Annotated in this window: 42 protein-coding genes (2 of these 42 only partly in view); 28 read left to right on the plus strand and 14 right to left on the minus strand. The window is 65.0% G+C overall.

Features of this window, described 5'->3' with window-relative positions; genetic code table 11:
- Both CKW37_RS01490 and CKW37_RS01495 read right to left on the minus strand, forming a co-directional pair.
- Positions 1–381, minus strand: partial view of a DUF4174 domain-containing protein gene (locus CKW37_RS01490; protein WP_095153662.1) — the 5' portion only. Its footprint begins 177 nt before the window's first position; the window shows 381 of its 558 coding nt (coding positions 1–381); it begins with the start codon at positions 379–381; its stop codon lies off the left edge, out of view.
- Between the two features lie 214 nt (positions 382–595).
- Positions 596–2,962, minus strand: coding sequence for a DNA polymerase II (locus CKW37_RS01495; protein ID WP_095153663.1), 2,367 nt, complete (start codon positions 2,960–2,962; stop codon positions 596–598).
- Positions 2,963–3,238: 276 nt separating this feature from the next.
- On the opposite strand from CKW37_RS01495, the gene CKW37_RS01500 reads away from it, so the two are divergent.
- The 10 genes from CKW37_RS01500 (at position 3,239) to CKW37_RS01545 (ending at position 17,427) form a co-directional block, all read left to right on the plus strand.
- Entirely contained in the window at positions 3,239–3,880 is a 642-nt protein-coding gene (locus CKW37_RS01500; RefSeq protein WP_095153837.1) for a hypothetical protein, read from the plus strand.
- Between the two features lie 91 nt (positions 3,881–3,971).
- The gene (locus CKW37_RS01505) at positions 3,972–4,667 is read left to right on the plus strand and encodes an AzlC family ABC transporter permease (protein WP_095153838.1); all 696 of its coding nucleotides are present in this window, start codon (positions 3,972–3,974) and stop codon (positions 4,665–4,667) included.
- The gene (locus CKW37_RS01510; RefSeq protein ID WP_371864250.1) at positions 4,667–4,990 is read left to right on the plus strand and encodes an AzlD domain-containing protein; all 324 of its coding nucleotides are present in this window, start codon (positions 4,667–4,669) and stop codon (positions 4,988–4,990) included. The genes CKW37_RS01505 and CKW37_RS01510 overlap by 1 nt, the downstream gene beginning before the upstream one ends.
- Entirely contained in the window at positions 4,987–5,841 is an 855-nt protein-coding gene (locus CKW37_RS01515) for an AraC family transcriptional regulator (protein ID WP_095153664.1), read from the plus strand. The genes CKW37_RS01510 and CKW37_RS01515 overlap by 4 nt, the downstream gene beginning before the upstream one ends.
- A gap of 116 nt (positions 5,842–5,957) precedes the next feature.
- Positions 5,958–7,583 (plus strand): methyl-accepting chemotaxis protein, encoded by a 1,626-nt coding sequence (locus CKW37_RS01520; protein WP_095153665.1) that lies wholly within the window; start codon positions 5,958–5,960, stop codon positions 7,581–7,583.
- A 67-nt stretch (positions 7,584–7,650) separates the two neighbouring features.
- A complete protein-coding gene (locus CKW37_RS01525; protein WP_095153666.1) occupies positions 7,651–8,358 on the plus strand; it encodes a GNAT family N-acetyltransferase in 708 nt (235 codons plus the stop codon).
- A gap of 162 nt (positions 8,359–8,520) precedes the next feature.
- Positions 8,521–9,141: a cell wall hydrolase gene (locus CKW37_RS01530; protein WP_095153667.1), complete on the plus strand. Its 621-nt coding sequence runs from the start codon at positions 8,521–8,523 to the stop codon at positions 9,139–9,141.
- A gap of 208 nt (positions 9,142–9,349) precedes the next feature.
- Positions 9,350–10,201: a CAP domain-containing protein gene (locus CKW37_RS01535; RefSeq protein WP_095153668.1), complete on the plus strand. Its 852-nt coding sequence runs from the start codon at positions 9,350–9,352 to the stop codon at positions 10,199–10,201.
- 91 nt (positions 10,202–10,292) lie between these two features.
- On the plus strand, positions 10,293–14,600 hold the full coding sequence (locus tag CKW37_RS01540) for a SpvB/TcaC N-terminal domain-containing protein (RefSeq protein ID WP_095153669.1): 4,308 nt from the start codon (positions 10,293–10,295) through the stop codon (positions 14,598–14,600).
- A complete protein-coding gene (locus tag CKW37_RS01545) occupies positions 14,593–17,427 on the plus strand; it encodes an RHS repeat-associated core domain-containing protein (RefSeq protein ID WP_095153670.1) in 2,835 nt (944 codons plus the stop codon). Before CKW37_RS01540 ends, CKW37_RS01545 begins: the two co-directional genes overlap by 8 nt.
- Before the next feature lie 358 nt (positions 17,428–17,785).
- On the opposite strand, the gene CKW37_RS01550 is transcribed toward CKW37_RS01545, so the two are convergent.
- The 4 genes from CKW37_RS01550 to CKW37_RS32760 all read right to left on the minus strand — a co-directional run bounded on the left by CKW37_RS01550 (position 17,786) and on the right by CKW37_RS32760 (position 28,493).
- The gene (locus CKW37_RS01550) at positions 17,786–21,910 is read right to left on the minus strand and encodes a neuraminidase-like domain-containing protein (RefSeq protein WP_095153671.1); all 4,125 of its coding nucleotides are present in this window, start codon (positions 21,908–21,910) and stop codon (positions 17,786–17,788) included.
- Positions 21,907–27,465: a Tc toxin subunit A gene (locus CKW37_RS01555; protein ID WP_095153672.1), complete on the minus strand. Its 5,559-nt coding sequence runs from the start codon at positions 27,463–27,465 to the stop codon at positions 21,907–21,909. The genes CKW37_RS01550 and CKW37_RS01555 overlap by 4 nt, the downstream gene beginning before the upstream one ends.
- A 468-nt stretch (positions 27,466–27,933) precedes the next feature.
- Positions 27,934–28,224, minus strand: coding sequence for a PDC sensor domain-containing protein (locus tag CKW37_RS32755; RefSeq protein ID WP_159985206.1), 291 nt, complete (start codon positions 28,222–28,224; stop codon positions 27,934–27,936).
- Between the two features lie 35 nt (positions 28,225–28,259).
- The gene (locus CKW37_RS32760) at positions 28,260–28,493 is read right to left on the minus strand and encodes a hypothetical protein (RefSeq protein ID WP_159985208.1); all 234 of its coding nucleotides are present in this window, start codon (positions 28,491–28,493) and stop codon (positions 28,260–28,262) included.
- A 374-nt stretch (positions 28,494–28,867) separates the two neighbouring features.
- Between CKW37_RS32760 and CKW37_RS01565 the strand changes: the two genes are divergently transcribed.
- Positions 28,868–29,383, plus strand: a complete 516-nt coding sequence (locus tag CKW37_RS01565; RefSeq protein WP_095153674.1) for an AidA/PixA family protein — start codon at positions 28,868–28,870, stop codon at positions 29,381–29,383.
- Between the two features lie 159 nt (positions 29,384–29,542).
- On the plus strand, positions 29,543–30,442 hold the full coding sequence (lpxO, locus tag CKW37_RS01570) for a lipid A hydroxylase LpxO (RefSeq protein WP_095153675.1): 900 nt from the start codon (positions 29,543–29,545) through the stop codon (positions 30,440–30,442).
- A gap of 43 nt (positions 30,443–30,485) precedes the next feature.
- On the opposite strand, the gene CKW37_RS01575 is transcribed toward lpxO, so the two are convergent.
- Entirely contained in the window at positions 30,486–31,040 is a 555-nt protein-coding gene (locus CKW37_RS01575; protein ID WP_095153676.1) for a helix-turn-helix domain-containing protein, read from the minus strand.
- Positions 31,041–31,116: 76 nt separating this feature from the next.
- Here CKW37_RS01575 and CKW37_RS01580 point away from each other — a divergent pair, with 76 nt between their 5' ends.
- Entirely contained in the window at positions 31,117–32,514 is a 1,398-nt protein-coding gene (locus tag CKW37_RS01580) for an L-lactate permease (protein ID WP_095153677.1), read from the plus strand.
- A 95-nt stretch (positions 32,515–32,609) separates the two neighbouring features.
- Positions 32,610–32,954, plus strand: a complete 345-nt coding sequence (locus CKW37_RS01585; protein ID WP_095153678.1) for a carboxymuconolactone decarboxylase family protein — start codon at positions 32,610–32,612, stop codon at positions 32,952–32,954.
- 27 nt (positions 32,955–32,981) lie between these two features.
- On the opposite strand, the gene CKW37_RS01590 is transcribed toward CKW37_RS01585, so the two are convergent.
- Complete coding sequence (locus CKW37_RS01590) at positions 32,982–33,458, minus strand: GNAT family N-acetyltransferase (protein WP_095153679.1); 477 nt, start codon at positions 33,456–33,458, stop codon at positions 32,982–32,984.
- A 224-nt stretch (positions 33,459–33,682) separates the two neighbouring features.
- Here CKW37_RS01590 and CKW37_RS01595 point away from each other — a divergent pair, with 224 nt between their 5' ends.
- The 4 genes from CKW37_RS01595 to CKW37_RS01610 all read left to right on the plus strand — a co-directional run bounded on the left by CKW37_RS01595 (position 33,683) and on the right by CKW37_RS01610 (position 36,528).
- Entirely contained in the window at positions 33,683–34,240 is a 558-nt protein-coding gene (locus CKW37_RS01595) for a GNAT family N-acetyltransferase (RefSeq protein WP_095153680.1), read from the plus strand.
- Positions 34,241–34,418: 178 nt separating this feature from the next.
- Entirely contained in the window at positions 34,419–34,931 is a 513-nt protein-coding gene (locus tag CKW37_RS01600; RefSeq protein WP_159985210.1) for an HNH endonuclease, read from the plus strand.
- A 146-nt stretch (positions 34,932–35,077) separates the two neighbouring features.
- Positions 35,078–35,860, plus strand: coding sequence for an SDR family NAD(P)-dependent oxidoreductase (locus tag CKW37_RS01605; RefSeq protein ID WP_095153682.1), 783 nt, complete (start codon positions 35,078–35,080; stop codon positions 35,858–35,860).
- 365 nt (positions 35,861–36,225) lie between these two features.
- The gene (locus CKW37_RS01610) at positions 36,226–36,528 is read left to right on the plus strand and encodes a DUF3077 domain-containing protein (protein ID WP_095153683.1); all 303 of its coding nucleotides are present in this window, start codon (positions 36,226–36,228) and stop codon (positions 36,526–36,528) included.
- Between the two features lie 43 nt (positions 36,529–36,571).
- Here the strand turns inward: CKW37_RS01610 and CKW37_RS01615 are convergent, their stop codons facing one another.
- Entirely contained in the window at positions 36,572–37,213 is a 642-nt protein-coding gene (locus tag CKW37_RS01615) for a LysE family translocator (protein ID WP_095153684.1), read from the minus strand.
- A 361-nt stretch (positions 37,214–37,574) separates the two neighbouring features.
- Here CKW37_RS01615 and CKW37_RS01620 point away from each other — a divergent pair, with 361 nt between their 5' ends.
- The 3 genes from CKW37_RS01620 to CKW37_RS01630 are packed head-to-tail and all read left to right on the plus strand — an operon-like array spanning position 37,575 to position 42,224.
- Positions 37,575–39,620, plus strand: coding sequence for a TonB-dependent siderophore receptor (locus CKW37_RS01620; RefSeq protein ID WP_095153685.1), 2,046 nt, complete (start codon positions 37,575–37,577; stop codon positions 39,618–39,620).
- A complete protein-coding gene (locus tag CKW37_RS01625) occupies positions 39,607–40,905 on the plus strand; it encodes an ABC transporter substrate-binding protein (protein WP_095153686.1) in 1,299 nt (432 codons plus the stop codon). The genes CKW37_RS01620 and CKW37_RS01625 overlap by 14 nt, the downstream gene beginning before the upstream one ends.
- On the plus strand, positions 40,905–42,224 hold the full coding sequence (locus CKW37_RS01630) for a di-heme oxidoredictase family protein (protein ID WP_095153687.1): 1,320 nt from the start codon (positions 40,905–40,907) through the stop codon (positions 42,222–42,224). The genes CKW37_RS01625 and CKW37_RS01630 overlap by 1 nt, the downstream gene beginning before the upstream one ends.
- Before the next feature lie 87 nt (positions 42,225–42,311).
- Here the strand turns inward: CKW37_RS01630 and CKW37_RS01635 are convergent, their stop codons facing one another.
- Genes CKW37_RS01635 through fepB form a run of 3 tightly spaced genes read right to left on the minus strand, consistent with a single transcriptional unit; the run spans position 42,312 to position 45,295 of the window.
- The gene (locus CKW37_RS01635) at positions 42,312–43,346 is read right to left on the minus strand and encodes an iron chelate uptake ABC transporter family permease subunit (protein WP_095153688.1); all 1,035 of its coding nucleotides are present in this window, start codon (positions 43,344–43,346) and stop codon (positions 42,312–42,314) included.
- Positions 43,343–44,353, minus strand: coding sequence for an iron ABC transporter permease (locus CKW37_RS01640; RefSeq protein WP_095153840.1), 1,011 nt, complete (start codon positions 44,351–44,353; stop codon positions 43,343–43,345). Before CKW37_RS01640 ends, CKW37_RS01635 begins: the two co-directional genes overlap by 4 nt.
- A gap of 39 nt (positions 44,354–44,392) precedes the next feature.
- Positions 44,393–45,295: a Fe2+-enterobactin ABC transporter substrate-binding protein gene (gene fepB / locus CKW37_RS01645; RefSeq protein ID WP_095153689.1), complete on the minus strand. Its 903-nt coding sequence runs from the start codon at positions 45,293–45,295 to the stop codon at positions 44,393–44,395.
- Between the two features lie 127 nt (positions 45,296–45,422).
- Between fepB and CKW37_RS01650 the strand changes: the two genes are divergently transcribed.
- Complete coding sequence (locus CKW37_RS01650) at positions 45,423–46,214, plus strand: ABC transporter ATP-binding protein (protein ID WP_095153841.1); 792 nt, start codon at positions 45,423–45,425, stop codon at positions 46,212–46,214.
- A gap of 43 nt (positions 46,215–46,257) precedes the next feature.
- Here the strand turns inward: CKW37_RS01650 and CKW37_RS01655 are convergent, their stop codons facing one another.
- Positions 46,258–47,028 (minus strand): IclR family transcriptional regulator, encoded by a 771-nt coding sequence (locus CKW37_RS01655; protein ID WP_095153842.1) that lies wholly within the window; start codon positions 47,026–47,028, stop codon positions 46,258–46,260.
- Between the two features lie 283 nt (positions 47,029–47,311).
- Between CKW37_RS01655 and CKW37_RS01660 the strand changes: the two genes are divergently transcribed.
- Positions 47,312–49,402: a TonB-dependent receptor gene (locus CKW37_RS01660; protein ID WP_256587662.1), complete on the plus strand. Its 2,091-nt coding sequence runs from the start codon at positions 47,312–47,314 to the stop codon at positions 49,400–49,402.
- Positions 49,403–49,493: 91 nt separating this feature from the next.
- Positions 49,494–50,798, plus strand: coding sequence for an NtaA/DmoA family FMN-dependent monooxygenase (locus CKW37_RS01665; protein ID WP_371864252.1), 1,305 nt, complete (start codon positions 49,494–49,496; stop codon positions 50,796–50,798).
- A gap of 45 nt (positions 50,799–50,843) precedes the next feature.
- On the opposite strand, the gene CKW37_RS01670 is transcribed toward CKW37_RS01665, so the two are convergent.
- Positions 50,844–52,514: an AMP-binding protein gene (locus tag CKW37_RS01670; protein ID WP_095153691.1), complete on the minus strand. Its 1,671-nt coding sequence runs from the start codon at positions 52,512–52,514 to the stop codon at positions 50,844–50,846.
- Between the two features lie 179 nt (positions 52,515–52,693).
- Here CKW37_RS01670 and CKW37_RS01675 point away from each other — a divergent pair, with 179 nt between their 5' ends.
- The 4 genes from CKW37_RS01675 to CKW37_RS01690 all read left to right on the plus strand — a co-directional run.
- Positions 52,694–53,857 (plus strand): isovaleryl-CoA dehydrogenase, encoded by a 1,164-nt coding sequence (locus CKW37_RS01675; RefSeq protein WP_095153692.1) that lies wholly within the window; start codon positions 52,694–52,696, stop codon positions 53,855–53,857.
- A 99-nt stretch (positions 53,858–53,956) separates the two neighbouring features.
- A complete protein-coding gene (locus CKW37_RS01680) occupies positions 53,957–55,561 on the plus strand; it encodes a carboxyl transferase domain-containing protein (RefSeq protein ID WP_095153693.1) in 1,605 nt (534 codons plus the stop codon).
- A 3-nt stretch (positions 55,562–55,564) separates the two neighbouring features.
- Entirely contained in the window at positions 55,565–56,383 is an 819-nt protein-coding gene (locus tag CKW37_RS01685; protein ID WP_095153694.1) for a gamma-carboxygeranoyl-CoA hydratase, read from the plus strand.
- Positions 56,380–57,671 carry the 5' portion of an acetyl/propionyl/methylcrotonyl-CoA carboxylase subunit alpha gene (locus tag CKW37_RS01690; RefSeq protein ID WP_095153695.1) on the plus strand. The gene runs 670 nt beyond the window's last position, so the window shows 1,292 of its 1,962 coding nt (coding positions 1–1,292); the start codon lies at positions 56,380–56,382; its stop codon lies off the right edge, out of view. The genes CKW37_RS01685 and CKW37_RS01690 overlap by 4 nt, the downstream gene beginning before the upstream one ends.

Here is a 57,671-nt window from a genome sequence, read left to right on the forward strand (position 1 = left end):
ATCGAGCGTGCCGTCATGCTTGATTTCGTGCTTCTGGCCGTCCTTGCCCACCAGAATCACCTGGGTGCCATTGCGCGCGCCCAGGGACAGCTCGCGGATCAGCGCCATGGTGGTCTGCTGCTCAAGGAATTTGTCGTCACGCTTGCCGACCATGCCGGCGACGCTGTAGAGCACCAGATTGCGCTCCTTGAATCCGGCCTGGGCGGCGGGGTCCTTGAGCGCTTCGTTGATACCGCGCAACACCGGGTCGGCGGTACTGGGGGCTATCACCACCAAGGGACGAGCCTTGCCCAGATCCTGGGCCAGAGGGGCGTCATCGGCGACAACCAGGGGAGCGGCGATGGCGAGCAGAGTGGCGAGGGTCAGTGACCGGGCAAGCATGTGTTTCTCCTTCTTTTTTCCTCGTAACAAATGACTACAGACCTGTAGGAAAGATCCGAAGGCCGCAGCCTAAACGAACGCAATCACCTGGTGGACGGGACAAAAGTAACTTCCGGTGTCAGAAGGATAGCTGATGGATTTGGGATGGCGGCGGATGGGCGTGTGTATCGCGAGCAAGCTCGCTCCTACAGTACGATGCGCCCCCCAAAACCTCTCAGTCCTGAAACAACCCCATCTGCCGATCAATCAACCCACTGAAATCATCCCCCACGAACGGCAATATCGCGTCCGCCACCGGCTGCAACTGGCGGCTCAGGTAATGCTCGTAGTCGATCGGACTGCGCCGCGCCTCCAGCGGTTCCGGGCCACTGGTGGTGATGACGTAGCTGATCCAGCCACCATTCTGGTACTGCCGCGGCCGGCCCAGGCTGTCGTTGAAATCATCAGCCAGCCGCGCCGCGCGGACATGTGGCGGGACATTGCGCTGGTAGTCATCCAGCGGCCGGCGCAGACGCTTGCGGTACACCAGCAACTCATCCAGCTCGCCGGCCAGGGTGCGTTGCACGTATTCACGCACGAATTCCCTATACGGCTCGCGACGGAAGATGCGCAAATACAACGCCTGCTGGAACTGCTGGGCCAGTGGCGACCAATCCGTGCGCACCGTTTCCAGGCCCTTGTAGATCACCTCTTCACTGCCATCGGCACGCTGCACCACACCGGCATAGCGCTTTTTGCTGCCCTCCTCGGCGCCGCGGATGGTGGGCATCAGAAAGCGCGTGTAGTGGGTTTCGTACTGCAATTCCAGGGCGCTTTCCAGGCCGTATTGCTCGCGCAGGTGGTCGCGCCACCAGGCATTGACCTCGCGCACCAGGGTCTGGCCGATCTGGCTGGCTTGGTCCTGGTCGTGGGCGCGCTTGAGCCAGACGAAGGTGGAATCGGTGTCGCCGTAGATCACCTGGTAGCCACGCGCCTCGATCAGCTTGCGGGTGCGCTGCATGATCTCGTGCCCGCGCAGGGTGATGGACGACGCCAGGCGCGGGTCGAAGAAGCGGCAGCCGCTGGAACCGAGCACGCCGTAGAAGGCGTTCATGATGATCTTCAGCGCCTGCGACAACGGCGCGTTGCCGTCGCGCTTGGCCGCCTCGCGGCCCTGCCAGACCCGCTCGACGATGGCCGGCAGGCAATGCTGCGTGCGCGAGAAACGCGCCTCGCGAAAACCCGGCACCGAGTGTTCGTCGTCCGGTTCGCGCAGGCCCTCCACCAGGCCCACCGGGTCGATCAGGAAGGTGCGGATGATCGATGGGTAAAGGCTTTTGTAGTCCAGCACCAGCACCGATTCGTAGAGGCCGGGCCGCGAGTCCATGACGAAGCCGCCAGGGCTGGCCTCGCCTTCGCGCCCGCCAAGGTTCGGTGCGACAAAGCCCAGGCGGTGCATCAGCGGAATGTACAGGTGACAGAACGCCGCCACCGAACCGCCGCTGCGGTCCACCGGCAAACCCGTGACCGTGGACCGCTCCAGCAGGAAGTCCATCAGCCGGGTCTTGTCGAAGATGCGCGTCACCAGTTCGCAGTCCTTGAGGTTGTAGCGGGCCAGCGCCGGGCGGTCCTCGGCGAACATGCGGTTGATCTCGTCCATGCGTTGGTACGGCGTGTCGATGGCCTTGCCCTCGCCGAGCAGGGTCTGGGCGACGTTTTCCAGGCTGAAAGACGGGAAACTCCAGGTCGCCGAGCGCAGCGACTCGATGCCATCGATGATCAACCGCCCGGCGGCGCTGGCAAAGTAGTGAGTGCGGCTGCCGTGTTCGCGCCATTCCATGGGCTGGCTGTCGCGGCCCAACAGCAGCGGCACGTTCAGGCGCTTGCTGTGTTCGTGCAAAACACGCAGGTCGAACTGCACCAGGTTCCAGCCGATGATCGCGTCCGGGTCGTGCTCGGCCAGCCAGCCGTTCAGGCGCTGCAGGAGTTCGGCGCGGCTGTCGCACCATTCGAGCTGGAAGTCGATGCCGCTGGCGTCGCCATTGGCCGGGCCGAGCATGTACACCTGGCGCTGCCCGCAGCCTTCCAGGGCAATCGAATACAGCTCGCCGCGTTCGCTGGTCTCGATGTCCAGCGACACCAGTTTCAGCCGTGGCCGGTAGTCGTTGGCCGGTTTCAGTTGGGCGTCGAGCCAGACGCCGTCGCGGTCGGGCTGGCCGCTGAAATCGACCGGCGCGGTGATGAAGCGCTCCATCAGGTAGCGCTCGGGCGGGCGGATATCCGCCTCCAGCAACTCGATGCCGGCGCCGCGCAGGCGTTTTTCCAGTTGCATCAGTTGCCGGTGCTGGCGGCAATACAGGCCGAGCACCGGGCGCTGGGCAAAATCCCTCAACGCCAGCGGGCGCAGTTCCACGTCCTTTTCGCCACGCAGCAGCTCGCCGAGCCGCTCGCGCTGATCCGCCGCAACGAAGGCCACCGACGTCTGCGCCGGCAGGCGCACACGCCGCGGCCCCGCCTCGGTGGCCAGCCAGAACTCCACCAGGGTGCCTTGCGGCGTATCCCGCCAATGACGGGTCAGGACAAAGCCCTGTTCTACCTGCACCGGTGTTTCCTCGACCACATTCATTCAAAGGGCACGGAGTCTACCCGAGCCACCGGCCCGGAGCGCCCCTTATCGGCGCGACAGTGCGACGGGTTTCGGCGCGCTGCCTCTCCCGCTAGAATGCGCCCTCAAAGGAAATGCTTCATCCACTACGGACAGTGCCTATCGCCATGAATCACGCCCCAGCCTTTTCCCGCCCTCACCCTACGGGGCACAAGGATCTACCACGTGCGTTGTGATCGCTCCCTTCTCTCCCTGTTGTGCCTGCTGCCCGTCATGGCCGTGGCCGGTGATCCCGTCATCGATCCCCACGCCGACCTGCTGTATCGCCAGGCCCTGCCCCTGCTGGAGAAAGCCGACGCGCAGAGCAACACCCTGCCCACCGACACCGCGCCCAACGATCAGGAACTGATCCGCAAGGTGCAGTCGCTGGACCAGGCCCTGCAACCGGCGGTGGCGCTGTTGCAACGCGCCGCCCTGCTGCATCACCCGGTGGCCGAGTACCGCCTGGCCCTGCATTACATCACCCACCTGCCGGTCAACCAGATTTCGGCCGAGGCCTGTCCGCTGCTGCGTTCCAGCTTGTCCCAGGGCTTTACCCCGGCGGCGCTGGAAGTGGGCAACTGGTGCCCGGAGCTGCGCAACAGCGCCGAATACCGCCAGGCGCTGGAGCAGGTGCCGACCCGCGACTCGCTGTACGCCGGATATTTCCCGCAACCGGCGGTGCGCCTGCAATGCCTGAGCGAGCGACCGCAGGGACTGGCGCTGCAATGGGGGCGCCAGCGCGACTTCCAGGCCGAGGTCTATCGCCTGCTCGCCGGCCTGGACCCGAACCAGCGCGCCAGCTATCAGAAGAAGGCGGTGGAGATCAACGGCTGCCGCGCCGTGCGCCCGCAGGTGGTCAATCACCTTCCCTGAATTGAACACGCCTGAGCTGAGCAAGATTGTTCAATCCAGCCGGACGGCGCTCTGGCATCCTGTCTGGCCTTCCACACTCATGCTGTCGCTCATGTCCGGATCCCGCCTCGCCCGCACCGCTTACCTCCATGGCGCCATCGCCAGCATGCCGCTGTCCCTGGCCGTCGCGCCCTGGGGTTTGCTGGCCGGTTCCATGGCCATCGAAGCCAACCTCACCCCGCTCGAAGGCCAGGGCCTGTCGGCGATCGTCTTCGCCGGCGCCGCGCAACTGGTGGCGATCGGCATGCTCAAGGGCGGCGCCAACCTGGCGTCGATCCTGCTGACCACCTTGCTGCTGACCTCTCAGCACCTGCTTTACGGCCTGTCGATGCGCCCGGTGATCTCCGGGCTGCCAGGCCGCTGGCGGGTCGCCCTGGGCTTTCTGCTGACTGACGAGTTCTTCGCCTTGGTCAGCCAGTACGACCGCGAACAGTTCAACCGCTGGTACGCGCTGGGCGTCGGCTTCACGTTCTACCTGGCGTGGAACCTGTTTACCCTGGCCGGGATCATCCTCGGCCAGAACATCCCGCACCTGGACAAGCTGGGCCTGGACTTCTCCATCGCCGCCACCTTCGTCGCGCTGATCGCCCCATGCGTGCGCGACGTGCCAACGGTGGTGTGCGTGGCGGTGTCGCTGTTCTGTTCGGTGCTGTTCAGCTACTGGCACTGGGAAACCGCCCTGGTGATCGCCGGCCTGCTGGGCATGGGCGCCGGGTTCATCTGTCAAAAACTCTGGGGTGCACGCTGATGGTTTTCCTGCTGATCCTCGCCATGGGCCTGATCGTCTTCCTCAACCGCTACGCCTTTCTCGAACCGCGCCTGCCGCTGCGCCTGAGCTCCAACGCGCGGCAGTTCCTCGGCTTTGCCGTACCCGGCATGCTCACCGCGATCTGCGGGCCGATCGTGTTCCTGCCCGACCACCAGCTCAACCTGGACCCGCTCAACCCTTACCTGCTGGGTTCGCTGGTGGCCATCGGGCTGGTACTCTGGACGCGCAACACCCTGCTCAGCATGCTGTTGAGCATGGGCTTCTTCTTCGTCTATCGCTGGTGGCTGGGCGGTTCGCCATGACCCTTGCATCCCGGGAACTTACACACTTCTGGCAAGCCGCAGCGCTGGACAACCTGGAGCTGCTGCAAGCCCGCTACTTCCAGCAGCGCTTCGCGCCGCATGTGCATGAAGGCTATTCCATCGTCGCCCTCGAGGCTGGCGCGCAGTGCTTCTGGCACCGCGGCGCCGACCATGTGGCGCCGGTGGGCAGCGTGGTGGTGATCAACCCGGACGAAATGCACACCGGCGCCCGCGCCCATGAGGCCGGCTGGAGCTACCGCGGCTCCTACCCGGACGTCATGCACCTGACCAAGGTGCTGGACGAACTGGACATTCGCCACGGCGGCACGCCCGCCTTCACCGGCAGCGTGCTGCACGACTCGCAACTGCATGCCGCACTGATCGGCCTGCACCGCTCGGCCCAGGGCGGCGCCAGCGCGCTGGAGCAGCAATCGGCCTGGCGCGAGGCGGCGCTGCTGCTGATGCAGCGCCACGCCCGGGTTGGCGATGCCCGCGCGCCGGGCAACGAGCCGCTGGCGGTGATTCGCGCCCGGGAACTGATGGATGCCCTCCTCGACTGCCCGCCGTCGCTGGAAGAACTGGCCGCCGCGGTGAACCTGTCGCCGTTCTATTTCGCCCGGGTATTCCGCCAGGCCACCGGCCTGCCGCCCCACGCCTGGCTCAAGCAGCGCCGCCTGGGCCGGGCGCGGACCTTGCTGCGTCACGGCGGCCTGCCGTTCAACGTGGCCTTCGACCTCGGTTTCTCCGACCAGAGCCACCTCAATCGCCAGTTCAAGCAAGCCTATGGCGTCACTCCCGGCGAATACCGCCGCGCCTGCGCCGAGCGGCAGCCGGTAATCTCTGTTCGATAATCGAACCAAACCCCGCTTGCACCCCTCAAGTCGTCACCCTGCGCCTCCGATAGCCATTGAACCGTCCGGTACAAAAAGTGACGGACCTTGAAACTGCCTACAGGAGCCTTGCCCGCATGTTCGTCGACCTGAAAATCCGCACCGGAATGTTCTGGGTGCTGTCGCTGTTCAGCCTGACCCTGCTGTTTTCCTCCGTCAGCGCCTGGCGCGGCGCGGTGGGCAGCGACGCACAGATCAACGAACTGGACGACACCGCGCACCAGTCCGACCGGCTCAACAACGCGCTGCTGATGGCCATCCGCGCCAGCGCCAACGTGTCCTCGGGCTTTATCGAGCAGCAAGGCGGCCATGCCGACAGCGCCAAGGCCCGCCTGGTGCGCTCCGAAGAACTGATCGGCGAGAGCCTGAAACTGGTGGCGTCCTTCGTCGACAACGTCCAGGACCCGGCGCTCAAACCGGTGGCCGACGACCTGCAACGCACCTTCGCCGCCTACTCCAAGGCCGTCGCCGGCCAGCGCGAGGCGACCCTGGCGAATTCGCTGGACCATTATTTCGCGGTCAACGTCGATGCCGGCAACGCCATGGGCCGTTTGCAGAACCTGCGTCAGGAGTTGGTCAAGGCCCTCAGCGAGCGCGGTCAGCAGATCATGGCCGAGTCCGAACGGCGCCTGCACATTGCGCAGATCACCAGCCTCGCCTTGCTGGCCGTGACGCTGTTGCTCGCCGCGCTGTGCTGGAGCTTCATCCAGCAGCGCGTGCTGCGACCGCTGCGTGAGGCGGGCCGGCACTTCCAGCGCATCGCCGGCGGCGACCTGAGCGAGTCGGTGCAGGTGCCGGGCAACAATGAAATCGGCCAATTGTTCGCCGAACTGCAGCGCATGCAGCACAGCCAGCGCGACACCCTCGGCCGTATCAGCGGCTGCGCCGGACAACTGGCCGAGGCTGCCCAGGCCCTCAACGCGGTGACCGAGCAAAGCGCCGAAAGCCTGCGCCGCCAGGATGAAGAGCTGGAGCAGGCAGCCACCGCCGTGACCGAAATGACCACTGCGGTGGAAGAAGTCGCGCGCAATGCAGTGTCCACCTCCCAGGCCGCCAACGACTCCAACCGCCTTGCGGAACAAAGCCGCCGCCAGGTCAGCGAAACCCTCGACGGCACCCAGGCCATGGCCGGCGAAGTGCAGGCCGGCAGCGAGCGCCTGCAACTGCTGGCCGGCGAGATCCGCGATATCGGCAAGGTGCTGGAAGTAATCCGCGCCGTCTCCGAACAGACCAACCTGCTGGCCCTCAACGCCGCCATCGAAGCGGCGCGGGCCGGTGAGGCCGGGCGCGGTTTCGCAGTGGTCGCCGACGAGGTGCGCACCCTCGCCTACCGCACCCAGCAATCGACCCAGGAAATCGAACAGATGATCGGCAGCGTGCAGAGCGGCACCGAAGTCGCGGTGAGCTCCATGAACACCAGCGCCGAACGGGCCCGCGCCGCGCTCGACACCACCCAGGCGTCGGAGCAGGTGCTGGAAGGTATCTACGCCGCCATCGGCCAGATCAACGAGCGCAACCTGGTGATCGCCAGCGCCGCCGAGGAACAGGCCCAGGTCGCCCGTGAAGTGGACCGCAACCTGCTGAACATCCGCGAACTCTCGGCGCGCTCGGCCGAAGGCGCCGAACAGACCAACGCGGCGAGCCACACCCTGTCGGGGCTGGCCAAGGAACTGACGGCGCTGGTCGGGCGCTTCCGCGTGTAAGCGCGGGAACTCCGGACGGGGCTGCTGTAGACTGGCGCCCCGCCCTTTTTCCGGAACTGCCCGCCCGATGCCCGTTGTCACCCTGCTCCAGACCCCGCCCGAAGAACCGCTGAAAAGCCAACTGCTGCAGTGGGTGGTGGATGACTTCAGCCAACTGAGCAGCACCGCCCTGCCGCCGAGCAATCCGCTGTACAACCTCTATCAGTACGGCCTCGGCTTCGAAGTGCACCTGTACCTCGAAGCCCTGGGCGGCTCGCGGCTGCCGGTCGAGTTGCTGCTGGCCTGTGACGACGACGATACGCAGCAGTTGCACGGCTTTGCCCTGTGCCTGCCGATCGACGGCGAACCCGACGCCTGCGCGGTGGCCTGGATGGCGGTGCGGCCGGACCTGCGCCGCCGCGGAATCGCGCGGTCGCTGCTGGACCACCTACGCCAGCGCTACAACCGTATCGAACTGGCCTGCGGCCAGGGCAAGGTGCCCTGCTTCGAGGCGCTTGGCTTCGCGGTGGTGGGCGTGCGCGATACCCAGGTGCTGATGGCCAGTGGCGCAGCGCCAGGCGATGGCGTGCTGCTGATGCTCGACGTCGCGCCGGTGTGGCGGACGGTCGAGGTGCAGCAGATCCACAGCTACCTGCTCAAGCAGCACGGGCGCAAGGCGATGGTCGAGGCAGAGAAAAAGCGTGACCGCCATCTGGATGAGCTGAGCCGGCATGCGCGGGCGTTTGTGCTGGAGCGGATTGCGCAGGCGCAGGTTCGCGAGATCCGCCTGGTCTGAGCCTGTACTGTAGGAGCGAGCTTGCTCGCGAAAGGCCGGCAAACCTCGCGCGCCCCTTCGCCAGCAAGCTCGCCCCTACCGTCCGGCGGCAACTTCGGAATGATTGAACTTCAGCCAATGTCTACCGAATCAGGTAGCTCTCGTTGCGGGAAGGGTTCGATCATGCGCCTCATGCTGAATGCCGTCTGCCTGTCGATCATGCTTGTGCTCACAACCACCGCCAGCGCGGCCGACCCCGCCATCGCCGTCAAGGCCGAGGAAAAAGCCGAAGCCCTGGAACACGCGGTCGCCACCCAGGCCACCGACGCCAAACCCGCCCCCAGCGAAACCATCACCCCCACCGAAGCCAAGGCCGTGGACCCGCAAGGCGCCGCGCCCCTCGACGACACCCTGACGTGCCTGGCCCGCACCATCTACTGGGAATCCAAGGGCGCCAGCGACGCCGATATGCAGGCGGTGGCCAATGTGGTGATGAACCGGGTCGGCCACGAGGGCTTCCCCGACACCGTCTGCGCGGTGGTCAAGGACGGCTCCGAACGCCATGCCTGCCAGTTCTCCTGGTGGTGCGACGGCCGCGCCGACCAGATCAAGGAAGACGAGCAATACCTGAAAACCAAGGAAATCGCCCGCAAGGTGCTCAACCGGCAACTGCCGGACAACAGCCGCGGCGCCCTCTATTTCCACGCCCGCAACGCCTCCCCCGCGTGGTCGAAAACCTTCCTCAGAACCGCACAGACCGGCAAATTCGTCTTCTATCGACCGAAGAATGGCGCCGCCCACTGATTACCTGCGGAACCCTCAAGGCCTTGCGCCAGACAAAGACGACACGCGCACGCCATATCTGGCTACCATGCACGCCATCAGGCAACCATTCCCCAATTGACCGGGGACCACCGGCCGGCCATGACCGCGGACCCGCCGGATTTACCGCAAGACGTGCCACACCGGGCCCTCCAGCACGCCCCGTGGCGCCAGATCAAGGGAGATTCAAATGCGCGTCAGCTCATCCATCCTGCGTATCGCCATGTTCTGCCTGGCCCCGGTTTTCGCCAGCCAGGCCATGGCCAGCGAAGAGACGCAACTGATCGATGCGATCAACGGTTTCCGCAACCAGCCACAACACTGCGCCGGCCAAGGCTCGCTGGAGCTGCCGCCACTGGCGAGCGATCCGCGCCTGGTGCTGTCGGTCACCGGCATGGGCGACTTGCAACAGCAATTGGCCCGGGCCACCTACCCGATGGTCAATGTCCAGGCCATCAGCCTGTCCGGCCCGCGCGACGCGGCGGCCGCCATGCAGGCGATCCGCGAAAGCTTCTGCCAGGTGGTGCTCGACCCGCAGTTCGTTGATATCGGTGTCAGCCGCGTTGACCGCGAATGGCGCATCGTCGTCGCCCGCCCCCTGCTCAGCGCCCGCCTCGGCGACTGGCAAAGCGAAGGCCAGCAACTGCTCGAAGCGATCAACAGCGCCCGCGCCCAACCGCGCCAGTGTGGCAACCAGGCGATGGCCGCCACCCGCCCGCTGGCCTGGAACACCACCCTGGCCGGGGTCGCCCAGAGTCACAGCCGGGCCATGGCCAACCAGAACTTCTTCGACCATATCGACCGCGACGGCCGCACTCCCGGCGACCGCGCCGAGCTGGCCGGCTACAACGGCCAGCGCATCAGCGAGAACATCGCCGCCGGCCTCGACAGCCCGCGCAAGGTGCTCGACGGCTGGCTGGCCAGCCCCGGCCACTGCGCCAACCTGATGAACCCGGCCCTGCGCGAACTCGGCGCGGCGTATGCCACCGACCCGAAAAGCGATGCAGGAATCTACTGGACGGCGCTGTTCGGCACACCATGAGGACCGCGCCACCTGTTATTTCTGTCAGTTAACGGAAAGCGCCTGACAGTGCACTCTTGACGCCATGCCCAACGGACATGGAGCAAGGACAATGCAGGATCAGACGCCCGCCATCACCCCACCCGCGCTGCCCAAGGGCGGTGGCGCAATCCAGAGCCTCGGCGGTAGCTGGGGGGGTGCCGGCGGCAGCGGTGCCGCCGCCTTCGAGATTCCGTTGCCGCTCTCGCCAGGTCGCGGCTACGCCCCGACACTGTCCCTGAACTACCGCAGTACCGTTAGCAACGGCGTGTTCGGCATGGGCTGGAGCCTGTCGCTGGGCTGCGTTGCCCGGCGCACCAGCAAAGGCGTGCCGCGCTACAGCGACGACGATGTGATCATCGGCCCCGACGGCCAGCCCTGGCTGGCGGAACTGGACGGCAACGGCGCGCCGCTGTTCAGCGAAATCGACACCTACCGTGGCCTGGCGCTGGACCAGCGCTATCAGGTCATCCGTCATTTCCCGCGCATCGAGGGCGCCTTCGAGCGCATCGAACACTGGCGCGCGGCCCCCGGCGACCCAGGTTTCTGGCTGGTTCATGGCGCCGACGGCAGCCTGCACCTGTATGGCCGCACCGCCGCCTCGCGCCATGCCGATCCGGATGATCCGCAACGGGTCGCCGAATGGCTGCTGGAAGAAAGCCTGAACGCCCACGGCGAGCACATCCTTTACCAGTACAAGATCGAGGACTTGGCCGGCCTGGCGCCGGCCCCCCCGCGTGACTTCCGCGCCCAGCGCTATCTGGGCCGGGTGCGCTACGGCAACGCCGAGGCGTATCCGTGGCTGTACCTGTGGCAGCCGGAGGACATCGAGCGCCAGCAATGGCACTTCGACCTGCTGCTGGACTACGGCGAACGCCCGGTCGGCATCGACGACAAACCGCAGTACGGCGCATCCACACCCTGGCCCGTGCGCAGCGATCCCCACAGCAGCTTCGCCTACGGTTTCGAGCTGAGCACGCTGCGCCTGTGCCGGCAGTTGCTGATGTTCCATCACTTCCCAGGCGAACTGGGCCCGGACCCGGTGCTGGTGTCCCGTCTGCTGCTGGACTACCAGACCACGGCCCTGTCCTACACCCTGCTCGCCGCCGTGCATCAACAGGGCTGGGGCGCCGACGGTCGGCGCAGCAGCCTGCCGCCACTGGGCTTCGCTTACAGCGCCTTCGACCGCCAGGCCGAGCGCACTTTCAGCGAATTCCCGAGCATGCCGGGGCTCAACGACGGCCAGTTCTACCAGTTGGTGGATCTGTATGGCGAGGGCTTGCCCGGTGTGCTGCACGGCAATGACCAGGGCTGGTACTACCGCGAACCCCTGCGCCTTGCCGAGGCTGAGCAGCCCGATGCGGTGACCTACGGCGAATGGACCGTCCTGCCGCGCATCCCCCTGGCTGACCGCCGTCGGCCCGTGCACCAGCACCTGACGGACATGACCGGCGATGGCCGGCTCGACTGGTGCGTCAGCGCGCCGGGCCTGAACGGCTTCTTCACCCTTGATCCGGACCGGCAGTGGTCGAACTTCGTGCCCTTTGCCGTCGTCCCCGGCGAGGCGCTGCTCCCGCTGGCGCAACTGACCGACCTGAGCGGCGCCGGCTTGTCCGACCTGGCGCTGATCGGCCCGCGCAGCGTGCGGCTGTATCCGTCGCGCCGCGAACGGGGCTACGGCCAGGGCGTGGACGTCGAACACCACGACGACAACCTGCCGGTGATCAGCGATGGCCGCGCCGAGGTGGTCGCCTTCAGCGATGTGCTCGGCAGCGGCCAGCAGCATCTGGTGCGCATTCGCCACGACGAGGTGCGCTGCTGGCCGAACCTGGGTCATGGCCGCTTCGGCAAGGGCTTTCGTCTTGCTGATCTGCCGTTCGGCCACGATGAATTCGATGCCTCGTGTCTGCTCCTCGCCGACCTGGACGGCTCCGGCGCCAGTGACCTGCTGTACCTGCAAAGCGACGGCGTGCAGGTGTTCATGAACCGCAGCGGCTTTGGCCTGGAAGCGCCCGTGCTTTACCCCTGGCCGGACGGCGTGCGCTACGACCGCCTGTGCCAGGTCAGCGCCGCCGACCTGCAGGGTCTCGGTTGTGCCAGCCTGGTGTTGACCGTGCCGCACATCAACCCACGCCACTGGCGCATGGACTTCACCACCCGCAAGCCCTACCTGCTGCACCGCACTGACAACCACATGGGCGCGGTCGGCTGCGTCGAATACCGCAGCTCGGTACAGGAATGGCTGGACGAAAAACAGGAGCGGCGCCAGGCCGGCCAGTCGCCGGTCAGCCAGTTGCCCTTCGCCCTGCACCTGGTGACGCGGCAGAGCCAGCTCGATGAAATCACCGGCAACCGCCTGGTCCAGTGCATGCGCTACCGCGGTGGCTACTACGACCGCCACGACCGCGAATTGCGCGGTTTCGCCCTGCTGCTGCAAACCGACAGCGAGAGCGCCCAGGGCAGCGACGACGCACACTTCACTGCGCCGCTGCTGAGCAAGCACTGGTTCCACACCGGCGAGTACCCGGCGCCGGCACTCGACACGCCCTGGCACGACCCCGAAGCCCCGACCCTTGGCCCCGACCTGCTCAGCCGGCTTGACCCGCACACGCAAGACGAGCAACTCATCGACAGCCCAGGCGAACCGCAACGGCACGCCATGGCCCACGCCCTCAGCGGCCTGCCGATCCGCAGCGAGCGTTATGGCCTGGACCCCGGCGCCGACAGCACAGTGCCGTACTCGGTGGAACAACACCGCTACCGGGTGCGCGAACTGGCAGCGGCCAGCCCGCACCAGCCCTATGCGCAGATGCTGCCCCTGACCCTGGAAACCGTGCGCCACGACTACGAACGCCAGGCCGACGACCCGCGCTGCCAGCACCAGATCAACCTCGCCCACGATCGGTTCGGCCAACTGACCCACGGCGTCACCCTCAGTTGTGCGCGGCGCCGCCAGGTCAGCGATCCGCCGCCGTTCGATACAGAGCACGAACAGACCTGGTGGCGCGACGCGCACGACGAGGCCCAGTACCAGCACTACTTGCACGAAACCCGCGCCGAAGCCATTCACCTGACCGATCCGCAGGGCTGGCGCATCGCCCTGCCCTGGCGCCAGCGCGGCAACGCCCTGGTGCTGCCACGGGCGCAACTGCCCGCCGGGCAACGCCGCTACGAACACTTCGCCAGTGCCGACGGCCCGCTGCACGCGGAGGCCGAACGCGCCCTGACCGGGCAAACCCTGCAACGCTACCAGGCCGCCGACAGCCCGCTTCGCACCGATTTGCCGGACGGTGAAGCAACCTTCGAAGCCCTGCCCGGCTTCCTCGAAAGCGCCGAACTGAACGACAGCGCGCTAGCGGCCTACGACCGGGTGATGACCCGCGAACAACTGCGCGAGAAGCTGCTGAGCCTGGGCTACCAACGCATGCCGGCCTTCCTCCCGGCGCAGCCGGAGATGGAACTCTGGTCCGTGCGCCAGGGCTTCACCCACTTCGGCCCGGCCAGCGCCTTCCATCGCACCGTGGAATTTCGCGAAACCCACAGCCACGGCCTGACCCAGGTCGGGCACGATCCCTATCACTGCCTGATCAGCGACATCACCCTGGCCGATGGCTGCCGGACCCACGCCCGGTTCGACTATCACTGCCTGCAACCGGTGCACATCACCGACCCCAACCAGAACCACCAGGAAGCCCTGTATGACGGCTTCGGGCGCGTGCTGGCGAGCAGCTTCCACGGCACCGAGGCCGGTCAGCCAGTGGGGTTCGCCCCGCTCAGCGATTACCAGCGCAACAGCGACAGCCTCGCCGACGCCCTCGCCGACCCCGCCCGCGCCCTGCAACAGGCCGCCAGCGCCTGTTACTACGACGCCTTCAGCTGGATGCAACCGGCCGAGGTGCGCCAGCCGGTGCACAGCGCGGTGTTGCTGGCCGACCGTTACCCCGGCGATCCCGAAGTGCAGGTGCGCATCAGCCTGAGTTGCAGCGACGGCTTTGGCCGGGAGTTGCAGGGCAAACAGCAGGTCGAACCGGGCATGGCCTACGCCGTGGATGAACAGGGCGAACTGCTGATCGAGGACGGTCAGCCGGTGCTGGTGGACAGCCCCGAGCGCTGGCGGGTCAGCGAGCGTGTCGAATACAACAACAAGGGGCTGGCGGTGCGGGTCTATCGGCCGTATTTCGCCAATCGCTGGCGCTACATCAACGATGCCTCGTTCCGCCTGTTCGGCTACAACGACCAGCAGTTCTACGACCCGCTGGGCCGGGTGCTGCGCACCCTCACCGCCAAGGGCTACCTGCGCCGCCAGCGCCACCTGCCCTGGTACAGCATCAGCGAGGACGAAAACGACACGTGGGAAGAAATGCGGGGACCGGATGCGTAGCGCAACCCACCTGCACACGCCTGATCTGAACGTCGGCGACAGCCTCGGCCGACCGCTGCGCCAGGTGGCTTACTGTCGGGAAACGCCGCAGCAGGCGGTTGAACGCCGGGTCACCCTGAGCCGATACGACGCCGCCGGGCAGTGGTCCCACCAATGGGACCCGCGGCTGTTCCAGCGGCTGGACCAGGACGACAGCGTCGCGCCTGGCCAGACGCTGCTGTCATCGCTGTCCGGTAATCCGTTATGGCTGGAAAGCGCCGACGCCGGCTGGCGCCTGACGCTGTTCGGTGATGCCGGGCAGTCGCTGGAGAACTGGGACAGCCGCGACAGCCATTGGCAAACCGACTACGACGCGCTTCTGCGCCCGGTACTGATTCGCGAAACCACAGCCGAGCAGCCCGCGCGCGCTGCCGAGCGTTTCAGCTACGGCGGAGCCGAAGCGTCTGCCAACAACCGCTGCGGCCGCCTGCTGCGCCACGACGATGAAGCCGGCAGTCGCCTGATTCCCGGCTACAGCCTGGGCGGTGCGGAACAGGGCGAGATTCGCCTCTTTCTAGCCGACCTCGACCTGCCCGACTGGCCCGCCGCAACCGGCGAACGCGATGCCCTGCTGGAGCCCGGCGACGGCGCCCACACCACCTTTCTCCACGGCCCACTGGGCGAGGTGCTGGAACAGACCGATGCTCTCGGTAACCGCCACAGCTCGCGCTTCAACCTCGCCGGCGAGCTGGCCTCGATCACCTTGGGGCTGGAAGACGGCAGTGAGCATGAGCTGCTGGGCCACGTCCGCTACAACGCCTTCGGCCAGCTCGAAAGCCAGACCGCTGGCAATGGCGTTATCAGCCTCGCCCACTACGACCCCGCCGACGGTCGCCTGCAACGCCTGAGCGCCAGCCGCCCGGAACGCGGCACCTTGCAGAACCTGATTTACGCCTACGACCAGGTCGGCAATGTGCTGCGTATCGAAGACCTCAGCCAGCCGGTCAGCCATTTTTCCAACCAGAAAGTCGACCCGGTAAGCACCTTTCACTACGACTCGCTGTACCACCTGATCGAGGCCACCGGCCGAGAAGCTACCGGCGCGGCGATCAGCCCCGGACTGCCACCAATGACCCCGGCACCCGGCGATACCAGCCGCCTGCTCAACTACCGCCAGCACTATGAATACGACGCCAGCGGCAACCTGCTCAGCCTCCAGCACATCGGTTGGCAGGCTTATAACCGCCATATGGCGGTAGCGGACGACAGCAATCACGCGTTGCCATGGGTCGATGGCGTTGCCCCTGAAAATCCCCGCGCCGGCTTCGACCGCAACGGCAACCTGCTGCACCTGCAACCCGGTCAGCCCTTGCAGTGGAACGCCAGCAACCAGTTGCACAGCACGCGGCAGGTCGCTCGCGAAGATGGCGAGAATGATGAAGAACACTACCGCTACGGCGGCGATGGCCTGCGGGTGCGCAAGGTCACCACGCGTCTGGTTGGCGGCCGCTTGCAGCGCAGTGAAGTGCGCTATCTCCCCGGCCTGGAATTGCGCAACCGTGACGGCGAGCGCCTCAGCGTGATCAACCTCCAGGCCGGCCGCTGCGCGGTGCGCGGCCTGCACTGGCTTGAAGGCAAACCCGACGGCATTGACACCCCACAACTGCGCTACAGCCTCGGCGACCACCTCGACAGCGGCAACCTGGAACTGGATGGCGAAGCGCGGATCATCAGCCACGAAGGCTATTACCCGTTCGGCGGCACGGCCTGGTGGGCGGCGCATTCGGCGGTGGAAGCGGGTTACAAGGTGCGCCGTTACGCGGGCAAAGAGCGGGATGCCAGCGGGCTGTATGACTATGGTTTGCGCTACTACGCACCGTGGCTGGCGAGGTGGATCAACCCGGACCCCGCGGGAGATGTGGACGGGCTGAACCGCTTTGCGTTCGTGCGCAATAATCCGCTGACCTGGCGCGACCTGCACGGGCTGAACGCCAACTACGCTGTCCAGCCCTTCAGTAAAGAGGCAAAGCGTTCGCTACCTGCCGGGCTGATCAACAGCGGTAGTTCTCAGGGTGTTTCTCTACGAGCGAGTGAAGCACCGGTAGTTGATTTTGCCTACAACGTCATCTGGAGCACCAAGCGCTATCTTTCCCGAGGCGCCGGCAATCAGCTCGGCGATGTCCTGCGCAGCAGCTATACCTCGGCGATTTACAGCAGCATGCTGCGTCAGACGATCGATCCGGCAGGCGGGCCAACCGACTGGAGGGCTCATGCCGAACATGGCCTGGCCACCGCAACCGGCTTGTGCGATGAGCACGCGGCAGTGTTCGTGCACTTGGCAGCTTCGTCCGCCCAATGGCCCGGAACGCCGGTATCCATTGCGCAAACACAGGATCACAGCTTCGGGATGCTGGGTGATCCGCGTCTCACCGATCCGATAGTGGTCGATCCGTGGGTGACTGCTCCGGTTCCCCACCCGCTGTCATGGGGGCAGAACAGCATCGACCAGCCAACGCTGGACTTCACAACGCGAATGCCCGGTGACCCGGGCTTTGCCATCAGTACCGAACGCGTCGCTGAACTGCGCGCGCAACATTATTCGACGATGCCTGCGTTAAGTCAGAACTGGCTGGCGAACAATCTCATGGAGGGGGTCAACAACCGCTCGGTATGGTCTCAAACAGCTTCGCTGAGCGAAGCACAAAGCATTTATTACCGGTTGGACGGCCAACCGTTCGATGCAGCCCTGGTGCCGGCTTCGCAATTCGAGGCTGTCGCTCAGTCACTGCAGCTTGCCGGCAAGCATAGCGCGAATCCACGTATCGGGCCGCTGTTGCGGCGCTTTTGAAAGCGCCGGGTCCGGTGTGGGCATGAGGCGCCAGTCAGTAGACCGGGTAGCGGCGACCAGACGCATGCCGAGAGTTTTCTGCCGTTCTTGAGATCGAGCGCCGCCCGCGCGGCGCATCGCGAGCAAGCTCGCTCCTACATTGGTTGCAACGTGCCATGGCCTGTCAGAAGGGTGTTGCCCGCCTTTGGCGATTGGCGATGAACCGCAGGGAGGCTGTCGTACAAACAAGGCAGTCAACCATGGCCTGACAGACATAGGTACGTTGCAATCAATGTAGGAGCGAGCTTGCTCGCGATGCGCGGGCGGCGCTCGATCTTGAGAGCGCTGAAAAAATCCCGGCATGCACCTCCCGGCCCCCTCAACCACCCAGCAACCCCTCCACATGCGCCGCAAAGTCCGGCCCACCGTCCAAGGCCGTATAGCGGACCTGCACGATGATGTCGGTCAGGCTCTGCAGCAACACCTGTTGCTGCGCCGAGCCATGGTGCGGAAAGCGCAGTTCCCAGCGCGACAACGCACCGGTGCCTTCGAACGGCAGGTAACGCTCGTCATTGAAATCGAGCTGGAACACGCCGTGGTCGTCCAGCCCGCGGGACAGGCAGATGCTCTGACTGGCCCGCGGGTTGTAGAGGATATGGCGGGTGTCGCTGTCGGGTTTGCCATAGAGGTGGTTCATGGCCCGTGGGTCGGCCTTGAGCACGGTGCGGCTGGAAATCTGGGTCAGCACGGCACGCACGTCCTGGTAGGGACCCACCAGCCCCGGCAGGGTCACCGAGACGCTGACCAGCTGGCGCAGGAAATGGCCAGGGTAGTCGTCGTCGAACAACCGGGCGAACAGCTCGAAACCGAGGCTGCCGCTTTCGCCCTCGGCCAGCTCTTCGAGTACCGCCGCCCAGGACGTCTCGGGGTAGGACTGGCTGTCAAAGAGGGCCTTGAGCGAGAAGGTCCTGACCAATTCTTGGCGCCGTTCGAAACGCTTGAGATAAGCCGATTCCATGCGCAGCAGTTGCAGGCGCAAGGCGTCGCCAGCCGTCAGCCCGTAGTAATTGTCGAACCAGACATTGGGCTGGATGAAGCGGGTCTGGTAGTCGCCCATCTCGTACTGCCAGCACGCTTCGCCGTTCAGGCACAGGGCAACCACTGCGTCGTAGGCCTGGAAGTAGAAGGTCGACATCTGCCCGAGCAGCCACTGATACAGGTCGGCGTTGGTGCTGCGGGTTTTGAGGAAGCGGTAATAGTCCTGGGACTGCTGCTCGCCCTTGCGCACCTGCGCCAACTGGATCCGCGCCATCTCGATGGCGGTGCGCTGGCCGGCGATCTGCTCATCGATGGCTCCCAACTCGGCCTCTGCCAGGTCACGCTGCAGGGTCCACTCCTCCAGGCGCCGACGGTACTGCTCGGTGACCCCGAGCCGGTCGGCGGCGGTCCTGGTGATGGCCGCGACCATGTCGAGGCCCTCGGAAGCCGCCAGCACCGCCGCCCCGACGCGAATGTGACCGCCACCGAATGCCGTGGCGATGAACGAGCCCATCTGCGTCGCGCCAGCGGCGATCTGCATCACTTGCGCGCTGGTGCCGAGAATCGTCGACGTCAGGTACGAGTCCATGACGTGTTGCTCGGTGCTGGAGATGTTTTCCGCCGCCAGGGCCTGGAAATGCCCGAGGCGTTTGTCGATCACGCGCCGGCTCGCCTCCAGCGCCAACAACCCGGCTTCGGCGTGCTCCAGCGCCGCGCCCTGCAACTGGATCGAGAACTGCGAGAGCTCCAGCACATGGGACTGCTGCAGTTCTTCCTGGAGGGCGCGGTCCTTCATTTCGCGGTACAGGCGGACCTGTTCGCCAAACCGGCCGAGGGTTTCCACGGCATTTTGCAGGCGCGGCAACAGCGCCCGAAAGCGGAACGGCGGAATCGGCGCCAGGCTGCCGACGCTGCGCTGCACCAGGCCACTGCCGCTGTTTTGCGCGCGCAGCAGGTCTTTGGGGTCAAGCGCCGGGGCGTACAACGGCACCATCAGCGGCTTGCCGTCGAGCGTGCGGTTGTTGCGCAGGTTGTTCAGGCGGCTGGCCAGTTGGTCCCAGAGTTCAAGCAGTTCGGTATTGACCGGCAGGCGAAAACGCGGGGAATCGAGCAGCTCCAGCCACGGCCCGCTGCTGACCGGCAGGTGCAGCGACAGCGCCTGCGGCAGTGTCGCGTCAATGCCGGCGAGCAGCGCGCTGTCGGGCTCGGCGGCCTGTTCCAGGTTCACCGGTTCCCAGCGCCCCACCGTGCGGTTGTCGGGTTTGGGCCCGAGGAGGTTGAGGGCGCGGGTGTACATCAGTTGCGCCTCGGTCAGCGCATCGCGGGTCAGGCGCCGGTACAGCAGGTCACCGTAGGCCAGCAGGTTGCGCACGTAGAAGGCGAAGATCGCCTTGCGGTAGTGCACCGGTTGCGAATAGCAGATGGCATCCGGGTCGGTGATGCCGTCCACTTCGTACTCGCCCCGGCCTTCCTCTTCCAGCGGTCGCACCGACCAGTAGAACGGGCTTGGCGGATGGGTCGGCTTGATGCGGGCCTGCGGGTTGAACAGGTAGTTCAGCCACTGCTCGGCGGCGAGGTAGTCGAATTCGTGGTGCAGGCGCCACGCCACCGCATGCGGGATGTGGAAGAACAGCTCCCAGAAATAGCGCCCGTTGGCGCCATGGAAATCCATGAGCTGGCTGGCCGAGCTGCCGGGCAACGGCGGTTCTTCGATGTGCTGGGTATCCCAGCTCAGCAGCGCATCGACCGAGACCATGGCGCGGGCCACCAGATCCTTGGCAAACAGCGTGTTCAGGCGAACGTAGCGCAAGCCTTGCAGGTCGAGCGCGGCCAGGTCGAGAAATTGACTGCCGTCGGGCTGCACAACGATGCTCGGACGCGCTGTCGCCAACGCGCCCACCTCTACGGCGAACTGGACGACGCCATGAATGTCGTCCGGGCCCAGGCTGAAACTCAGGGCCAGGACCGGAGGAATAGCGTCGAAATCCCGGCCCAGCGGGATCTGCATCAACCTCATCTGGGCGCCCCCGTTCAGCAGCACCTCTTGCTCCAGCGTCTGCTCCGCGCCTTGGCTGGGGTGATAGGTGATCCGCAGAACGCCGCGCCGCAGTTGCCAGTACTCACCATCCCAGCCCATCAGCAGCAGGTCGCAAATCCCCTGGCACAACAGCAGATAGCTGCCGTCGGTGGCCTGCCCAAACCCTGCCCACAACGACAGTTTGGCGTTGTGCGGCCCAGGTTCGTTGTGCTCGCCGTCGGGGTCCCGGTGTACCGATGTGTGGGCGGCGCGGTCTGTCGCCAGCGGGTGTTGGAACTCGTGCGGGTCGCTTGAGAAATGCCCGAGGGCATTGACGATCTTGTCCAGGTAGCTGCCATCCGTTGGCAAGCTGCCCACCACTTCGTGCAACACCGTGCCAAAGCGCATGTTCAGCACAATGACCTCGAAATCCTTGGCCCACGCATTGTCGGCGCCGTAGGCCAGGACGATCCGCTTGTCGTGCGGGTCGGACTCGCTGACGAAGGCGGCGAACGCGTCGGCGCCGACGACATGATCCTGGCTGCCCAACAACGGCAGGCTCATCGGTACGGACCAACTGCCGTCCAGGGTGCGATACGCCAGGTTGACGCTGTAGCGCGAGACCTCTTCGAACAGGCCGGGAATGTCGGCACGCCGCGCCGGTATCGGTTTCTGCTCCAGGCGGTGCTCGATCCAGGCCACGTGCAGGCGCCCTTCGATCACCAGCGGACGGATGTGCAGCACGCTGTGCCCCTTGGGAATCTCGACCGGCAACCACTCGCTCCAGGCCGTCGGGCTCAGGTAATCGTCGGCACGGGCAGCCGCGTCCTCGGCGGCGAAACGCACGCTGACCTTGCGCCAGTAGTAGGCGTGCGGCTCGACGTTCTGCTGGCCGATCAGGTAGTACTCGGCGTGGCGGAAATCCATGCCGTCGATATAGCCGCTGAGCACGTCGAGGTTGCTGATGTGTTCGAACTTGCCAAGGTAATGCTGCAGCGCCTTTTGCACCGCGTCGGTGGAAATCCGGCTCTGGTTGATGTCATTGACGAACGCGCGGAAGCCCTGGGTCTGCTTGAGGCGCAAGCCCGGATCGATGTAGTTCTCCGGGTAGTCCTGGAGCATCTGGTTGGCGGCCCACACGGCGTACTCGCTTTTGCTCGATCGCCATTCCTGCTGCGCCTTGCTGTCGAACACGCCCTGGTAACCGGGCTCCATGCCATTGAGGATCGCGTGAAGGTACTGCTGGACACTGGCCATGCCCATGGCCACGCGGCTGGTGTCCACCTGCGCGCTGACCTGGTTGTCGATCAGCAGGAATTCGTAGAGGTCCTGCTCGGTGACCAGCCCCTGCCCGGCTGGCACCGTGTGTTGGGGCACGATCTGGCCGAGGTAATAGGCGACCAGGGCATCGCGATGGTCCTGTGCGAGGGTGCCGAACAGAGGGGTCATGATGCATCTCCCGAAGGCAGGTCGTCAGTGATGGGGAATTCGGTCGGACCCAGCAGGTACAGGCGTTGACTCGTGGGGAATGACAATCCGATCTCCAGGCTGCCGGGCACCGGTGTCGACAGCCAGACGCTCGACCCTTGCACACGCCGTGGGTCGCCCTTGAACGTGACGGGATTGAGTGCGCCGCCCTCTATCCTGAAAAAGCCGTACCAGGTGTTGGTTGAGCCGAACACTTGCTGCTCACGCCGGAAAAACTCCACCGACGCCTTGACCTTGCTGGCATCAAGGTCGAGCTGGAGACTCGTATCCATGACCACGAACTCGCAGACGCGCACGTCCATTGTTTCGCTCACAGGCCCAAGGGCCAGGAGCATGGAGGAAGCTGCGCAATCGGCATTGCGGGTATCGACAGTCAGAACGATGTCGCCCTTCTGATCACTCAAACCATCGCAGGTGTACAGCGCGCCCTTCAGGTTCAGATTTGGCGCCAGCAAGCCCACACCGCTGATGCCCCCGGACGCATCGCTGACATTCAGAACGAAGCGGTGAACGCTGCCATGGTCCAGCAGATAGTCACCGTCCAGTTCGATCAGCGCGTCCGACGGCGTTGCCGTGACGGTAATCCGGGCGGCCTTGCTGAGCGGTTCCGGTTCGATGCTGTTCGCCACCAGGTGCAGGCGTTTCTCCAGGCCATCGACCGGTTCGAAGGTGCAATGGGGCTTCAGGGCCCCCGGCCCGCCAAACACAACGGGGTAGTAAATCCACACCCGTCCGGCGCTGTCGGTGTGCAAGGCGCTATCGGCGCTATGGGTCGCCCCGCGGACCGTCAGGCGCAAGGTATTGGCCGTCTCACGAACACTCGGCGCGGCGTTGCCATTCAAGCGCCGCAGGTAGCCGGACAACCCTGCGTAGGAAGCAAGTTCGTTGCTGTCCAGGGCGAAACGCAACGTGCCGAGGGTCAGGTCCACGACCTCCCGCAGACGAACCCGCAGGACCAGCGTCACGCCAAGGTTCGACAGCACGTTCAGCACGACTTCGTTGTTGTACGGGTCGCTGTTGGCCTCGAAGGCGGCTCGCGTGGCGTCGATGCTCAACAGCACTTCCCCTTTGGCATCGCAGTCCACCGGGCTGCCCATCGGCGGGTCGAGTTGCAGGCCAAGGCGCGAGGGATCGGCGCCGCTGCCGAGGCTGAATGTCAGGCGGCAATCGGCGTCACCCGAACCGTCGCTGCGCACGGCGCGGATCAGCACGCCGCCGGCAAAACCAAGGTCCACGGCGAACGTCTCCGCCGCCCCCACCACCGGCAAGAGCCCGGCACTGTCATCGGCGATATGGGCCGTGAGCTGGTCATGTGCGCTGACCACCCGGACCTTGTAGTCGAACACGTCATCTTCGCGAATCGAACGTACCTGGATGGTGTGCTCACCCAGCTCGGCCTGGGTGAAGTGACGCTGATACTCGGCCTTGCCATAGCGGTCGGTGGCGGTGGTCGCCAGCAATTGCTCGCCTTCCCACCAGGTGACCGGATAACCCGCCGCTTCCGGCATCAGTCCGACCTCGAAGTGGGCCGGCCTGCTTTGATAAATGACGAAGTCCTGCTCTTCCGGATACATGTAGAACAGCCTTGGCAGTTCGTGCACCGTCACCGCATCGGAGGTCAGTGTCTGCAAGGGCACGTCCTTCACCTCGGCATTGACCGTCACCCGCACCTGACCGGTCACGGCACTGAGGAAGGTGATACTGGCAATGCCCTGCGCATCGGTCAGGCTGTGCGCCGGGTCTTCGACAAAGCCGCCGAGGTCCGCGGTCCAGTCCACCGAGGCGCCGGCCACCGGGCTGCCGTCGAGGTTGACCACCCGGCAGGTCACGGTCACTTCCTGGGTGGTCGCCGCCGGGCCGCTGAAGCGCACGTACTGGAAGTACGGCTGTTCAAGGAAGGTGACCGGTTCGAAACGCTCGCGCTCGCCGTTGCTGGCGAAATCGACGATGACCAGCGCCAGGCCCGATGACAGGCTGCGCAGTCCCGCACGGCTGAAACCCTGGGCGTCGGTGCGGGTCTGCGGGCGCTCGAACGTGCCGAGGTCGGTGCTCCACGCCAACACCCGGTCCCGCCCTGGGTTGTCGTACTTGTCGAGCAACTGCAGATGAAAGCTGATGGTTTGCAGATTGCCGGCCAGCGCCTCGGTCGGCTCGCAGACAGGGTCCTTGAAGCGCAGCGAGGCCTCATCGCAGTCGATGTGAATCAACGGCGCCAGAATCCGCCGGTCCAGGCCGAAGCGCGCAATCACCTGGGCCACGCCCATTTCTCCGGCGGCCAGCAGTTCGACGCTGACCTGGCCGTTTTCGTCGGTACTGGTCGAGGATGGCGCGTGCAACTGGCCCAGGCTGCTTTCCCAGGTGACCGTGATGTCGGCCATCGGCTGGCCGAGAAAGTTCTTCACGGTCAGCAGGCACAGGGCCTTCTCACCGGAGCCCGCCACCAGTTGCTGGGTGTCCACGACAATCCAGGAGGCCTCGCTTTGCCCGAGTTCGCCCTGGTCCACACCGACCTGATCCTGCAGATGCCCGGTCAGGCTGCTCAGGGCGCCCTCGGCAGCATTGCGGTAGTGCTCGCGCGAGCTGTTGCTGCGCAGCCGGCTCAGGGCAATGGCCGCGCTGCTGCCCAGTTGCAGGGTCTGGCAGGCCTGGCGCACGCGCACCAGGTGGTCCAGTTGGCGCACCGTGGTGACGAAGCCGGTGGCGGTGATCTCCGCCATCGTCTCCAGCACATCGCGAATGCCGAAACCGGTGAACAGCGCGATCTTGCCGGCAGCATCCTCACGAATCATCAGCAGGTCCTGCTCGCTCAGGTCCGGCGGCAGGCTGTTGACCAGCTTCAGGTAATCGAGAATCGCCTGTTCGCCCTGGCGGGTCCGCTCCAGCAGCGCACGGTATTGCACCAGCACATGCAGCCGGGAAAAGCTGATGTCGGCCGCATCTGGGCCGGGCTCGCCCGCCGCATCAAACCACTCCGGGTGGGCGATGTAGCTGCGCAAGGCCAGCGGGCTGAGGGACAGGTGCTCGACGATGCCCATGCGGTGAGTCAGGCGCGCCAGCAACGCCAGGACCTCGTCGCCCACCGGCACCGGCAATGGCGTCGGGTCGCTGCCGTCGAACAGACGCAACACCTCCTGAAGCAACTGATAGCTGTTGCCGCCGGTCCAGACCAGCAACTCGCGGCTCAGTTCGGCGCTGCCGCCCAGGGTGTTGGCCAGTGATTCCCAGACCAGGCTCTGCTGCGCGGCGCGGGCGCCCATCACCAACTGGAACAGGCGCACCAGCAGCTCCGGTGCCGGGGACAATTCCAGGTTGTCGATGATGATCTGCAACCGCGCCTTGAGGGCCTCTTCATAGGCATCGGTGTTGCGGTAGCCGGGCAACTCGCGAACCAGTCCCTGCGCCGAGACGAAGTGATCGAGCTGCTGCAACCAGTCGATGGGCACCGGATGATCGATCCCCGCCTCCATGGGCACGCCAGCATCGATGAAGGTCGTCTCGCTGAGGATCGCCGGCAACATGCGTCCGTTGATCTGCTTGAGCAGATCGAGCTCACGGTCGCTGGCCGCGGCGACCGGCGCCAGCGGCATCAGGTGCTGGTACAGCCACGCGACCGTCAGGTCGTTGTCGCGGCACCACTGCACCGTGTCGGTCAGCGACTGGATCACGCTGAGGGTATCGCTCAGGTGCGTGTGCTGGTGCACCGCCAGTTCAGGCCGGATCAGCCGGGACACGTATTGATGGCCGCGCTGGCCGATCAGTTGCAACAGCGCGATCGCCTCGATGCTGCTCAGCCCGAGCAAGGCCGGCAAGCGCGTCAGGCGGTAGAAGGCCGACACCACCGCCGGCGACCAATGCAACTGCTGGCGCACCGTGCCGTCCAGCAACTGCTGCTCGCCAAGCGTCTGGGCAATGTAACGGGCGACGTACAGGTAAGTCTCGAAGCTGATCCCCAGGGCGCTGCACAGGTGATGGACCTTGCGGTACTGCGCCTCGGTGGACGGCGCGATGTCAAAGACACTGTCGTCCAGCAGCAAGGGTTCGCTGAACAGCGTCGGGTCGTTGAACACCCGGTCGAGCTGCGCCACCTCGCTGCCCAGCGCGTACAGCGCCAGGCCGTTCAACAGGGCGGCGAAGTCCTCGGCGCTGACCTTGAAATCACGCCGCAGCCGACAGAACAGGCCCAACGCCCTTAGGGTGTTCTCGCTGATGTCCGCGCCGCGCCCCGCTTCGCCATGCTCGGCCAGCAGCGCCGCATCGAGCAGACGGTCGGTTTCACCCAGCGCCAGGCCCAGCCCGCGCGACAGGCGAATGACCCGCTGCATGCGGTCGAAATGGTCCTCGGTCCAGTCGGTCAGCGTGTGCCTGCCGTCTTTGCTGACCAGTGAAATCACCGGTTCCTGGCCGGCGTTGATGTAGGTCGAGCCAAAGCGCGCCGGACTCGCCGGCGCCAGCCCCGGGACGTTGGGCGAGGCCGTCGGCGCATGGTGTTCGATCGACAGCAGCGACGCCACGGAGTCCTGGTCAAGGGTGGTGCGCAGGCTGAACGCGCTCAGGTCCAGCAGATCCTTGGCCGCATCCACGCCGTAATGACGCATGAAAAACCCGCTCTGGGCGGCGTGTACCGATTCGCGCAACAGCGTGCGCGGGTGGGTCCGGGTCTGCACCGAGCGCGTGCTCGCCCGCCTGGCGCCACGCGGGAAGTAAGGACTCTCCAGCAACAAGGCTCGCAGTTCCGGCCCCATGGCCATGTCCATTTGCAGGGCATCGTCGGAACGCTGCGAATGCAGCCCGCCCTGGCAGAAGTACGGAAAGTCCGGGTCCAACTCGCGGATAAGGTCACCCAGGCCATAGTCTTCACGCTGCAGCACCGCACGAATCTGCGACAGGTAACGCTCGAACGGCAGCGTGAACGGGTAGCGCGTTTCGGCCAGGGCATCGTCCACCGTGCGGTCTTTCTGGTTATGGTCGTCCAGGTGTTTGCGGGCCGCATGCTCGAGGATGCCGTTGACGATGCCGATGGTTGGCTCGACCCGCTCGAACGCCTGGTTGTCCAGCATCAAGGCGGCGAGGTCCGGGCGGCGCTGCGCCAGGATGATGGCCTGGTCATTGGCCATCGGCTCGATGACCGTGGTCACCCATTGGTACAACGCCACGAGGTAGGCCACGGGCGAGGTCGTCGCTTCGATGGCGCCGGGCAGGCAGTTATCCCCCCAACTGGGCTGGAACTGGCTTTCAAAGGTCGGCCCGTCCACCAGCGCGCGCAGGCCGGTGCGCCAGGGCTCACTGGCGGAGACGCTGCCGGTCAGCCGCTGTTCGCGGTAGTGCCGCGCTGCCAGCACCGCCAGGGTGCTGGCGCGCTGGTGCAGCGCGCGCGCCTCGTCACCGGCTAGGTCCGGTCGCCGCGCCATCAGTTGTTCCACGGTCCCGCGAGCAATGCTGAACGCGGAATCGAGTCCCGTCTGTAACAGGTCCCGTGGCTGAGCAGCAGGTGCGGAAACACGGGAGCGCCGGGGCATGAGGTGTTCTCCTTCGGTAGAGGAACGGCGCCAACTGGGCCGCCCTCCGCCGAAACTAACCAGAGATTGATTTTCCGACTACTGACAGAAATAACAGGTGCTGGCCCGGAAGGCGCTGGCACAGGGCCAGGCGGGCGGGATAACCTGCGTTTTTTTTCGACTGGACCGTGTCCCGGCGCGATCCCGCGCAGCCCGCACCTGAGAGCATGGGTATCTACACATCTTTCGGTCATGTGATGGCTGGAAGTCGCTTGTCATAAGACCGAGTAATGGCCACCAGGCGCATGTCGGGAATTTTCTAGCGCTCTCAAGATCGAGCGCCGCGCGGGCGGCGCTCGATCTTGAGAGCGCTGAAAACCTTTCGGCTAGCGCCTGGTCGCCATTACCCAGTCTCCTGACTGGCAATCTTCGCCAACATGACCAGCTTCGGCCCGCGTATCCACGTCGAACCGACCGCCGAGGTCAGCTTCACAGCGGCTCGCTGAGCACCCGGTTACGCCCGGCCTGCTTGGCCTGGTACATCAGCTCGTCGGCCCGTTTCAGCGCCTCGGCGAAATCCCCGCCGCCGGCGCAGCGAGCCACGCCGAGCGACACGGTGAAGTGGTTGCTGATCAGGGTGTGCAGGATGCCCTTCTCGCGCAGGTACACGGCGCCGCCGACAAAACCCAGGTAGCGCTTCTGCGCATCGAACACAGGGTGGGAAATGAACACCATCAGGTTGCCGGCGCTGGAGGTGTAGGCATCGCTGATCAACGGCACGCGGCTGTTGAGCGCGTGCTCGGCGCCGCTGGACGTCAGCGCCTGGCCATCGCGCTGTAGGCCAGTTGCTGCTGCGCCGAGAGCAGAAAGGCCTCGATGCTCGACGCCACCTTGGCGGCATAGGCACGGTTGGCCTCCAGCGCATTCTCCACCAGCACCTGATGCTGAACCTGCCGGGCCGCGTAAAAACTGTTGGCCAGGGTCACCCCGGCGGTAACCAGGGCGAACAGCAGGATGAGCGTGCGCAGGTCGATGTGCTTGAAGGTCATTGGGCCTCATCCGTGTCAGGTAAATCCTCAGAACGATAGATCACAAGCCGCGATGGAGCGCGCGCGGGCGGGGGACAGACAACGGAAACAGCCAGGAGTTTCTGACAGCTAGCGTCAGCCATTTCCCATAGGCAGCACAGGAGAATCGCCTGGAGCGAGGCGCGACATTATCGACAAATGAACGGATTCAAGGAGATGGATGCGCCGTCCTTGAAGAGCGTACTGGGTGCGTCAAAAACCGGAAAGTTGACATTGAAGTGCCATCATCCACGCTTGAGTCCGCTACCGCACCCAAGGACGGGGTAACGGACACCCCTGGCAGCCGGCCATGGGTGCGGTCGCACACTGCCCATCACACCTCAAGGAGCAACACCATGTCTGGAACGACACAAACCGTCGACGTACTTCTGCTGGTCAACGCCGATCACCTGATTGCCAATCCAAGCGACGTCCCCGGCGCGGTTTCGCTGGTAGTGAGCGACGATCTGGTGGACAAGGCAGCAACCGGCAATGAACTCGATGGCGGCAACGAGCTGTGGTTCGACGTCAAGCGCAATGACAACATCCGCTGGCGCGCGACCACCCTGTCGCGCAACTTCGACACCACTGCACTGATCACCAAGGTGACCCAGGGTCGCTCCCAACCGGGCTATGACGGGGCCATTTCGGATCCGACCTTCATCACCGTGTATGACGCGCCGGTGGCCTACCTGGCCGGCATCAACCCGATCAAGGTCGCCGGGAACAAAGTGACCTACACCGAGTGGCAAGCGACCGCCGAGAAGCCGGGCAAAATCTGGTACACGATTGAGTTCGTGCTGTTGAACCAGGAACTGCAACAAATCGGCGGCACCCATTCCTGGGACCCGTACATCACCATCACCGACTGACCGCCTGCTGAAACGGCTCACCCCACGGCATACGCCAGGGTGAGCCTGATACCAATGTCTCCCCCACTCCCCGCAACATTTTGTACAAACCCCAGGGCCGATTGTTTATGCTGGCGGGCTCATGCCATGGCGCATCGCCACATCGACAAGTAAACGCCCATGAAAGTATTTATCGTCCTGCTGTTTGCCCTCTCCATCGCCTACGTCCACTTCCGCGGCCGCGTACGGCACAAGATCAGCCGCCAGTTGGGTGACCACTCCAGCTTCCTCGCGCCGGTCAACGCCTTCCTTTACCTGTTCTCGAAACTGCCGGCCAAGCCCTACCTGCCGACCGAATCCTTCCCGGAGCTCAAGCCGTTGCAGGACAACTGGCAGGCGATCCGCGAAGAAGCCCTGCAACTGCTGCACGGTGGCGAGATCAAGAGCTCGAAGAACTACGACGACGTCGGCTTCAACTCATTCTTCAAGAGCGGCTGGAAGCGCTTTTACCTGAAGTGGTACGGCGAGAGTCACCCCTCGGCGATGAAACTCTGTCCGCGCACCACCGAATTGCTGCAGAGCATCGGCACGGTCAAGGCCGCCATGTTCGCCACCTTGCCGCCGGGCTCGAAACTTGTACGCCACCGCGACCCGTATGCCGGTTCGTACCGCTACCACCTGGGGCTGGACACGCCGAACGACGAAGCCTGCTACATCTGCGTCGATGGCGAGAACTACCACTGGCGCGATGGCGAGGCGGTGGTTTTCGACGAAACCTACATCCACTACGCCGCCAACCAGACCGAGCACAACCGGGTGATCCTGTTCTGCGACGTCGAGCGTCCGCTGAAATACCGCTGGGCTACCGCGTTCAACCGCTGGTTCAGCACCAACGTCATGGCCGCCGCTGCCGCACCGAACGATGCCGGCGACAAGACCGGCGGCATCAACCGCCTGTTCACCCGCATCTACAAAATCCGCGAACGCGGCAAGGCCCTGAAAAAACGCAACCGCGCGCGGTATTACGCGGAGAAATGGGCGGTGGTGGCGGCGATTGCATTGGTGTTTATCTATATCTGATCTGCCACTGCAGGAGCCGGCCAGACGGCTCCTGCACTGTCCGCTACTTCATGATGGTCAAAACGATCCGCACATCCTCATCCCCGACATTGCGGAACCAGTGCTCGCAATCCACCCGCACCGTCGCGGTATCCCCGGCCCGCAACTCGATCACCTGATCCCCGGCATTCACTTCCAGCGTTCCCGAGAGAATGTGGAAAATCTCCCGCCCGCCGCTCCTGTGCGGGGCAAACCGCGCCGATGACGCCCCTGGCGGCACGGTGTACGACAGCAACTCCAGGTCCGCACTCGGCCGTGCCAGCGCCAGCCTGACAATCCCCGTCGCCTCATCGACAAAGCGCAGGTTCTCGCCCGCCCGAGTGACTTCGGCATAGTCCTGCTCGATCAACTCCGACAGATCGCAACCCAACCCCCGCGCAATCGCCAGCGCATTGCGCAGGCTCGGGCTCAGCATCCCTCGCTCTACCCGCGACAGCGCCGCCGCCGATACGCCGCTGCTCTGCGCCAACTGATCCAGGGTGACGCCCAACTGCAGCCGCCGCTGGCGCACCGCCGCGCCAAATTGCCCCTGCTCCGCCTGTTCGCTGTTGTCTTTCATCCTGAGCCTTTTTTAGTCTTGCGATTTTACCGTTACGCAAATAATAATTGCGCATACGCAAACGTCGAGTGTCGAAATGAACGCCTTTCTCGCAGCCTCCCCCGTTTTATCCTCCATCCTGGCCCTCGGCTTCGGCATGCGCTCCTTGCATGCCGCGATGCTGGGGGTGGTCGCCGCGCTCGTTGCGGCGATTATGGCGTTTCCACTGCCCGCAACGGAAATCGGCTACGCAAGTCTCAAGTGGCTGCCGCTGGTGGCGGAGGTCGTGTTGATCGTCGGCGGCGGTCTGCTGATGTCCGAAGTGCTGCGCCATGCCGGCGCGCAGGCGGCGCTGGCCAACTGGATCAAGGGCCGCGCCGGCACCGGCGTCGCCGCCGTGCTGCTGGTGGTCCACGGCATCACACCCTTCGCAGAATCGGTCACCGGCTTCGGCATCGGCGTGACCATCGGCATTCCGCTGCTGGTGTTCATGGGCCTGCCGGCGCGCCAGGCGGCGTTGATCGGCCTGCTCGGCCTGTGCGCGGTGCCGTGGGGTTCGATGGGGCCGGGCACCATGATCGCCGCCAGCCTGGCCGGCATCGGTTTCGATGAACTGGGCATCGCCTCGGCGCTGCTGAGCATCATCCCCTTCGGCATCACCGGCGGCGTCGCGGCCTGGCTGATCAGCGCGCCCGGCGAACGAGGCCGTGCGCTGGCCTTGGCCGGCGTCTCGGCCCTGGTCTTCGCGAGCGTCGTCGGGCTGTCCAACCTGGCGTTCGGCACCGCCCCCGCCGGCGCCCTCGGCAGCGTGGCGATCATCTGCCTGCACCTGCTCTGGAGCAGCCGACGCGGCCCCGACAGCGAACCGCTTCTGCCCATCGGCCGTCGTGCGCTTCAGGCCTACGGCCTGTTGCTGGGCGGCGTGCTGGTGATGGGCGCGGTGATGCGTTTCGGCCACCTGCCGGAGCAATGGCGCTACCTCGCCTCCCCCGCGCTCTGGCTGTTTGTCGCCGCACTGTGGTTCTGCGCGGGGCGTCCGCCCGCCGAGCCCTGGACCCGCGCGTGGAAAGCCTGGCTGCAAGTGGCGCCGGTGACCGCGCTGTTCATCTTCATGGGCATCGTCATGGCGGTCACCGGCACCGCGGCGCACCTCGCCCGCCTGCTGGCCGAAATCGGCTCGGGCTACCTGGCGATATCACCTTACGTCGGCGCACTGGGCGGTTTCGTCACTGGGTCGAGCAGCGGCTCCAACGCCATGTTCGCCGCCACCCAGGCCGAGATTTCCCGCTCGCTGGGCGCCGACCTGCTGCTGTTCATGGCCACCCACAACGTCGCGGCGGCGATCTCCATCCTCGCCTCACCGGGCAAGATCGAAATGGCCATTCAACTGGCGGGAGGCGACGCCGCGTTCCAGCGCCGCTGGATCCAGCGCATGGCGATTGCGGTGGTGTTGGCCGTGGTCAGCCTGTTGGCGGTGGTGAACGTACTGGCCTAAAGCACTAACGGCTTGCGACCAACGACCAGCGGCCAGGCAATCTGGAAAAAACTAGCTTCACTGTTCAATTTGTCGCAACGCACAAGGTGAAGCAGATGAGCATGATGGACTGGGATGCCTACCGTAAGCAGTTGATGGCCGGCATCGGTGATCTGAAGCAACTTTCCCCCGACACCGTCAGCGGCTACATGACCGCCAGCGGCGCCGGGGCCAAGACCAACCACCTCGACGCCAAGACCCGCGAACTGATCTCCCTCGCCGTGGCCGTCACCACCCGCTGCGACGGCTGCATCGCCGTGCACTCGCAGCAAGCGGTCAAGCATGGCGCCACCCGCGAGGAAATCGCCGAAGCGCTGGGCGTCGCCGTCGCCATGAACGCAGGTGCCGCCCTGGTCTACTCCGCCCGGGCGCTGGATGCCGTGGGCAAGGCCAGCGAATAAGCCGACACCACCACGGCCTGCCACTGCTCAGTCGGTGACAGGCCGCTCCATAGTCACCACCGCGATCGGCGCCCCGCCCACCCCGTGGGAAAACACGCCATGGCCGAGCGTCACAAACCCGTGGCGCTGATAAAAGCCCTCGGCATTCAGCGTCGACTCCACCCTCACCCGCTCCACCCCCGGCGCCTGCGCCTTCTCGATCCCGACCTGCAACAACCGGCTGCCCAACTGCTGACCCGCCGCCTGTTCCAGCACAAACAGCCGCGTCACCTCGCCCGGCTCGGCATCGACAAAGCCGACGACCTGATCCGCGAGACAGGCCACCACCATCCCGCCCTTGGCGATCGAGCGTTCGTAATCCTCTGGCGTGCGCTCGCCCATCCAGCCAAGCAACTGATCACTGGAGTAACGCTCGCGGCCGAGGCGGCTGATCGACTGATGCGTCACCGCAAACACCGCGGCACCGTCGCCGGCCCGGGCCGGACGCAGAACAATGGAATTCATGAGTATCCTTCTCTGACATTGAATGAGTGCCGGCCCAACGCTAGGCTCTGTACGAAATGCATCCGAACTCGGCCATGCTGCGTTGAAAACAGGCTCGGAATGCTCATTTACAACCAGTAAACTCCGCTTCCTCGCCTGTTTTCGCCTTGCCTGGCCTTCGCTCGAATACATTTCGTACAGACCCTAGCATCTCCCCACTGCCCGATCACCTGCCAAGGAACACCATGCTCCACATCCGCCCGATGACCGCTGCTGACTTCGACCGCTTCTGGCCCACCTTCCAGAGCATCATCGCCGCCCGGGAGACCTACGCCTACGACCCGGCCATGACCCTCGAACAGGCCCGCCACCTCTGGCTGGACGTCCCGCAACACACCCTTGTTGTCGAAGAAAACGACGAACTGCTCGGTGCCTACTTCCTCAAAGCCAACGCCGCCGGTCCCGGCAACCATGTCGGCAACTGCGGCTACATGGTCAGCGAAGCCGCCCGCGGCCGCGGCATCGCCCGGCAAATGTGCGAACACTCCCAACAACTGGCCCGCGCCTCGGGGTTTCTCGCGCTGCAATTCAATTCCGTGGTCGCGACCAATGACGCGGCAGTTGCGCTGTGGCAGAAGCTTGGGTTCGAGGTGGTGGGAAGATTGCCGAAAGCGTATCGGCATGGGCGGTTGGGGTTGGTGGATTGTCTGGTGATGTACAAGTGGTTGGGGGAGTTGGAGCAGCCGAAGTTGATTGGGCGGAAGAATATTGAGGCGGTGGTTTCGCGGAAGCGGGGACGGTGAATCTCCCATCAGCGCTCGCATTCAGCGCAACGGCACTCGAGCATTACTAGCGGGGGGCGATATGGAAAATGGACCGAAATTGGAAATCGAACGCGCCACAGCTAAAAAATACTAATTCGCACTTCTCGCAAACTTCAAAAATCGAGTATCCATGAAGGGAACAAGGCACTTTTCAAGAATGAATTACAACGTGCGACGGGGTCTGCGAGAAATCGTGGCGTCATCACACCGCTTGAACAAAGCCGACTGGATCAGCATCCTCGAAGAGTTCGACGGGCGCTGTTCCTATTGTGGCAGTGAGGCAAGCGCAGAGAACCGAGGCATTGTTGCCGATCACCTCATACCCGTCACCGAATTTGGTGAACTGGTCGCCGGTAATACCGTTCCTGCTTGCCAGACCTGCAATGACTCCAGGGGAAACCGAGATTGGAAAAATTTTCTAACCGCTCGCTATCCTGACTATGCGGTGATGCGCATTGCAAAAATCGAAGAACATATAAATCGATTCAACTATCGCCCTGCAATCTTAGAAAATGCGTTAACACCATCAGAGCAGGTTGAATATATAGAGATCGTGCGCGAATGGGAAAAACTGCTTGGCAGAGCAAAAGCTTTGAAAACGGAGGTCGAAAATCGCAGAGCAGAAGAAACCCTGATCATTGATGAATCAGGGCCGTTGCACATGATCTAGGCAATACGTTCTACAACACTAGAAGCGCCTACTAGAATCTCTCCACCAAGGAATTTCTCCAGACTCCCAACTTCATAGCCACATGCAGTTCAGGCCGCCAAGCGCTGATACGCCGCGCAAAAAAACCACCCTCAGCCGGAGTAACCATGGACAGACTCAAGGGAAAAACCTGCCTGATCACCGGCGCCGCACGGGGCATCGGGCGGGCCATCGCCATCCGTTTCCAGGAAGAAGGCGGTCACGTCATCGTGACCGATATCGACGAGGCGAACGGTGCCGCCATCGCCCGTGAAATCAGCGCGCAGTTCATCAAGCTCGATGTGGCCGACGAAACCGACTGGCTCCGCTTGGCGCAGCAGGTGCCGACACTGGATGTGCTGGTGAACAATGCCGGCATCACGGGTTTCGAGACGGGTGTGGTGGCCCACGATCCCGAGCACGCGAGTCTGGAGGATTGGCGTGCGGTGCATCGGGTGAATCTGGATGGCACCTTTCTCGGTTGCCGCTATGCGATCGGCGCAATGAAGGGGCGCGGCGCGGGCTCGATCATCAATATTTCCTCGCGCTCCGGGCTGGTGGGGATTCCGGGGGCGGCAGCTTATGCGTCGTCCAAGGCGGCGGTGCGCAATCACACCAAGACGGTGGCGCTCTATTGCGCGCAGCAGGGGTGGCGGATTCGCTGTAACTCGATTCATCCGGGGGCAATTCTGACGCCGATGTGGGAAGCCATGCTCGGCGACGGGCCTGATCGCGACACGCGGATGGCCGCCTTGGTCGCGGATACGCCGCTCAAGCGCTTCGGCACGGTCGAGGAAGTCGCGGCGGTGGCGCTGATGCTGGCGTCGGATGAGGCGGCGTATATGACGGGGACGGAAGTGAATATCGACGGTGGTTTGTTGGCAGGGTCGGCGGCCAGTCCGGGCGGTTGAACTCGCTTGAACGATGACGCAAAAAGCTACGAAATCCCTTCGATGTACGACTTTCCCGTAGGCAATTTCCGAATCATACTGCCGCGCCTCCTGAGCGGTTGTTTCCCACGGCATCAGTGCCTACGCTTCGCCGGTCGCTGCACATCAGCGATCAGGTTTGGTCACCTGTCTGGAACTTAACGCTCAGGCGTCCGCATCCGATTCAGCAGCAAGTAATGGCTGCTGTTCCGTGTTATGGCGGTTGTGCGTGGGGCACCTTCGTGTGCGCCGGGTTCCAAGTTCCCCGGTTGACCAACCTGCGTACAGCCGCCACCCATCGTTTGGTCACGTATGCGTGGCGGCGCCACTGAACTTGGAGCACCGCAATGATCAAGATCGTCCCCGATCCACCCGCCCCTCGCCTCACCACTGCCCACACCCGTTTCAGCACCTGCAATGACAGCCATCAGGCGTTGTTTGCCGTGTGCGAAGGTGTCGATATCGAAGATGCCCTGGTGCATCTGTCCACGACCTTGAGGTCAGCCTTCGAAACCAATGCCCAGCTCTGCGAGATGATCGACACCCCGCCGCTCGACAGGGTGGCGTGGGCGACGTGTCATTCGCTGGAGATTTGCGAGGCGCTGGTGGAGTCGTTGCTGGGCCGGGTCGAAAGGCCGCAGGTGAGGTGATCGACCGTAGAGGGGCCGCGCTCGCGGCCCCTTTATCGCAGCCTTACGCCCCCTGCCGCCGCAACGTCAGAATCGCCGCACCAAAGCCAATAAACGTAGTGCCCACCACCCGGCTAACCCAACGCGACAGCGAGGGCCGGGTCAGCACACCCTTGGCCCGCGAGGCGAGCGCGGCGTACAGGCTCAACGACGTCACCGACAACGTCATGAAGATGCCCGTCAGGATAAAGAACTGCGGCAGCAGCGCCGCGCTCTGGTCGATGAATTGCGGAAACAGCGCAGTGAAGAACATCGTCGCCTTGGGGTTGGTGACCGCGGTCAAAAAAGCCGATTTGTACAGTTTGAGGCGTGTGGGGCGGACCTTTTCCGCGCCCTCCTCGATGCCTTCCGCAAGCATCGGGCGCTTGTTCAGCAGTTGCTTGGCGCCCAGGTAGAACAGGTAGCCGGCACCGAGGATTTTCACGGCGTTGAACAGCCATTCCGAACTGAGCAGCAGCGCGCCCAAGCCGAGCATCGCCGCCGCCGACAGGCAGAACAGGCCGCTCGCATTGCCGAGGGACGACCACACGGCGCTGCGCTGGCCGTGGGCCAGGCTGTTGTTGATGGCCATCAAGGTCGCCGGCCCGGGGCTGGCGATGGCGATCGCGGCGACCAGGGTGAAAGCGAGTATCGAGTGAAGATCCATTTTTCCGGCTCGTGAACGGTTGAAAGGCTGCATGTTACCGAATGCTTCGGGCTAACAGGGCACGAAACGCGCAGGAAGACGCGAGCATCGACAGTGCCATTACGGCAATATCGTTATGCATTTTGATATACAGCGTTGTCAGCAGGCAGCCGGCAACGCTAGTATTCGCCCCGGCCTGGTTGTCCTCCGGGTCAGATATCCGTTCGGTCGTCAGGATTCGAGCTCTCCGGGGAGGGAGGTTTCGGGTCTTTTTACGGGTGTCGTTGTATACAAGAATATATAACGATGAGGCTGGGTCGCGGTTTTGTGGCGCTCTTTGGCGCGTGAAACAACACGCCAGCCTCCATAACATGGAGCAGTCATGAAGTCGTTCACCCCTCGCGCCCTGGTCGTGGCCATTGCCGCCATCAACGCTCAGTACGTTATCGCCGCCGAAACCAGCAAGCCCTTCAGCCTCGGTGAAATCCAGATTTCCGCCCCGCAGGACGAGAAACTCGCCACCGGCAGCACCGTGGTCGAGTTGCAGGATATGCGCCTGCACGACCGCGAAACCGTGGACCGCGCCCTGGCCCTCGCCCCCGGCGTGAACCAGAGCTACATCGGCGGCCGCGCCGAGCAGGTGGTGTACGTGCGCGGTTTCGACCGCCTGCAGGTGCCGGTGTTTATCGACGGCATCCCGACCTACGTGCCGTATGACGGCAACATCGACCTGGGCCGTTTCACCACCTACGACCTGTCGCGCATCGAGGTGGCGAAGGGCTTCGCGTCGCTGCTGTACGGGCCGAACACCCTAGGCGGGGCGATCAACCTGGTGACCCGGCGTCCTACCGAGGCCTTCGAAGGTGAAGTCGGTGGCGGCCTGGAGTTGACCGACCACGGCAACGTCAACGCCTACCGCAGCTATGCCAACGTCGGCTCCAACCAGGGCAACTGGTGGATGCAAGGCGGCGTTTCCTACGTCGATTACGACTACACCCTGCTGCCGGACGACTTCGAGCCGACCAACAACCAGCAAGGTAACGGTCGCCGCGAGAACAGCGACAAGCGCGACGGCAAGTTCAGCTTCAAGCTCGGTTTCACGCCCAACGAGACCGATGAATACGTGCTCGGCTACGTCCAGCAGCAAGGCCGCAAGGGCCAGCCGCCCTACGCCGGCGACCTGCCCGCCACCGGCCAGCGCAAGCGCTGGTGGGAATGGCCGACATGGGACAAGACCAGCCTGTTCCTGGCCACCAACACCCGTTTCGGCGACCACGGCCTGAAGACCCGCGTCTACCACGACACCTTCAAGAACTCGCTGGAAAGCTTCAACTACAACAACGGCATCCCCGGCACACTGCAGTCGGGCTTCCCGAGCAAGTACGACGACGAATCCACCGGCTTCTCGGTCGAAGGCGACCTGGCGATCACCGAGGGCAACCGCCTGGGCGTGGCGTACCACTTCAAGGAAGACGTGCACCGCTCCCGCGACGGCAGCGACCCGCAGACAAACTTCCGCGACCAGACCCAATCCATCGCCCTGGAAGACACCCTGCGCCTGAACGACATCTTCAGCGTGGTCGGCGGCGTCTCGTACAACTACCGCAAGAGCCTGGACGCCGAGAACTTCGGCACCAACCCGTCCTCGCCACGGGTCAAGACGCTGTACGACGAGCCCACCGGCAGCGACGACGCGGTCAACAGCCAGCTCGGCCTGTTCATGAACACCGGCCCGTTGCTGGACATCGACCACAACGGCCAGGTGCGCCTGACCGTGTCGCGCAAGAGCCGCTTCGCCACCATCAAGGACCGCTACTCCACGCGCTTCGGCACGGTCATCGCGAGCCCGGACCTGAAGTCCGAACGTGCCACCCATTACGAGTTGGGCTACAGTGGCGCGCTGACATCACAGTGGAGCCTGGATGCAGCGTTGTTCGTGGCCAATATCGAGGACTCCATCCAGCAGGTCACCGTGCCGGCGCAACTCAATTGCGCGGCGCCGTGCGGGCAATACCAGAACATCGCCAAGGCGCGTAACCAGGGCTTCGAACTGGGCCTGAAAGGTGATCTGGGCGACTGGGAGCTGGGCGCCAGCTACACCTTCCTCGACCGCGAAAACCGCAGCAATCCCGAGCTGCACCCGATCGACACACCGCGCCACAACCTGTTCGCCTCGGCCACCTGGAACCTCGATGCCCTGCGCCTGACCGGCAGCGCCGAAGCGGCCTCGCGCCGTTACAACGTGTCCGATGGCAGCCAGATGTCCGGCGGCTACGCGGTGTACAACTTCAAGTCCGGATACCGCTTCAGCAACGACGTGCTGGTGGAAGCCGGCGTGCGCAACCTGTTCGACCGCCTCTATGAATACAGCGAGGGATACCCGGAAATTGGCCGTAACTACTTCGTGCAGTTCAATGTTCCGCTGTAAGGCCTGGCTGCTGGCCCTGGCGCTCGGTTCGACGAGCGCGCTGGCCGCGCCGCAGCCGGTGGTGGTGATGACCAGCTACCCGGAAGAGATGATGACCCGCTTCGAGGAGGCCTTCGAACAGGCCAACCCCGATTACCGCCTGCAAATCCTCTGGCGCCAGGGCTTCGATGCCCTGCCCTTCCTGCGCCAGCCGGACCAGGGCGGGGTCGATGTCTACTGGGCGCCGTCGCCGGGCAATTTCGCCCGGCTGGCCAGGGACGACAGTTGGCAGCCGCTGGGTGTCGATCTGCAAGGGCTGCCGGAGCGGATCGGCGGCACCGCCCTGCGCGACCGCGACGGCCGTTACCAGGCCACGGAACTGGCCGGCTACGGCTTCGCCACCAACCCGAAGGTGCTCGCCGAACTTGGCGTGGCGCCGCCGAAGGACTGGCCTGACCTGCTCGACGCCCGACTGCGCGGACGCATTGCCCTGCCGGACCCGGCGCGCGTCGGTTTCGCCCCGGTGCTGCTCGACATCGTCCTGCAAGCCTACGGCTGGGAACGGGGCTGGGCGTTGTGGAGCGAGATTGCCGGGCAGTCGCGGCTGGTCAGTCGCGGCGGCACCCTGGTCAGCGACGAGGTGGCCAGCGGACGCTCGGCGGTGGGCTTGTCGATCGACTTCTTCGTCGCTTCGGCGGTGAGCAACGGCCAGCCGGTGGACTTCGTCTACCCGGCCCACGGCGGGCTCAACCCGGCGCACATTGCGATTACCCGCAGTGCGAAGGACGTCGAAGGGGCGCGGGCGTTCGTGCGTTTCGTGTTGTCCGACGCCGGGCAGAAACTGCTGGCCGACCCGGACATCCGCAAGCTGCCGGTGCGCCCGAGCGTCTACGCCGAACTGCCGGCGGGTTATCACGACCCGTTCGCGGCGGCGCGCGACGGCGCCTACCAATACGGCGACAAGATGTCTCGCGAGCGCCTGTCGTTGATCACCTCGCTGTTCGCGCAATGGCTCAGCCAACCCCATGAGCGCCTCACGGCCTTGTGGGCGCGGGTGCATGCCGGCGAAGCGGCGGGCCGCGATCTGAGCGCGGTGCGGGCGTACCTCACGGTGCCACCGATCAGCGCTGAACAGGCCGCCGCGGCAGACCTGCTCAGCCTGTTCGGACAGCGCCAGGACAGCGGCATGGAGCAACAGCCCGTCAACGATCAGGACGAACTCGGCAAGCGCGAAATCGCCTGGCAGTTCTACAGCGCCACCCGGCATGCCGAGGCGGCGCGACAGCTCGACGAGATGGGCCTGTAATGCGCGTTTGGTTATTGGCCGTGATCGCGGCGCTGGCGAGTGTTTCCGCCAGCGCCGAGGTCGACCGCGAGGCGTTCGCCCAGCCGTTGGCGGGGATGGACGACGAGGCGCAACTGGAACGGTTCTTCCGCGGACGCGGGCTGTTTCGCCAGGCCTGGGTCGTCGCCCCGTCGCGGGATGAGGCGGTGGACGGCCTCGGCCCGCTGTACAACCGCATCACCTGCATTGCCTGCCACCCGAAAAACGGCCGTGGCCAGGCACCGATCAATGAACATTCGCCGATGCGCACCATGCTGGTCCGCCTGTCGTTGCCGGGCCGCGATGCCCACGGCGGGCCGCAGCCGCATCCCGCTTACGGCGACCAGCTCAACGAGCTGGGCATTCCCGGCGTGCGCGGCGAAGGCCGGGCGCAGATTCTCTGGCAGGAAAAACAGGTCACGCTGTCTGCCGGCGAAACCGTCAACCTGCGTCGGCCGCAACTGAAATTCAGCGAACTGGCCTACGGGCCGCTGGGCGATATCCGTACCTCGGCGCGGGTCGGCACGCCAGTGTTCGGCCTTGGCCTGCTGGAAACAGTCAGCACCACCACCCTGCAACGCATAGCCGACGAGAGCAAACCGGATGGCGTGCGCGGGCGGGTCAACAAGGTCTGGAGCGTCGAGCGCCAGCGCCTGGAGGTCGGCCGCTTCGGCCTCAAGGCCAACCAGCCGAGCCTGAACCAGCAGATCGCCAGCGCCCTGCACGGCGACATGGGCCTGACCTCGTCGCTGTACCCGCAGGAAAACTGCGCCCCGCAGCAAAGTGCGTGCAAGCAGGCCGTCAGTGGCGGGCAGCCGGAGGTGGACGGGATGCAACTGAGCGAGCTGCATTTCTACCTGTCCCATCTGGCGCCGCCGCCTCGGCGGGAGCGCGATACGCCGGCGGTGAAACGCGGCGAACGGCTGTTCGCCGAGGCCGGTTGCACCCTCTGCCATCGGCCGCAACTGACTACCGGGGTGCACCCGGACTACAAGACGTTGTCCGGGCGCAAGATCGAGCCCTACACCGACCTGCTGTTGCACGACATGGGCGAAGGCCTGGCCGATGGCCGCGACGACTACCTCGCCAGCGGCCGCGAATGGCGCACCCCGCCGTTGTGGGGCGTGGGCCTGATCGAACAGATCAACCCCGGCGCCGGCTACCTGCACGACGGCCGCGCCCGCAGCCTGACCGAGGCGGTGTTGTGGCACGGCGGCGAAGCGGCGGTGGCGCGGCAGCGGTTTGCGGCGTTGTCGGCTGAGGATCGGGGGGCGTTGTTGGGGTTTCTGAAGTCGTTGTGACGGTACGGGCCTCATCGCGAGCAAGCTCGCTCCTACAGACAGCGCCCCACCTGTAGGAGCGAGCTTGCTCGCGATAAGGCCCACCCTTCACATCCGCCGATTCCGCGCCAACAACCACAGCAAATACACCCCACCCAGCATCCCCGTGGTCAACCCGATCGGCATGTTCAGCGACAGCGGAAAGCGCTGGCTGAGCATGTCCGCCGCCAGCAACAGCACCGCGCCCATCAACGCCCCGGACACCAGCGGCACGCCGGCGCTGGCGGTCAGGCGCCGCGCCAGTTGCGGCGCGGCCAGGGCGACAAAGGCGATCGGCCCGGCCGCCGCAGTGGCAATCGCAGTCAGCGCCACCGCCGCCAGCATCATCAACAAGCGCGTGCGCTCCACCGCGACCCCAAGCTGGCTGGCGCTGTCGTCGCCCATTTCCAGCAGGTTCACCCGCCGCGCCTGGTACAGCGCCACCGGCACGATCAGCAACAGGCCCAGCGCGGCGGGCAGCACATGGGACCAGGTGCGGGTGTTGAGCGAGCCGGCCAGCCACAGTTGCGCGGTCATCACCTGGTCGAGGTTGCCGGTCACCAGCAGGATGGTATTGAGCGCCGAGAGCATGGCGCCGATGCCGATACCCACCAGCACCAGCCGATAACCGCCGGTGCTGCGCCCTTTCATCGACAGCAGGAACACCAGCGCCGCCGTCGCCATGCCCGAAGCCACCGCCGCCACGGAAGTGCCTAGCGGGCCGGCATCGAACAGGATGATCTGGACGATCGCGCCGCTGGCCGCGCCGGTGGTGAAGCCGATGATGTCCGGCGAACCCAGGGCGTTGCGCGACAGCGACTGGAAGATCGAGCCGGCCATGCCCAGCGACGCGCCGACCAGCACGGCGGTCAGCACCCGTGGCAGGCGCACGCGGGTGATCACTCGCTGCAAGGTGGGGTCGTCCGCCGTGCCGAACAGGCCGGCGACCACCTGCGCCGGCGTCAGTTGCAGACTGCCAATGCCCAGCAGCAAGATGCCCAGCGCCAGCGCGGTTGCCGCCAGCAGCAAACAAACCAGCGCCACCCGCGGGCGCCAGAGAAAGGAACAGCCGCCGAGGCGGAGGACCGAAGCGCTTTTGCTCATAACGTGTTCAACCGGTATTTACGCACCACAGCGATAAAGAACGGGCCGCCCAGCAAGGCGGCGATAACCCCGGCGGCGATCTCCGCGTTGCCGCCCACTACTCGCCCGAGCACGTCGGCGGTCAATAACAGGACCGCGGCGAATAGCGCCGAGAAAGGCAGCAGCCAGCGGTAATCCGGCCCCACCAGCAGCCGCGCCAGGTGCGGCGCCACCAGCCCGACGAAGGCGATCGGCCCGGCGCCGGCAGTGGCCGCGCCGGCCAGCAGCATCACCGCCAGGCACGCCAGCAGCCAGGTGCCGCGGACACTGGCACCCAGTGCCTGGCCAAGGTCATTGCCCAAGGCCAGGACATTGAGGTTGCCAACGATGGCGAAGGTTGCCAGTGCACCCAGCGGCACCGCCACCAGCAGCACCGCCACGGCATCAAAACCCGCGCGCTCGATGGAGCCGGAAGCCCAGTGGCGGAACTGGTCGAACACATCCGCCGGGGCGTTGAGGATGATGACCCCGGTCACTGACGCCAACAGCACCGACAGCCCTGCCCCGGCCAGCACCAGACGCACCGGGTTGGTGGTGGTTTCGTGGGCCTGGCCGAGCATGAACACCACAGCGCCAGCCAGCCCGGCGCCAAGAAAGGCGAACCAGACATAACTGGCCATGTTCGCCATGCCGAAGGCTGCGGCGGCGCCGATCACTGCGAGGGCGGCGCCGGCATTGATGCCGAGCAGACCGGGTTCGGCCAGCGGATTGCGCGTCACCGCCTGCATGATCGCCCCGGCCAGCCCCAGCGCCAGCCCGGCGAGGATCGCCACCAGGGTGCGCGGGATACGCATCTCGCGCACGATCAGGTGCAGGTCGTTATGCCGGTCATAAGCACGCAGGGCTTGCAGCACGTCAGCGGGCGGCACGGTGCGCGAACCCACCGTCAGGCTCAGCACCACCGCCAGCGCAAGCAACGTCAGGCCAAACACCAGCCCCTGCAAACGTCGACGCCGCCGACGCTCCATCAGCGTCAGCGGCGCACACGAAGAAAAACCGACGGCCACTTAACGGAAATTCCGCGCCACGGCGTCGATCATTTCCCGTCCTGAGTAGTAGTCGATACGGAACGAGCTGGGTCCCAGCGGATACACCCGTTTGTTGAGCACCGCCGGCAGGTTGGCCAGCACCGGGTCGGCGAGGAACGCCTGAACATCGGCGTCGGTGGCGCTGAGCAGGAACACGCTGTCGCCGGTGATCGCCGCCGACAGGTTCTCGCGGGAAATAAAGGCCACGTCGGAGCTGCGCTTGACCTGCGATTCCAGCGCCGTCGGCAGCCCCGCCACCGTGAAGCCGAGCGCCTCGATCACACGCGCTTGCGGGCTGTTCTCGCGGGCGATGGAATAACTGCCGCCGATGTTGTAACCCACCACACTGACACTGCCGGCCGGCACCTTGAGCTGCGCGCCGACGTCGGCGGTGTAGTCGTCGAAGCGCTTGATCGCGGCGGCGGCCTGGGTTTCCAGTCCGGTCTGGCGACCCAGTTCGGTGGCGATCTGCTGCCAGCTCTGGTTCGAGTAGTTGACCACCAGCGTCTTCACGCCCTGGGCTTCCAGCTCGGCCTTGTGCTGGATCACGCTGTCGGCGCCGGTGGCGGAAATCACCAGCAGGTCCGGGTCCTGGCCGATCACCGACTCGATGTCGAACACCAGGTTCTTGTACAGCACCTGCACGCCGCGCTGATCGGCGACGTCAGCCCACTGGGTGAAGAAACCCTTGCCGTCTGACAGCCGACTCGGCGTGGTGGCAGCACTGGCCACCAGCGGCGCGTCCATGGCCAGCAGAATGCCGGTCACGCTGGGCGTGGTGGAGACGATGCGTTTGGACGGGGTGTACGCGGCCTGGGCGAAACCCGCCAGCAGGGCCAGGGTGGTAGCGCCAGCGAGGCGCAACAGCGAAGAAGTCGTCATGGTGAGGTCGATATCGGCAGATGGAATGCGAAGTGATACGATTTGAGAGCGTTTCGCATTCCATATTGCGGAATAAATTCCGCACATGCAATACTGCCGCGCCATCATTGCCGAGGAACCCGCCCCCATGACGCACCGCCTGCAGGCCGATGCGCTGACGTTGCGCTACGAACAGCGCACCATTTCCACGGACCTTTCGCTGCGCATTCCAGACGGTTCCTTCACCGTTATCGTCGGCCCCAATGCCTGCGGCAAATCTACCCTGTTACGCGCCCTCTCCCGCCTGCTGGCTCCGGCTGCCGGCCAGGTGCTGCTGGACCAGCGCCCGATCGGCGAGTTTCCCGCTCGCGAAGTCGCCCGTTGCCTCGGCCTGCTGCCGCAGAGTGCCACCGCGCCGGACGGCATCACCGTGGCTGACCTGGTGGCACGTGGGCGCTTTCCGCATCAGTCGTTCTTGCGGCAGTGGTCGAAAGCGGATGAACAGGCGGTAAAGGAAGCGATGGCGGCGACCGGCGTCAGCGAGCTGGCCGAACGTGCGTTGAACGAATTGTCCGGTGGCCAGCGCCAGCGGGTGTGGATTGCCATGGTGCTGGCGCAACAGACGCCGATCCTGCTGCTGGACGAGCCGACCACCTATCTGGACATCGCTCATCAGGTCGAACTGCTCGACCTGCTGGCGGACCTCAACCGCCAGGGTCGCACCGTCGTCGCGGTGCTGCATGACCTCAACCAGGCCTGCCGCTATGCCTCGCACCTCGTGGCGATGAAGGACGGCGCGATCGTCGCCAGCGGCGCCCCGGCGGAGATCTTCACCGAGGAACTGGTGGAGCGGGTGTTTGGGCTGGCGTCTCTGATCATTGCCGATCCGGTGACGGGGACACCGTTGCTGGTGCCCAAGGGCCGGGTGTTGCGGGGGTAGAGCCCCCAACAACAACGTCATTCCAGCCGGCCATACCTCTCAATCACCCCTCCCAAACCTGCCCACCCGTGGACTGGTTCACCCGCTTCGCCTCGCGAAACAACGCATCCCGGTCTTCCGGCGAATTCAGCCGGCCAAGGTCAGTGACGGTGGTCATGCAGCACACGATCTCGCCCTGCGCATCGAACACCGGCGCGGCCTGGCCGGTGACGTTGGACAGCAAATGGCTGGTCAGCTCGGCCCAGCGACTGTCGCGCACTTCATCCAGCACGGCCTTGCTCGGCGGTGTGCCGCGGAAATGCGCGGGCTGCTGCTTGCGCGCAGCATCGATGGTGGATTTTGGCAGGAACGCCTGGAACACCAGGCCGCACGCGGTGTTGTCCAGCGGCAGGATGTCGCCCAGCGCCAGCGGGTTCACCGAGAAATACGCGCTGCGGTACCAGCGCACCAGGGTCGGACCACGCTCGGTCCAGATCGCCACCCCGCCGCTGGCCGCCTGGTGGTGGGCCAGGGCCTTCATGTGTTGCGCGGCGATTTCCACCGCGTCCACGCGCTTGAGCGCGGCGATACCGATGCTCAGTGCTGCCGGGCCGAGGTCGTAAAGACCGGTGGCCGGGTCCTGCCGGGCCAGCCCTTCCTTGACCAGGCTCTGCAGGTAACGGTGCGCGCTGGAGCCACCGGTGCCGGTAAGCCGGGCGACTTCGCCAAGGGCCAGTTCGCGCTCAGCACTGGCCAGCACCTTGAGAAAGCGCGTGGCAATGGCCACCGACTGGATGGTGCCGGAGCGCTTTTCGTTCTGGGGCGCATCGTCCAGTACGGACTCGTCTGACTTCAAATGTCCTCTCCTCGCCGCTGTCTCGCGGCTGTTTCTCAACAGGCTGGGGTGCAGCGCCGCAGGCCGGTGGCGGCGCGACGCATGATACCGATTTTGCGGGCCAGCACATCAGGCAACGCGGCGCAGAGCCCTGCGTGGGGCCGCAAACGAGCTTATCCGACCCCGGCATAAACCACATTGTGGAATCAATTCTTTATTGAGGAACGTAATAGCCACATGCTACGATCCGCTAAAGCTTAATCATTCTCATTTGGAGCGTCCCTTGAAGGCCTATTCACCCCTCACCCTCGCCCGCGGTTTCAGCGTCCTGACCCTCTCGACGCTGTTGGGCGCCACGGCGGCCATGGCTCAGGAAACCGCCGCCAGCACCAGCGCCGGCAGCGTCACTTTCGAGCCCATCGTCATCACCGGGGAAAAGATCGAACGGGAACTGAAGAACACCGCGTCGTCGGTGACGGTGAAGACCGGGCGCGAGATCGACAAGGAGAAAACCGGCAGCTCCACCGTCACCGAAGTGCTCAATGACGTGCCCAACGTGATCTACACCGACAGCGTCGGCGCGCCGGTGATTCGCGGCATGGACAGCCAGGGCCCGAACAACGGCCAGAACGTGTTCTGGGGCGGCACCGTGCCACGGGCCACCATCAACCTCGACGGCCATTACCTGAATTACAACGAGATGTACTTCGGCGCGACCTCGGTCTGGGATCTGGACAGCATCGAAGTGTTCCGCGGCCCGCAGACCACCTCCCAGGGCGCCAACGCCATCGCCGGCGCGATCATCGTCAACACCAAGGACCCCAGCTTCACCCCGGAAGCCGCCTACCAGGCCGAGATCGGCAACTACGATTCCCACCGCACCTCGCTGGCCGTCTCCGGCCCGTTGCTGGAAAACGAGCTGGCCGCACGCCTGGCGGTGGACCACTCGGCCCGTGACACCTTCATCGACTACACCAGCAGCGCCTTCCAGAAAGGCAAGGCCGACAAGAACTTCAGCTCGCTCAACGCCCGCGCCAAGCTGCTCTGGCTGCCCAGCGCGCTGCCCGGCCTGGAAGCCAAGTACACCTTCTCCCACGGCGATTCCAACCGGCCCAGCCAGGAAGCCGCCGCGGCGCCGTACCACAAGCTCAAGCACCCGACCACGACCATGCCAAGCTGGGAACAGTCGACCAACACCAGCGTGCTGGACGTGAGCTACGACTTCGACAACGGCCTCAAGCTGCTCAACCAGGCGCAGTACTCGCTGTCCCATGTGCAGCGCTACACCGGCATCCCCGGCAACGGTGACGCCGATATCCAGCAGAAGAACCTGTCCAACGAAACCCGCCTGAGCTTCGGCGACCAGGACAGCAGCGTCAGCGGCGCCACCGGGGTCTATGTGGCGCGCACCAAGTCCGATGAAGTGCTGTTGTTGAGCGGTCTCTCGACCTTCGACGACACCAAGGAAAACCTCGGCGTGTTCGGCGAACTGAGCTGGCGCCTGGACGACCGCTGGACCCTCGGCACCGGCCTGCGTTACCAGGAAGACCGCATCGAGCGCGAAGGCCGCTCGGTCCTGGCGCCGACCGCGCTGGACTACGAAAAAACCTTCTCCGCGCTGCTGCCGAAAATCTCCCTGGCCTACGCCGTGACCCCGGACTGGACCGTCGGCGGCATGGTCAGCCGCGGCTACAACCCGGGCGGCGTGGCGCTGAACCTGAGCACTCGCAACTGGACCTCGTTCAAGGACGAATCGGTGTGGAACTACGAGCTGTTCAGCCGCGCCAGCCTGCTGGATAACCGCCTGCAACTGAGCGGCAACCTGTTCTACATGGACCACAAGGACGCCCAGTACAACATCCCGGTGGTGATCTCCACCGGCGTGTCGCAGTCCTACACCATCAACGCCGAGAAGGCCCACGCCTACGGCCTGGAACTGAGCGCCGACTACCGCGTGCTGGACAACCTGACCCTCAAGGCCAGCGCCGGCACCCTGCGCACCCGCATCGACAAGATCTCCGCCAACAACAGCTACGAAGCCAACGAATTCGCCCGCTCGCCGGGCTACACCCTGAGCTTCGGGCCGAGCTGGGACATCACCGACAAGTGGAACGTCTCGGCCCAGGTTCGCCGGATCGACGGGTACTATTCCGACACCGCCAACACCAAGAGCTACGCCACGGACGCCTACACCCTGGCCGATGCGCGGATGAGCTACCAGTTCAGCAAAGCGGTCGAGCTGTATGGGTACGTGAAGAACGTCTTCGATGACCGCACCGCGATCTACATGCAGCAGAACCGCGGCATCGGCGGCACCGAGGCGAGCATGACCACGCCGCGGATGTTCGGCGCCGGGATCAAGGGCTCGTTCTGATCTTGTCCTTCGCGAGCAAGCACGCGCCTACAGAAAACCTGTAGGAGCGAGCTTGCTCGCGATCCGTTATTGGCCCCACAGGAACCCCGTGATGACCCAACGCAAACTCCATATCGGCCTGTCCCTGGCTCCCACCTGGCTCAGCGGTGACGGCTGGCGCCAGGACAACAGCAATATAGAAGGTGTCTTCAGCGCCGACTTCGCCATCGACCTGGCCCGCCGTGCCGAAGCCGCGCACCTCGATTTCGTGTTTCGCCCGGATGTCAGTTGCCTGACCACCGAGATAATGGAAACCGCCCCCGGCTTCGCCAGCCTCGACCCGACCGTCCTGCTCGCCGCCGTCGCCCAGGCCACCTCGCGTATCGGCCTGGTATCGACAGTATCAACCACCTTCTACCCGCCTTATGTGGTGGCCCGGCAACTGCAATCACTGCACTGGGTCAGCAACGGCCGCGCCGGCTGGAACATCGTCACCGCTCTGCAAGGCCACGAGAATTTCGGCCTGGAACAGATGCCCGGCGCCGAAGAACGCTACCAACGCGCCGGCGAGTTCACCGCGCTGGTGCAGGCGCTGTGGGGCAGCTTCCCCCATGAAGCGCTGAAGATCGACCGCGCCGCTGGCCGCTACGCCGACACCGCGCAGATCCGCCCCATCAGCCATGAGGGCGAGCACTTCAAGGTCAAGGGCCCGCTCAATGTGCCGGCCTTCCCGAATGCGCGGATCCCGTTCGTGCAGGCCGGGGCGTCGGAATCGGGCCGCGATTTCGCCGCCTCGGTGGCCGACCTGGTGTTCGCCCCGACCCCGGACAAGGAGGCCGCCCTCGAACTGCGCCGCGACCTGTCCCGACGCGCCGAGCGCCATGGTCGCGCACCCGCCGACATCCGCCTGTTGCCGGGCCTGAGCCTTTACCTCGCGGCAACCCGCGAAGAAGCCCGCGCGCTGTTCATGCAGACCCACGCCCGCCTCGACCGCGGGCGCAAATTCGCTTCGATCAAGGAAATGACCGGGCTGGACCTCAGCGACTGGCCGCAGGACCGCCTCGTGACCCACGACGACCTGCCGCCGCCGCTGGCGACAACCAGCAGCCGCACCCACACCAACCTGCTGCGCCGGCTGATCGAGCGGGAGTCGCTGACGGTGGACCAGTTGTTGCTGCGCCCGGAGGTGATCTCCGCCGCGCACTGGCAGGTGATCGGCACGGTGGACGATGCCGTCGAGCAGATCGCCGACTGGGCCGAGGCCGGGGCCATGGACGGTTTTATCGCCGCGCCGGGGGGCTCGGTGGAGTCGGTGCACCTGTTCCTCGACGAGGTGGTGCCGAGGCTGGTGGAGGCGGGCTTGTTCCGCGAACGCTACAGCGGCTCGACGTTCATCGAGCACCTGAGCGAGTACTGAAACCCTCGTCCTTGGGGCTGCCGGGCGGCAGCCCCGAAGACGTTTTCAGCGGCGCAGTTCCTCAATGCTGATCTCGCGCATGCGGAACTTCTGGATCTTGCCCGTCACCGTCATCGGGAATTCCTCGACGAAGCGGAAGAAACGCGGCGTCTTGAAATGGGCAATGCGGCTCTTGCACCAGGCCTGCAACTCCACATCGGTGGCGCTGTGGCCGGGGTGGAACTTGATCCAGGCGACGATCTCTTCGCCATAGCGGTCATCCGGAATGCCGATGACCTGCACGTCCGCCACCGCCGGGTGGGTGAAGAAGAACTCCTCAAGCTCGCGCGGATAAATGTTCTCGCCGCCGCGAATGATCATGTCCTTGTTGCGCCCGGCAATGCACACGTAGCCCTGCTCGTCCATGCTCGCCAGGTCGCCGGTGTGCATCCAGCCCGCCGGGTCGATGGCCTCGGCGGTGGCCGCCGGGTTGCCCCAATAGCCGAGCATCACGCTGTAGCCACGGGTGCACAGCTCGCCGATCTGCCCGCGCGGCACCACGCAGCCGTGCTCGTCGATGATCTTGCTCTCCAGTTGCGGCTGGGTCCGGCCGACCGTGGTCACCCGCAGTTCCAACTCGTCGTCCGGGCCGGTCTGCAGCGACACCGGGCTGGTCTCGGTCATGCCGTAAGCGATCTGCACTTCGTTCATGTTCAGTTCGCTGATGACGTGGCGCATCACTTCGATCGGGCAAGTGGCGCCGGCCATGATCCCGGTGCGCAGGCTCGCCAGGTCGAATTCCCGGCGTTGCGGCTGGTCCAGCAGGGCGATGAACATGGTCGGCACGCCGTACAGCGCGGTGGCGCGCTCGGCGGCGACGGCTTGCAGGGTCAGCAGCGGGTCGAAGGCATCGTTGGGGTAAATCATGGTGGTGCCGTGGGTCATGCAGCCGAGGTTGCCCATGACCATGCCGAAGCAGTGGTACAGCGGCACCGGGATCACCATGCGGTCCTGCTCGGTGAGGCCCAGGCTCTCGCCGACCATATAGCCGTTGTTGAGGATGTTGTAGTGACTGAGGGTCGCGCCCTTGGGGAAACCGGTGGTGCCGGAGGTGTACTGGATATTCACCGCCTGGTCGAATTGCAGGCTCCGCTGGCGGGCCTGGAAGTCATCTTCGCTGACCTGCGCGGCCAGTTCCGCCAGCGCGTTCCATGCCAGGAAGCCTGGCGGCGGCTCATCCGCCAGGCTGACCAGCCCGCGCAGGTCGGGCAGGCACTCGCTGTTGAACTGGCCAGGCACCGCGCGCGGCAGCTCCGGCAGCAGTTCGCCGAGCATGCCGTGGTAATCGGAACTCTTGAACGCCCCCGCGCTGATCAGCCACTGGCAACCGGACTGTTTGAGCACGTATTCCAGCTCGCTGGTGCGGTAGGCGGGGTTGATGTTGACCAGAATGATCCCGGCCTTGGCGCTGGCGAACTGGGCGATGCACCACTGCGCGCAGTTGGGCGCCCAGATACCCAGGCGGTCGCCGGTCTTCAGGCCCAGGGCCATGAACGCGCGGGCATGCAGGTCGACGCTGGCCGCCAGCTCGGCCCAGGTGTAGCGCAATTGCTGGTGACGAACCACGAGGGCCTCGCGGTCGGCGAAACGTGACACCGTATGGTCGAATGCCTGACCGATGGTCATGGCCAGCAAGGCTTTGTCCTGACGACCCTGGGTGTAGCTCGGTTGATTCATGGCGATCCCTTTTTGTGTTTGTTCTGGGAGCTGATCGGGGCGCGGACTACTCTGGCGCAAATTAACGTTAACGTAAAGGTCATGGTGATGATTGACAGTAAAGGGACTCAGGTTTACGTTAACGTAAAGGTGATTATCCAGACCCACACCCCTCCAAAAACAATCAAAGGTGGCAGAGCATGCTTTATCCCTCCCTGAACTTCGCCCTCGGTGAAACCGTCGACATGCTGCGTGACCAGGTACAGGCCTTCGTCGCTAGCGAACTGGCGCCACGCGCCGCGCAGATCGACCACGACAACCTGTTCCCCGCCGACATGTGGCGCAAGTTCGGCGACATGGGCCTGCTGGGCGTGACCGTCAGCGAAGAATATGGCGGCGCCGGCCTGGGCTACCTGGCCCACGTGGTGGCCATGGAAGAAATCAGCCGCGGCTCGGCCTCGGTCGCCCTCTCCTACGGCGCCCACTCCAACCTCTGCGTCAACCAGATCAACCGCAACGGCACCCACGAACAGAAAAGCAAATACCTGCCCAAGCTGATCAGCGGCGAGCACATCGGCGCCCTGGCCATGAGCGAACCCAACGCCGGTTCCGACGTGGTGTCGATGAAGCTGCGCGCCGAGAAACGCGGCGACCGTTACGTCCTCAACGGCAGCAAGACCTGGATCACCAACGGCCCCGACGCCAACACCTATGTGATCTACGCCAAGACCGACCTGGAAAAGGGTGCGCACGGCATCACTGCCTTTATTGTCGAGCGTGACTGGGCCGGCTTCAGCCGCAGCAACAAGTTCGACAAGCTCGGCATGCGCGGCTCCAACACCTGCGAGCTGTTCTTCGACAACGTGGAAGTGCCGGAAGAAAACATCCTCGGCGCGCTCAACGGCGGCGTAAAAGTTCTGATGAGCGGCCTCGACTACGAGCGCGTGGTCCTCTCCGGCGGCCCGACCGGCATCATGCAGTCGTGCATGGACCTGGTGGTGCCTTATATCCACGACCGCAAACAGTTCGGCCAGAGCATCGGCGAGTTCCAGTTGATCCAGGGCAAAATCGCCGACATGTACACCCAGCTCAACGCCAGCCGCGCCTACCTGTACGCGGTGGCCCAGGCCTGCGACCGCGGCGAGACCACCCGCAAGGACGCCGCCGGCGTGATCCTCTACACCGCCGAACGCGCCACGCAAATGGCCCTCGAAGCCATCCAGATTCTCGGCGGCAATGGCTACATCAACGAGTTCCCGGCGGGCCGTCTGCTGCGTGACGCCAAGCTGTACGAAATCGGCGCCGGCACCAGCGAGATCCGCCGCATGCTGATCGGTCGCGAGCTGTTCAACGAGACGCGCTAGAAGCAGCGGCAAGTTTCTAGCGGCAAGCTGCAAGAAAAAGCAGCTTGCCCCCCGATCCCTTCTTGCAGCTTTGACGTTTGAAGCTGCCGAGGACCTCCGATGATTCTGAAGTCTCAGTTGAACACCCGCGCCCCCGAGTTCACCGTCAACAGCGCCGCCATGCTGGAGCAGGTCAACGCGCTGCGCACCCTGCTCGCCCAGGTCCATCAGGGCGGCGGCCCCAAGGCTCAGGAACGCCATATCTCGCGCGGCAAACTGCTGCCCCGCGAGCGTATCGACCGCCTGCTCGATCCGGGCTCACCCTTCCTGGAAATCGGCCAGCTCGCCGCCCATGAGGTGTACGGCGAAGACGTCCCCGCCGCCGGGGTGATCGCCGGCATCGGCCGGGTGCAAGGCGTCGAATGTATGATCGTGGCCAACGACGCCACGGTGAAAGGCGGCTCCTACTATCCGTTGACCGTGAAAAAACACCTGCGCGCCCAGACCATCGCCCAGCAGAATCGCCTGCCTTGCCTCTACCTGGTCGACTCCGGCGGCGCCAACCTACCGCGCCAGGATGAAGTGTTCCCCGACCGCGAGCACTTTGGCCGGATCTTCTTCAACCAGGCCAACATGAGCGCCCAGGGCATCCCGCAGATCGCCGTGGTGATGGGCTCGTGCACCGCCGGCGGCGCCTATGTGCCGGCGATGTCCGACGAAACCATCATGGTCCGCCAGCAAGCCACCATCTTCCTCGCCGGCCCGCCGCTGGTGAAAGCCGCCACCGGTGAAGTGGTCAGCGCCGAAGACCTCGGCGGCGCCGATGTGCACTGCAAGACCAGCGGCGTCGCCGACCACTACGCCGACAACGATGAACACGCCCTGGCCATCGCCCGCCGCTGCGTGGCCAACCTCAACTGGCACAAACAGGGCGAGCTGCAACTGCGCACGCCAATTGCCCCGCTATACACCGCCGATGAGCTGTACGGCGTGGTCCCGGCCGACGCCAAGCAACCGTTCGACGTGCGCGAGATCATCGCCCGCCTGGTGGACGGCTCGGTGTTCGATGAATTCAAGGCGCTGTTCGGCACCACCCTGGTCTGCGGCTTCGCCCACCTGCACGGCTACCCCATCGCCATCCTCGCCAACAACGGCATCCTCTTCGCCGAAGCCGCGCAGAAAGGCGCGCACTTCATCGAACTGGCCTGCCAGCGCGGCATCCCGCTGCTGTTCCTGCAGAACATCACCGGCTTCATGGTCGGCCAGAAATACGAGGCTGGCGGCATCGCCAAGCACGGCGCCAAGCTGGTCACCGCGGTGGCCTGCGCCAAAGTGCCGAAGTTCACCGTGATCATCGGCGGCAGCTTCGGCGCCGGTAACTACGGCATGTGCGGTCGCGCCTACGACCCGCGTTTCCTGTGGATGTGGCCCAACGCGCGGATCGGCGTGATGGGCGCCGAGCAGGCCGCCGGCGTGCTGGCCCAGGTCAAGCGCGAACAAAGCGAGCGCAGCGGCCAGCCGTTCAGCGCCGACGACGAAGCGCGCCTGAAACAGCCGATCCTCGATCAGTACGAGCACCAGGGTCACCCCTACTATTCCAGCGCCCGGCTCTGGGACGACGGCGTCATCGACCCGGCGCAGACCCGCGACATCCTCGGCCTGGCCCTGTCCGCCGCGCTCAACGCGCCGATCGAATCCACCCGCTTCGGCATTTTCCGGATGTGACCGATGACCGACTTCAGCACCCTCGAACTGATCAAGGATCCCCGCGGCTTCGCCACCCTGTGGCTGAGCCGGGAAGACAAGAACAACGCGTTCAATGCGCAGATGATCCGCGAACTGATCATCGCCATCGACCAGCTCGCCACCGACACCAGCCTGCGTTTCGTCCTGCTGCGCGGCCGTGGCCGGCACTTCAGCGCCGGCGCTGACCTGGCGTGGATGCAGCAGAGCGCGGCGCTCGACTACCAGAGCAACCTCGACGACTCCCGCGAGTTGGCGGAACTGATGTACAACCTGGCGCGGCTCAAGCTGCCGACCCTGGCGGTGGTTCAGGGCGCGGCCTTCGGTGGCGCGCTGGGCCTGATCAGTTGCTGCGACATGGCGATCGGCGCCGACGACGCGCAACTGTGTCTGTCGGAAGTGCGTATCGGCCTGGCCCCGGCAGTCATCAGCCCGTTCGTGGTCCAGGCCATGGGCGAGCGCGCCGCCCGCCGCTACGCCCTTACCGCCGAGCGCTTCAGCGGCGCCCGTGCCCGCGAACTGGGCCTGCTGGCGGAAAGCTACCCGGCGGCGGAACTGGACGCCCGTGTCGAAGAATGGATCGCCAACCTGCTGCTCAACAGCCCGCAAGCCATGCGCGCCAGCAAAGAACTGCTGCGTGAAGTCGGCGCCGGCGAACTGACCCCGGCCCTGCGTCGCTATTGCGAGAACGCCATCGCCCGCATCCGCGTCAGCCCCGAAGGACAGGAAGGCCTGCGCGCCTTCCTGGAAAAACGCACGCCGGCCTGGCAGGCCGAACCGACCCCCAAGGAGCCACGCCCATGAGCCGTCCCGAGCTGACCACCCTGCTGGTCGCCAACCGTGGCGAGATCGCCTGCCGGGTAATGCGCACCGCCAAAGCCCTCGGCCTGACCACCGTCGCTGTGCACAGCGCGGTCGATCGCGAGGCCCGCCACAGCCGCGAAGCCGACATCCGCGTCGACCTCGGCGGGACCAAGGCGGCGGAGAGCTACCTGGTCATCGACAAACTGATCGCCGCGGCCAAGGCCAGCGGCGCCCAGGCCATCCACCCCGGCTACGGCTTCCTCTCGGAAAATGCCGGCTTCGCCAAGGCCATCGAACAGGCCGGGCTGATCTTCCTCGGCCCACCGGCCAGCGCTATCGAGGCCATGGGCAGCAAGTCCGCGGCCAAGGCGCTGATGGAAGTCGCCGGCGTGCCGCTGGTGCCCGGCTACCACGGCGAAGCCCAGGACCTGGAAACCTTCCGCGCCGCCGCCGAGAAAATCGGCTATCCAGTACTGCTCAAGGCCACCGCCGGCGGCGGCGGCAAAGGCATGAAAGTGGTCGAGCAGGAAAGCCAACTGGCTGAAGCCCTGGCCTCGGCCCAGCGCGAGGCGCTGTCGTCGTTCGGCGATGCGCGGATGCTGGTCGAGAAATACGTGCTGAAGCCGCGCCACGTGGAAATCCAGGTGTTCGCCGACCAGCACGGCAATTGCCTGTACCTCAACGAGCGCGACTGCTCGATCCAGCGCCGGCACCAGAAAGTCGTCGAGGAAGCGCCGGCCCCGGGCCTGAGCGTGGAACAACGCCGCGCCATGGGCGAAGCGGCAGTCCGCGCGGCGCAGGCCATCGGCTATGTCGGCGCCGGCACCGTGGAATTCCTGCTCGACGCCCGCGGCGAATTCTTCTTCATGGAGATGAACACCCGCCTGCAGGTGGAGCACCCGGTCACCGAAGCCATCACCGGCCTTGACCTGGTCGCCTGGCAAATCCGCGTCGCTCGCGGCGAGGCGCTGCCGATCAGCCAGGAACAGGTGCCGCTCAACGGCCACGCCATCGAAGTGCGGCTGTACGCGGAAGACCCGGCCAACGATTTCCTGCCGGCCACCGGCACGCTGGCGCTGTACCGCGAAAGCGCGCCGGGCGCCGGGCGCCGGGTCGACAGCGGGGTCAGCGAGGGCGACGAAGTCTCGCCGTTCTACGACCCGATGCTGGGCAAGCTGATCGCCTGGGGCGAAGACCGCGAACAAGCGCGCCTGCGCCTGCTGGCGATGCTCGACGAGTTCGCCATCGGCGGCGTGAAGACCAACATCACCTTCCTGCGGCGCATCCT

The organism is Pseudomonas sp. Irchel 3E13 (assembly GCF_900187455.1).
GTDB lineage: Bacteria > Pseudomonadota > Gammaproteobacteria > Pseudomonadales > Pseudomonadaceae > Aquipseudomonas.

Excerpts from the sequence above, each read along its gene's own strand:
- CKW37_RS01515 (WP_095153664.1), top strand. The coding sequence starts at position 4,987 with ATGACCCTTGCATCCCGGGAACTTACACACTTCTGGCAAGCCGCAGCG.
- CKW37_RS01505 (WP_095153838.1), top strand. The coding sequence starts at position 3,972 with ATGTCCGGATCCCGCCTCGCCCGCACCGCTTACCTCCATGGCGCCATC.
- CKW37_RS01520 (WP_095153665.1), top strand. The coding sequence starts at position 5,958 with ATGTTCGTCGACCTGAAAATCCGCACCGGAATGTTCTGGGTGCTGTCG.
- CKW37_RS01535 (WP_095153668.1), top strand. The coding sequence starts at position 9,350 with ATGCGCGTCAGCTCATCCATCCTGCGTATCGCCATGTTCTGCCTGGCC.
- CKW37_RS01675 (WP_095153692.1), top strand. The coding sequence starts at position 52,694 with ATGCTTTATCCCTCCCTGAACTTCGCCCTCGGTGAAACCGTCGACATG.
- CKW37_RS01565 (WP_095153674.1), top strand. The coding sequence starts at position 28,868 with ATGTCTGGAACGACACAAACCGTCGACGTACTTCTGCTGGTCAACGCC.
- CKW37_RS01670 (WP_095153691.1), bottom strand. The coding sequence starts at position 52,514 with ATGAATCAACCGAGCTACACCCAGGGTCGTCAGGACAAAGCCTTGCTG.
- CKW37_RS32760 (WP_159985208.1), bottom strand. The coding sequence starts at position 28,493 with ATGACCTTCAAGCACATCGACCTGCGCACGCTCATCCTGCTGTTCGCC.
- CKW37_RS01615 (WP_095153684.1), bottom strand. The coding sequence starts at position 37,213 with ATGGATCTTCACTCGATACTCGCTTTCACCCTGGTCGCCGCGATCGCC.
- CKW37_RS01510 (WP_371864250.1), top strand. The coding sequence starts at position 4,667 with ATGGTTTTCCTGCTGATCCTCGCCATGGGCCTGATCGTCTTCCTCAAC.
- CKW37_RS01680 (WP_095153693.1), top strand. The coding sequence starts at position 53,957 with ATGATTCTGAAGTCTCAGTTGAACACCCGCGCCCCCGAGTTCACCGTC.
- CKW37_RS01530 (WP_095153667.1), top strand. The coding sequence starts at position 8,521 with ATGCGCCTCATGCTGAATGCCGTCTGCCTGTCGATCATGCTTGTGCTC.
- CKW37_RS01555 (WP_095153672.1), bottom strand. The coding sequence starts at position 27,465 with ATGCCCCGGCGCTCCCGTGTTTCCGCACCTGCTGCTCAGCCACGGGAC.
- CKW37_RS01545 (WP_095153670.1), top strand. The coding sequence starts at position 14,593 with ATGCGTAGCGCAACCCACCTGCACACGCCTGATCTGAACGTCGGCGAC.
- CKW37_RS01590 (WP_095153679.1), bottom strand. The coding sequence starts at position 33,458 with ATGAATTCCATTGTTCTGCGTCCGGCCCGGGCCGGCGACGGTGCCGCG.
- CKW37_RS01650 (WP_095153841.1), top strand. The coding sequence starts at position 45,423 with ATGACGCACCGCCTGCAGGCCGATGCGCTGACGTTGCGCTACGAACAG.
- lpxO (WP_095153675.1), top strand. The coding sequence starts at position 29,543 with ATGAAAGTATTTATCGTCCTGCTGTTTGCCCTCTCCATCGCCTACGTC.
- CKW37_RS01620 (WP_095153685.1), top strand. The coding sequence starts at position 37,575 with ATGAAGTCGTTCACCCCTCGCGCCCTGGTCGTGGCCATTGCCGCCATC.
- CKW37_RS01595 (WP_095153680.1), top strand. The coding sequence starts at position 33,683 with ATGCTCCACATCCGCCCGATGACCGCTGCTGACTTCGACCGCTTCTGG.
- CKW37_RS01575 (WP_095153676.1), bottom strand. The coding sequence starts at position 31,040 with ATGAAAGACAACAGCGAACAGGCGGAGCAGGGGCAATTTGGCGCGGCG.
- CKW37_RS01665 (WP_371864252.1), top strand. The coding sequence starts at position 49,494 with ATGACCCAACGCAAACTCCATATCGGCCTGTCCCTGGCTCCCACCTGG.
- CKW37_RS01600 (WP_159985210.1), top strand. The coding sequence starts at position 34,419 with ATGAATTACAACGTGCGACGGGGTCTGCGAGAAATCGTGGCGTCATCA.
- CKW37_RS01525 (WP_095153666.1), top strand. The coding sequence starts at position 7,651 with ATGCCCGTTGTCACCCTGCTCCAGACCCCGCCCGAAGAACCGCTGAAA.
- CKW37_RS01585 (WP_095153678.1), top strand. The coding sequence starts at position 32,610 with ATGAGCATGATGGACTGGGATGCCTACCGTAAGCAGTTGATGGCCGGC.
- CKW37_RS01635 (WP_095153688.1), bottom strand. The coding sequence starts at position 43,346 with ATGAGCAAAAGCGCTTCGGTCCTCCGCCTCGGCGGCTGTTCCTTTCTC.
- CKW37_RS01580 (WP_095153677.1), top strand. The coding sequence starts at position 31,117 with ATGAACGCCTTTCTCGCAGCCTCCCCCGTTTTATCCTCCATCCTGGCC.
- CKW37_RS01550 (WP_095153671.1), bottom strand. The coding sequence starts at position 21,910 with ATGACCCCTCTGTTCGGCACCCTCGCACAGGACCATCGCGATGCCCTG.
- CKW37_RS01630 (WP_095153687.1), top strand. The coding sequence starts at position 40,905 with ATGCGCGTTTGGTTATTGGCCGTGATCGCGGCGCTGGCGAGTGTTTCC.
- CKW37_RS01685 (WP_095153694.1), top strand. The coding sequence starts at position 55,565 with ATGACCGACTTCAGCACCCTCGAACTGATCAAGGATCCCCGCGGCTTC.
- CKW37_RS01625 (WP_095153686.1), top strand. The coding sequence starts at position 39,607 with ATGTTCCGCTGTAAGGCCTGGCTGCTGGCCCTGGCGCTCGGTTCGACG.
- fepB (WP_095153689.1), bottom strand. The coding sequence starts at position 45,295 with ATGACGACTTCTTCGCTGTTGCGCCTCGCTGGCGCTACCACCCTGGCC.
- CKW37_RS01605 (WP_095153682.1), top strand. The coding sequence starts at position 35,078 with ATGGACAGACTCAAGGGAAAAACCTGCCTGATCACCGGCGCCGCACGG.
- CKW37_RS01610 (WP_095153683.1), top strand. The coding sequence starts at position 36,226 with ATGATCAAGATCGTCCCCGATCCACCCGCCCCTCGCCTCACCACTGCC.
- CKW37_RS01640 (WP_095153840.1), bottom strand. The coding sequence starts at position 44,353 with ATGGAGCGTCGGCGGCGTCGACGTTTGCAGGGGCTGGTGTTTGGCCTG.
- CKW37_RS01500 (WP_095153837.1), top strand. The coding sequence starts at position 3,239 with ATGGCCGTGGCCGGTGATCCCGTCATCGATCCCCACGCCGACCTGCTG.
- CKW37_RS01540 (WP_095153669.1), top strand. The coding sequence starts at position 10,293 with ATGCAGGATCAGACGCCCGCCATCACCCCACCCGCGCTGCCCAAGGGC.